The sequence below is a fragment of the Pseudomonas sp. SMN11 genome, from assembly GCF_052041945.1.
In the GTDB taxonomy this organism is placed as follows: Bacteria; Pseudomonadota; Gammaproteobacteria; order Pseudomonadales; family Pseudomonadaceae; genus Aquipseudomonas.
In genome coordinates this window covers 1-57,671 of sequence record NZ_JBKGGW010000023.1, presented here as the reverse complement: position 1 = coordinate 57,671, position 57,671 = coordinate 1, and the positions used below count along the sequence as shown (strand labels likewise).

45 protein-coding genes (1 of these 45 running past the window's edge) are annotated in these 57,671 nt (G+C 64.2%); 16 read left to right on the top strand and 29 right to left on the bottom strand.

All coding sequences use genetic code 11. The features are described 5' to 3' along the window. Positions 1 to 4,162 carry the 3' portion of a hypothetical protein gene (locus ACLEJU_RS18680; RefSeq protein ID WP_435423484.1) on the top strand. The gene continues 365 nt to the left of window position 1, outside the view, so only the last 4,162 of its 4,527 coding nucleotides appear in the window; the start codon falls outside the window, past its left edge; its stop codon occupies positions 4,160 to 4,162. After that, positions 4,159 to 8,742, top strand: a complete 4,584-nt coding sequence (locus ACLEJU_RS18675; protein ID WP_435423483.1) for an RHS repeat-associated core domain-containing protein — start codon at positions 4,159 to 4,161, stop codon at positions 8,740 to 8,742. The genes ACLEJU_RS18680 and ACLEJU_RS18675 overlap by 4 nt, the downstream gene beginning before the upstream one ends. A gap of 135 nt (positions 8,743 to 8,877) precedes the next feature. Here ACLEJU_RS18675 and ACLEJU_RS18670 read toward each other — a convergent pair whose 3' ends face one another. Genes ACLEJU_RS18670 through ACLEJU_RS18645 form a run of 6 tightly spaced genes read right to left on the bottom strand, consistent with a single transcriptional unit; the run spans position 8,878 to position 16,813 of the window. After that, positions 8,878 to 9,822: an OB-fold domain-containing protein gene (locus ACLEJU_RS18670; protein WP_435423482.1), complete on the bottom strand. Its 945-nt coding sequence runs from the start codon at positions 9,820 to 9,822 to the stop codon at positions 8,878 to 8,880. A 5-nt stretch (positions 9,823 to 9,827) separates the two neighbouring features. Then, positions 9,828 to 11,039, bottom strand: a complete 1,212-nt coding sequence (locus ACLEJU_RS18665) for a thiolase family protein (RefSeq protein WP_435423481.1) — start codon at positions 11,037 to 11,039, stop codon at positions 9,828 to 9,830. Between the two features lie 49 nt (positions 11,040 to 11,088). Next, a complete protein-coding gene (locus ACLEJU_RS18660) occupies positions 11,089 to 12,756 on the bottom strand; it encodes a DUF1302 domain-containing protein (RefSeq protein ID WP_435423480.1) in 1,668 nt (555 codons plus the stop codon). Continuing rightward, positions 12,734 to 13,888: an MBL fold metallo-hydrolase gene (locus tag ACLEJU_RS18655; protein ID WP_435423479.1), complete on the bottom strand. Its 1,155-nt coding sequence runs from the start codon at positions 13,886 to 13,888 to the stop codon at positions 12,734 to 12,736. The genes ACLEJU_RS18660 and ACLEJU_RS18655 overlap by 23 nt, the downstream gene beginning before the upstream one ends. Continuing rightward, on the bottom strand, positions 13,881 to 15,734 hold the full coding sequence (locus ACLEJU_RS18650) for a long-chain-acyl-CoA synthetase (protein ID WP_435423478.1): 1,854 nt from the start codon (positions 15,732 to 15,734) through the stop codon (positions 13,881 to 13,883). Before ACLEJU_RS18650 ends, ACLEJU_RS18655 begins: the two co-directional genes overlap by 8 nt. Then, complete coding sequence (locus ACLEJU_RS18645) at positions 15,731 to 16,813, bottom strand: alkene reductase (RefSeq protein ID WP_435423477.1); 1,083 nt, start codon at positions 16,811 to 16,813, stop codon at positions 15,731 to 15,733. The genes ACLEJU_RS18650 and ACLEJU_RS18645 overlap by 4 nt, the downstream gene beginning before the upstream one ends. Positions 16,814 to 17,052: 239 nt before the next feature. Here ACLEJU_RS18645 and ACLEJU_RS18640 point away from each other — a divergent pair, with 239 nt between their 5' ends. Next, positions 17,053 to 18,378, top strand: a complete 1,326-nt coding sequence (locus ACLEJU_RS18640; protein WP_435423476.1) for a spinster family MFS transporter — start codon at positions 17,053 to 17,055, stop codon at positions 18,376 to 18,378. A gap of 329 nt (positions 18,379 to 18,707) precedes the next feature. Here ACLEJU_RS18640 and ACLEJU_RS18635 read toward each other — a convergent pair whose 3' ends face one another. The 10 genes from ACLEJU_RS18635 to ACLEJU_RS18590 form a co-directional block, all read right to left on the bottom strand. Further along, complete coding sequence (locus tag ACLEJU_RS18635; protein WP_435424293.1) at positions 18,708 to 20,066, bottom strand: DUF1329 domain-containing protein; 1,359 nt, start codon at positions 20,064 to 20,066, stop codon at positions 18,708 to 18,710. Between the two features lie 108 nt (positions 20,067 to 20,174). Beyond that, positions 20,175 to 21,863, bottom strand: a complete 1,689-nt coding sequence (locus ACLEJU_RS18630; protein WP_435424259.1) for a class I adenylate-forming enzyme family protein — start codon at positions 21,861 to 21,863, stop codon at positions 20,175 to 20,177. A 22-nt stretch (positions 21,864 to 21,885) separates the two neighbouring features. Beyond that, positions 21,886 to 23,040, bottom strand: coding sequence for an acyl-CoA dehydrogenase family protein (locus tag ACLEJU_RS18625; protein WP_435424260.1), 1,155 nt, complete (start codon positions 23,038 to 23,040; stop codon positions 21,886 to 21,888). Further along, positions 23,037 to 24,242: an acyl-CoA dehydrogenase family protein gene (locus ACLEJU_RS18620; protein WP_435424261.1), complete on the bottom strand. Its 1,206-nt coding sequence runs from the start codon at positions 24,240 to 24,242 to the stop codon at positions 23,037 to 23,039. The genes ACLEJU_RS18625 and ACLEJU_RS18620 overlap by 4 nt, the downstream gene beginning before the upstream one ends. Positions 24,243 to 24,310: 68 nt before the next feature. After that, positions 24,311 to 25,480, bottom strand: a complete 1,170-nt coding sequence (locus ACLEJU_RS18615; RefSeq protein WP_435424262.1) for an acyl-CoA dehydrogenase family protein — start codon at positions 25,478 to 25,480, stop codon at positions 24,311 to 24,313. A gap of 10 nt (positions 25,481 to 25,490) precedes the next feature. Further along, positions 25,491 to 26,669 carry a lipid-transfer protein gene (locus ACLEJU_RS18610; RefSeq protein ID WP_435424263.1) on the bottom strand — a complete coding sequence of 393 codons (1,179 nt, stop codon included), beginning with the start codon at positions 26,667 to 26,669 and terminating at the stop codon, positions 25,491 to 25,493. A 14-nt stretch (positions 26,670 to 26,683) separates the two neighbouring features. Further along, entirely contained in the window at positions 26,684 to 27,103 is a 420-nt protein-coding gene (locus ACLEJU_RS18605) for a MaoC family dehydratase (RefSeq protein WP_435424264.1), read from the bottom strand. Next, positions 27,075 to 28,208, bottom strand: a complete 1,134-nt coding sequence (locus ACLEJU_RS18600) for an acyl-CoA dehydrogenase family protein (RefSeq protein ID WP_435424265.1) — start codon at positions 28,206 to 28,208, stop codon at positions 27,075 to 27,077. Before ACLEJU_RS18600 ends, ACLEJU_RS18605 begins: the two co-directional genes overlap by 29 nt. 10 nt (positions 28,209 to 28,218) lie before the next feature. After that, positions 28,219 to 29,187, bottom strand: coding sequence for a bifunctional MaoC family dehydratase N-terminal/OB-fold nucleic acid binding domain-containing protein (locus ACLEJU_RS18595; RefSeq protein WP_435424266.1), 969 nt, complete (start codon positions 29,185 to 29,187; stop codon positions 28,219 to 28,221). 57 nt (positions 29,188 to 29,244) lie between these two features. Further along, positions 29,245 to 30,018: an SDR family oxidoreductase gene (locus tag ACLEJU_RS18590; protein WP_435424267.1), complete on the bottom strand. Its 774-nt coding sequence runs from the start codon at positions 30,016 to 30,018 to the stop codon at positions 29,245 to 29,247. Between the two features lie 136 nt (positions 30,019 to 30,154). Here ACLEJU_RS18590 and ACLEJU_RS18585 point away from each other — a divergent pair, with 136 nt between their 5' ends. After that, a complete protein-coding gene (locus ACLEJU_RS18585) occupies positions 30,155 to 30,940 on the top strand; it encodes an enoyl-CoA hydratase (protein WP_435424268.1) in 786 nt (261 codons plus the stop codon). 144 nt (positions 30,941 to 31,084) lie between these two features. Here ACLEJU_RS18585 and ACLEJU_RS18580 read toward each other — a convergent pair whose 3' ends face one another. The 5 genes from ACLEJU_RS18580 to ACLEJU_RS18560 form a co-directional block, all read right to left on the bottom strand. Next, entirely contained in the window at positions 31,085 to 31,852 is a 768-nt protein-coding gene (locus tag ACLEJU_RS18580) for an SDR family oxidoreductase (RefSeq protein ID WP_435424269.1), read from the bottom strand. Further along, positions 31,849 to 33,525 carry an FAD-binding protein gene (locus ACLEJU_RS18575; RefSeq protein ID WP_435424270.1) on the bottom strand — a complete coding sequence of 559 codons (1,677 nt, stop codon included), beginning with the start codon at positions 33,523 to 33,525 and terminating at the stop codon, positions 31,849 to 31,851. Before ACLEJU_RS18575 ends, ACLEJU_RS18580 begins: the two co-directional genes overlap by 4 nt. After that, positions 33,522 to 35,243 carry an FAD-binding protein gene (locus ACLEJU_RS18570; RefSeq protein WP_435424271.1) on the bottom strand — a complete coding sequence of 574 codons (1,722 nt, stop codon included), beginning with the start codon at positions 35,241 to 35,243 and terminating at the stop codon, positions 33,522 to 33,524. Before ACLEJU_RS18570 ends, ACLEJU_RS18575 begins: the two co-directional genes overlap by 4 nt. Before the next feature lie 122 nt (positions 35,244 to 35,365). Then, a complete protein-coding gene (locus ACLEJU_RS18565; protein ID WP_435424294.1) occupies positions 35,366 to 36,937 on the bottom strand; it encodes an amidase in 1,572 nt (523 codons plus the stop codon). A 32-nt stretch (positions 36,938 to 36,969) separates the two neighbouring features. After that, on the bottom strand, positions 36,970 to 38,406 hold the full coding sequence (locus tag ACLEJU_RS18560) for a coniferyl aldehyde dehydrogenase (protein ID WP_435424272.1): 1,437 nt from the start codon (positions 38,404 to 38,406) through the stop codon (positions 36,970 to 36,972). A gap of 183 nt (positions 38,407 to 38,589) precedes the next feature. Here ACLEJU_RS18560 and ACLEJU_RS18555 point away from each other — a divergent pair, with 183 nt between their 5' ends. Both ACLEJU_RS18555 and ACLEJU_RS18550 read left to right on the top strand, forming a co-directional pair. Further along, entirely contained in the window at positions 38,590 to 39,573 is a 984-nt protein-coding gene (locus ACLEJU_RS18555; protein ID WP_435424273.1) for a flavin reductase, read from the top strand. Next, a complete protein-coding gene (locus ACLEJU_RS18550; RefSeq protein WP_435424274.1) occupies positions 39,570 to 40,904 on the top strand; it encodes an MFS transporter in 1,335 nt (444 codons plus the stop codon). The genes ACLEJU_RS18555 and ACLEJU_RS18550 overlap by 4 nt, the downstream gene beginning before the upstream one ends. Here ACLEJU_RS18550 and ACLEJU_RS18545 read toward each other — a convergent pair. Genes ACLEJU_RS18545 through ACLEJU_RS18530 form a run of 4 tightly spaced genes read right to left on the bottom strand, consistent with a single transcriptional unit; the run spans position 40,883 to position 43,250 of the window. Further along, positions 40,883 to 41,350: a DoxX family protein gene (locus tag ACLEJU_RS18545; protein ID WP_435424275.1), complete on the bottom strand. Its 468-nt coding sequence runs from the start codon at positions 41,348 to 41,350 to the stop codon at positions 40,883 to 40,885. The genes ACLEJU_RS18550 and ACLEJU_RS18545 overlap by 22 nt on opposite strands. Before the next feature lie 10 nt (positions 41,351 to 41,360). Then, a complete protein-coding gene (locus ACLEJU_RS18540; RefSeq protein WP_435424276.1) occupies positions 41,361 to 42,116 on the bottom strand; it encodes an HvfC/BufC N-terminal domain-containing protein in 756 nt (251 codons plus the stop codon). Beyond that, positions 42,113 to 42,946 carry an MNIO family bufferin maturase gene (bufB, locus tag ACLEJU_RS18535; RefSeq protein ID WP_435424277.1) on the bottom strand — a complete coding sequence of 278 codons (834 nt, stop codon included), beginning with the start codon at positions 42,944 to 42,946 and terminating at the stop codon, positions 42,113 to 42,115. The genes ACLEJU_RS18540 and bufB overlap by 4 nt, the downstream gene beginning before the upstream one ends. Positions 42,947 to 42,962: 16 nt before the next feature. After that, positions 42,963 to 43,250 carry a BufA1 family periplasmic bufferin-type metallophore gene (locus ACLEJU_RS18530; RefSeq protein ID WP_435424278.1) on the bottom strand — a complete coding sequence of 96 codons (288 nt, stop codon included), beginning with the start codon at positions 43,248 to 43,250 and terminating at the stop codon, positions 42,963 to 42,965. Between the two features lie 195 nt (positions 43,251 to 43,445). Between ACLEJU_RS18530 and ACLEJU_RS18525 the strand changes: the two genes are divergently transcribed. Both ACLEJU_RS18525 and ACLEJU_RS18520 read left to right on the top strand, forming a co-directional pair. Then, complete coding sequence (locus ACLEJU_RS18525) at positions 43,446 to 44,033, top strand: sigma-70 family RNA polymerase sigma factor (RefSeq protein WP_435424279.1); 588 nt, start codon at positions 43,446 to 43,448, stop codon at positions 44,031 to 44,033. Further along, entirely contained in the window at positions 44,020 to 44,661 is a 642-nt protein-coding gene (locus ACLEJU_RS18520; protein ID WP_435424280.1) for a DUF1109 domain-containing protein, read from the top strand. Before ACLEJU_RS18525 ends, ACLEJU_RS18520 begins: the two co-directional genes overlap by 14 nt. Before the next feature lie 6 nt (positions 44,662 to 44,667). On the opposite strand, the gene ACLEJU_RS18515 is transcribed toward ACLEJU_RS18520, so the two are convergent. Genes ACLEJU_RS18515 through ACLEJU_RS18505 form a run of 3 tightly spaced genes read right to left on the bottom strand, consistent with a single transcriptional unit; the run spans position 44,668 to position 48,095 of the window. After that, positions 44,668 to 45,483 (bottom strand): helix-turn-helix transcriptional regulator, encoded by an 816-nt coding sequence (locus ACLEJU_RS18515; protein WP_435424281.1) that lies wholly within the window; start codon positions 45,481 to 45,483, stop codon positions 44,668 to 44,670. Positions 45,484 to 45,536: 53 nt separating this feature from the next. Beyond that, positions 45,537 to 46,955 (bottom strand): aminotransferase, encoded by a 1,419-nt coding sequence (locus ACLEJU_RS18510; RefSeq protein WP_435424282.1) that lies wholly within the window; start codon positions 46,953 to 46,955, stop codon positions 45,537 to 45,539. A gap of 36 nt (positions 46,956 to 46,991) precedes the next feature. Continuing rightward, positions 46,992 to 48,095 carry a polyamine ABC transporter substrate-binding protein gene (locus ACLEJU_RS18505; RefSeq protein WP_435424283.1) on the bottom strand — a complete coding sequence of 368 codons (1,104 nt, stop codon included), beginning with the start codon at positions 48,093 to 48,095 and terminating at the stop codon, positions 46,992 to 46,994. A 336-nt stretch (positions 48,096 to 48,431) separates the two neighbouring features. On the opposite strand from ACLEJU_RS18505, the gene ACLEJU_RS18500 reads away from it, so the two are divergent. Genes ACLEJU_RS18500 through ACLEJU_RS18490 form a run of 3 tightly spaced genes read left to right on the top strand, consistent with a single transcriptional unit; the run spans position 48,432 to position 51,084 of the window. After that, a complete protein-coding gene (locus tag ACLEJU_RS18500; protein ID WP_435424284.1) occupies positions 48,432 to 49,541 on the top strand; it encodes an HD domain-containing protein in 1,110 nt (369 codons plus the stop codon). 8 nt (positions 49,542 to 49,549) lie between these two features. Then, positions 49,550 to 50,548: a nucleotidyltransferase domain-containing protein gene (locus ACLEJU_RS18495; RefSeq protein ID WP_435424285.1), complete on the top strand. Its 999-nt coding sequence runs from the start codon at positions 49,550 to 49,552 to the stop codon at positions 50,546 to 50,548. A gap of 11 nt (positions 50,549 to 50,559) precedes the next feature. Next, entirely contained in the window at positions 50,560 to 51,084 is a 525-nt protein-coding gene (locus ACLEJU_RS18490; RefSeq protein ID WP_435424286.1) for a histidine phosphatase family protein, read from the top strand. Between the two features lie 153 nt (positions 51,085 to 51,237). Here the strand turns inward: ACLEJU_RS18490 and ACLEJU_RS18485 are convergent, their stop codons facing one another. Further along, positions 51,238 to 52,119 (bottom strand): LysR substrate-binding domain-containing protein, encoded by an 882-nt coding sequence (locus ACLEJU_RS18485; protein WP_435424287.1) that lies wholly within the window; start codon positions 52,117 to 52,119, stop codon positions 51,238 to 51,240. 138 nt (positions 52,120 to 52,257) lie between these two features. Between ACLEJU_RS18485 and ACLEJU_RS18480 the strand changes: the two genes are divergently transcribed. From ACLEJU_RS18480 to ACLEJU_RS18460, 5 genes are all read left to right on the top strand, one after another. Beyond that, the gene (locus ACLEJU_RS18480; protein WP_435424288.1) at positions 52,258 to 53,649 is read left to right on the top strand and encodes an FAD-dependent oxidoreductase; all 1,392 of its coding nucleotides are present in this window, start codon (positions 52,258 to 52,260) and stop codon (positions 53,647 to 53,649) included. Between the two features lie 127 nt (positions 53,650 to 53,776). Further along, entirely contained in the window at positions 53,777 to 54,943 is a 1,167-nt protein-coding gene (locus tag ACLEJU_RS18475) for a 2-aminoethylphosphonate--pyruvate transaminase (RefSeq protein WP_440776735.1), read from the top strand. Between the two features lie 222 nt (positions 54,944 to 55,165). Then, positions 55,166 to 56,506, top strand: a complete 1,341-nt coding sequence (locus tag ACLEJU_RS18470) for an MFS transporter (protein WP_435424290.1) — start codon at positions 55,166 to 55,168, stop codon at positions 56,504 to 56,506. Positions 56,507 to 56,530: 24 nt separating this feature from the next. Next, positions 56,531 to 57,358, top strand: a complete 828-nt coding sequence (gene phnX, locus ACLEJU_RS18465) for a phosphonoacetaldehyde hydrolase (RefSeq protein WP_435424291.1) — start codon at positions 56,531 to 56,533, stop codon at positions 57,356 to 57,358. A 100-nt stretch (positions 57,359 to 57,458) separates the two neighbouring features. After that, the coding region (locus ACLEJU_RS18460) for an aldehyde dehydrogenase family protein (protein ID WP_440776734.1) at positions 57,459 to 57,671 on the top strand (213 nt) is incomplete at its 3' end.

Sequence of the window (57,671 nt, the reverse complement as noted above, 5' to 3'; positions counted from 1 at the left end):
TAACGCCTCAACAGCTGTATTCATCAACGATGATGATGTCGAAGCATTGAAAGTCAAAATTGCCAACCCCTGGTTTTCAAATAGGCTTACCAAAAATTTTTACCCACACCAAGGTTTGAACTACGTGTTCTTTTTCCTCGGCGAAAGCACCCCAGTGCCTGACTTCGTGGACATGGAGGCCACCCGCTACCAGGCACTCGTGCATGAAATGAGACCTGATTTTGTTCTTGAACTACCCGGTATCATCTCTCCGCCTACGGTCGAGCCTGCCGTTGAACCTGCCATAGCGCCAGACCTGTTGGCTGAACTCCCCAACATGACAGGCTTCGAGCACAGCGCGTTAGGCACCGGTGATTGCGTTTGGGCAAGCCCCTGCCATGTGCTGGCGGACCGGGACCTGCAGCTGGACGAAACCGTTCACGTCTGGGCCGTCGACCCCATCGACGGGCGTGTGCTGAAAACCGTCTCGCTGAAGGCGACCGAAGCCAACAAGGCCCTCGTGGCCTGGCCAGTTGCGTTGGTCAAGGCGATCCAGGCCGACCAAACGTTGGTCGAGGGTTCCGTGCTGCTCCAGGCCGGGCATCTGTCGGACGCCGCCGAACTGACCGAAAACACCGGTGCCCCCACCTCGCAAACCTTCACCGGCTATAACAACGTCGAGAAAAGCCAGGTCGACCGTTTGTGGGCATTTGATTCGCATTGCAAGCTGCTCAGCAACCTTCCGTTCAAGGCCAACCAGGTCTGCGCACTCACGCTTCCGGATGCAGCGCCGTCTTTGGGAGAACGTGCATGTATCCAAGTACGTCACAGGACCAGCCAGCACCTGTACGAATCCCATTTTTTCCAGCCCGATGCGAAAAGCACCCGCGGTAGCTGGAGCATACAGATGTGCGAATTTCTTAACCAGCACAGTGCGATGCTGAGGGCCGGCAAGCGTCAGGACGATGGCGTCACTATCACGCCCGCGAAACAGGGTAATCAGCTCTGGATACCGCAACTGTCCGACCTTTCTGTTCAACTTGAATCCGTCAATTGGCTTGAGCACGCATCATTTACCGTGAACTCGGACCTGGCCTTGGATAGCGAGGTGATGATTGCGGTGCACGATGATGTGACGGGCGCACCGCTGCCGGGATCGCCGTTCACGTTCTCTCCAAGTATTGAAAGCCAGGCGCAGAACCAATGGCCGAGGGCGTTGGCCAGCCAGTTGGCGGGCAGTCCCTTGGCACCCTACATCAAACTGGAACAGGCAAGTGGCGGCGGCACGGACCCTGCATCGACATGGCGTTGCTTGCGCGCAGGGGTTCTACTGCGCATCTGGATGAGTGAGCCCTTGGCGTCACCGGCTTGGTCAAGCCGCTCCGGTGAGGATATCGATGACGTGCTTGACGCTTGTCTTGGCGACGAAAGTGTTCGGTTGCTCATTGAGAGCCGTGACACACGCACGGGATACCTCTGCCACGCTTCATCCATAACCTTGCCGGCGATGGAGTCTTCGATAGATCAGGCAGAGAAGCGGGTCAAGCTGGCGAAAACGTTTGACGAGCATTTGAAAAAAAACGGCGTTGTTTGGCTTGGACTCAGCATCGCTTCCAACGATTTCTGCACCTCACCGAACACTTGGAAAGCGTGTGAGGCAACGGTTCTCCAGTTACAAACAACGCTAGAGAAACTAATGCCAACGCCCATAGCGGTTGGCAGCCAAGACACTAACCCTTTGCCCGTTCACATTAATCGCCGGATAATGAACGTGCCATTCAAAGAACATTGGAACACCCTATTTAAAATAAACCACTCCTACTCCACAACACCCGAAGAACGAGAAGACTTAAGGCGCTTAAAACATATAAGCAGCAGAGACCAAGCATTCGACCAATTTCACATACAGGACATTCTCAACACGGACTACTTAGGCGACATAAACGACATAAATTATTTATATTTAGAGATACTTAACAAGCCACACCCCAAATATCCAGTGAGTCATTATATCGAAAAAGAAATCAAAAAGAACCTCGCACAAATCAATATCCACACCCCACAAGCCACACCAAGCATAAAAGCTAATTACAAGCACTTCCTCACCCGATATTTATCAAGAAGACATATCCACATCAGCCGAGCATCCCCAATATCTCACGCCGCCTCGGTTATTGCATTTAGATTTTTTAGAGCATTTAACATGTTAAAAGATTTTAATTTCGCTTCATCTCTCCCGGAGCCCTTCGCTGATAAAAATCTTATTAGAAAGACCTTATCCAATCTAGCAATTACCCATCACAACTTCGCAACTATAGACATCCACACCTCATCTTCACCGAAGCAACTCTGCATTCTGCTTGGTACTAAAGTCATCGCCAAACACCCCTCACTAGTCTCATGCAGACGGAATGACTATGGACTTGCACTGGACTTAAACTTCCTTTTCGAACGCGATGAAGATCGCGCTTCAGCAGTGATCATGATCGGCGTCTTATCCCCTGATTATCTGTGGAGAAAAATTCAAAACTGCAGAATAGAAAAAATACTAATCGAAGAACCTGCGCACGACACTCTGTGTGCCGACATGGCAAATACCGAAGGGTCCGAGCTCTTTGCCTCTAGCGGCTCACAGCTTCATGGTGTCTCGCCCCAGACAGGCCTGTTCCACTTCCATCACACAATTGCAACGCTTTGCAGCCTTTCCGGCAGTACGCCCGCGATCTCACTGGCGTTCAACTACTCGCCGTTACGTGCCAATGAAAGCGCCCTCGGCGATGGCTTCGCGTTCTCCGGTTTTTCGTCTTACGACAATCGAAAGCGGCGCGTGGTACTGAGCAACGGGATCGTACATGAGCTCAGCATCGATGATATCAAGGGGCTAATCAATGGCACGCCGATAGTACGCCTTGGCTATACCCTCAAGGCAGCCCAAGGGACTACCGACGAGTTGAGCGCTGAAGGTGGTAAACGAAAGGCCTATCACCTGTCGGCTTTCACGGTCGAATATCTGAACGGCCACGAAGAAGTACTTGGGCTCCCCCAGACCCATGACAACCTGGAAAGTGGCGGAGGGTATAAAGACAACCTTAAAAGCAAGCTCAATGAAAGTATCGCGAAAATCGATAAAGCACTGGAGGAGCTGAAAACTCCATCAAAAGATGCACTGCCGATATGGAGCATTATCGGTGGCTTTTTGACCGGTGGCCTTGGTGTTGGGGCCGGCTCAAAACTTGATGACTACGAAAAAACCCGAAGCATACAACTCGCTTCCGTTATCGCGACCTTTATCAGCACCACATGGGGTGCCGACGCTTTAGGTAAGGACCGAGAAAAGCTAAAACAGGTCACCGCGAATAGAACAGAGCTGAACAAGCTGAAAACCGAAATGGCGCTGGCACTGGCCGATGCCGAGCGGAATGCCTTGATCCTGGTGCCCCTGCAACTCAAGGCGGACAGCCGAGCGCTGCAACTGGACTGGCAAGGCGTAAAGGGCCATGTACGCCTGAATAGCATAAAAGACGGTGTCAACGTGCTGCTCAAGGCCGAGCACTCCGCCGAGCCGGTGCTCAAGGGTAACCAACAGAGCGTCTTCACCCTCTGGCCAGAGACTGATGAGCGCTGCTGCATCACCTTGGACATCAAGGACTGCCTGCTCAGGCGTTTGACTCGGTCCAGCGGCTCCCAGACCGACAAGCCCGACCAGCGCCTGCACTTCCAATACACCGCAACGCCAATCCTGGACAATGTATTGTGCTGCGTTGCCCAGGACGATGGCTCACGAGAAGTGGTCGCCTACGACTGGCCAAATAACGATGCATTACCTCGCGTCGAACTGCACACCCTCGTCCCCGGTGGCCAGCAAGCCAATACCCACCACGCCTGGGCCTGGGAAGGTGAAATGCAGATCACCGCAGCCACCCGCTACGCGCACGCCCCTGTCGGCAGCGACTTGGAGCAGGTCCCATCCACCCGCTGGGAGTGGTCCCACAGCGCTGACGGCGCCACGCAACTTGCGCGCCTGATCGAAAAGGTGCCCGGCGAGCAGCAGCGCATCACGCGCCATGTCTATCAGACCGACAACACCGTGCCCAGTACGCTGCGCCAGCTGCGGCAAACAGAGCAGCACATCACCGTCGAAGATCTCCGCGTCGCCGCCACTGTCGAGGAACCGCAGCCATGACCAGCACAGATCAGACCCCCTCTAGCCCAGCACACACCCTTCCAGCGGCTTCGCTCACGGAAACCGCGCTTACCCGTTACCGCCCCGGCGGCGTGGAACCTATAGAGTTCATCACTGACGATGGCTTGCACACGCGGCTCTGGTATTACGAAGCAGACGCCCATCCACTGGATATCAGCACGCTGGTTGCAGGGCTGACACTGGCCAAGGTCACCACCGGTACCAACGCCACCTCGGGCACCACCGGCAGGACGCTGGCCGATGCCACCCAGCTCACCTGCACCGAGCGCCCGGAAGCAGGTAAAAGCCTGCTGCCACTGTGCGCGCAATACCAGTACCTGCTGCTGCCCGACGGTACCCGCCAGGCCCCGGTACTGACCCTGTTCGGCTACGCCCTGAACCAGCGCGACGAGCACGGCACCCTGCTGCCCAACACCGTGCTGACCTTCGAAAGCTTCGAAGCCTTTGCCGACAGCGACACCCTGGCCTTGCAGGACGTGAAGCTGGCCAAACCAACAGCGCTGTCCGTCTCCCTGGTTCAGGCCAACTACCGGCACCAGGCCGGCGCGGTCCGCAGCAGCGAACGCATCGCCACCCAGTGGTACCAGAACGACAATGCACGCAGCACCCAGACCGTGACCGAGGTGGTGACCACCGGCAAACAAGCTGCCACCTACGAACTGCTGCGCACCACGCCCTACTCGGCGGCAACGGCCACCCTGCAGCGCCAGATCGTGTCGGCGCGCACCGGCCGCCTGTTGCGCGAAACCCGGCAAGACAGCGAGGGCAAGGCCATAGCGTTCATCTGCCATCGGTACGATAGCCTGGGCCGGGGCGTGCACAGTGACACCTATGCGTTCACTGAAGAGGCCTTTACCACTGGCGTAGTGACCTCGCTGAAACCCACCCTCTCGCAATCCATCCACTACGCGGAAGACGGCAAGGGAAACTGGGTCAGGAGTTGCGACGCCCAGGGGCGCCACCAGCAGTGTTATTACGACGGCCAGCAACGCATCGTGCGCCGTGAGCTGCAACGCGTGCCAGGGGATGATCACGGTGCCGACAATTACTGCACGGTGGAACAAACATCCTGGGACAGTGATGGGCAAATGGCCGGCCAAGTGATGTTCGACTACTTGCCGGGTGGCCTGCGCATCGACAACGTCAAAGCACTGCCCGAGCGGAGCAAGGACTGGTTCTGGCAGGCCCACGGGCATGACCCGTTGGTTACCGACACAAACCAGAATGTGTCGCTGACCACCCGTTCCACCTTGGGGCTGATCTCACAAGGCGCATTGACCACTCAACAAACCACCCAGCGCAACCTGCCGGACGGGTCGGTCACCCTGACCCACGAAACCTGGAAAGGCCTGGAGAAACCTGCCGCCGGTGCTGCCATCACCACCACCCAGACCCTCAACCAGAAAGGCCAGCGCACCCAGGTGACCGAGGACATTCCCGGCTATGCGAAGCAAGCCAGAATCTGGGATATCACCTACGACGGTCTGGGGCGCCCAGAGCAACTGACCCAACCGGACAAATCGATCATTGCCTGGGCCTATGAAGGCTTGAACGACGCCCCGACCCGTATGAGCGTGAAGAAGTCGGCGAAAGCGCCGGAACGGGTATTGGCCAGCCGCACGTTCAATGAGGGCACTGTGTCGACGCTGGTCAGGGGCAGCGATACCAGCCAGACCCTGCGGACCCGACCAGACGGTTACATGAAGCCAGATGGCACCAGCCTTTACCATGCACGCAACGACGATGGCAGCCTGTCCTGGTATGCACAAAAAGGCAGCAGCACCGATAGCAGGACACCTTTGGCAACCTTCAAGTTGAGCCCCGTCACACAGGCCTTGCAGGCCGAACGCCCGGTGCAGGGTGATTATCAAAGCCTGGTCACCAGCGAAACCTTGCAGCCGCTGCTATTGGGCACCTGGCGCTTCAACCGGACAGTGCACGGGCAACAGCAGCGCGATGAGGGGGCGGCCTCCCTGCGCGGCGCCTTGACCGGCACATGGAACAGCAACGACCTGCCCCTGCAGGCCTGGGAGAATGCCCAAGGCTACCGCAGCCGATTGCGCCGGGGATCACTCGAGTACCTATACACCTACACTGCACTGGGCCAGTTGGCCTGCCTCACGGTGCAAGACATGCGCAGCGGCCAGCACTTGCAGGTGCTGCACGACTACGATGCCTTCGGCCGCGAAACCAAGCGCAGTTATGCGCTGAACCGCCAGGAGAAAGTGCGCTACGAGCAAACCTGGTCACCGGCCAGCCAGCTGCTAAGCAAGACGCTGTACCGTGACGGCACACAGGCAAGAACCGAGACATTCGTCTATTACACCAGCGTCACCGGCACCAGCGATGAATTGCAGCAGTGGACAGTGGACGCAGTGGCGGGCGAAGAGGTCAAGGATGACGAAGGGTATGCCATCAAGAAAGAGGCTTACCAGTACGACGAACTGGGCAGCATGACCCAATGCTCGACCACCCGTAGCAACAACGACACGCTGGTACGCAACTATGCCTACGACGATGCGCTGCATCCAACCCGGCGTACCGCAGTCACCTGCACCGCGACCCTTGCCGGCAAGGCCAGTACCCGCACGGTCACCCTGACGTACGACGCCAACGGCAACCTGGCAACCAACGAGCGGGAACAGTCCCTGGCCTACACTGACAGCGGCCGCCTGAGGTCAGTGACTGCCAAGGGTGGCACGACGCCGCTGAGCTATTACGAGTACGACGAACATGACCGGTTGATTGCCCAGTGTGATGTCGCCAACAACCAGCGGCGCATCCTCAACTATGGTGCCAATGGCCTGAGTGGGGAAACCTGGCTGGACGGCGCAGGCAAGGTGCTCAAACGCCTGACGCTGGATGACCAGGCAGGCCTTGCGGTTGCCTTGGGCGATCAATGGCTGTTCGTGCTTGGCGACCCGCAGACTGGTGGGGGTGACGAATATCAGTTCAAGGACGGCGCCTGGGTGCGCCAATCGGCCACTTTCACGCCCTGGGGCGTCACCCATCTGGCCACCCTCAACGACCAAGCGGTGGGCGTCGATTACAATTGCCAGCGGGTGGATCGGGTGACGGGTGGTTTTCATCTGGGCGACGGCTACCGCTTCTACGACGCCCAGCACAAAGTGTTCTACCAGCCCGACGACTGGAGCCCCCTGGGTGCAGCCGGCCCGAATGACCGTGCCTATTGCCCGAAAGCCGACCCGGTCAACTTCGAGGACCCCAGTGGCCACATCATGCTCAACCGCCAGGCCCAGGTCGCCAGCCTGGCACGGCTCGACACCATTATTGCCGCGCTGACACCCAGCACGGAGACGGCGCCGCCCCAGGCGGCCAGCACGGGGGAATGGCTGTTGTTCGCTGGGCTGACGATTCTGGGCGGGCTGATGATCGTAGCCTCGGCGGGCACCCTGAGTGCGCCGGTGCTCGCCGGGCTGATGATCGCCTACACAGCGGGTGCCGCAGTCACGGCGACGGGGATGGCATTGAGGCAGTCGGACCCTGAGCTGTCGCGGATATTGGAACCTGTGGGGCACGTGATGATGGCACTGGCCAGTGCGCCAGCATTCGGCTCGCAGATGGCCGGGGTGGCGAAAGCGGTGATGTATGGGTCGACGCTGGCGTATGCAGGTTTGACCATCGCTCAGATATCGGTGCAACAGAGCAACCCTGAACTGGCAGAGAAACTGGGATGGGCGGCGATGGCTGCTGGCCTGGTTGACCTGCTCCACGGCGGAGCCAAAACGTTGCCCAAAGCGCTGGGTAAACTTGGCAGAAAAAGCATGGCGGGACTGCGCGCACTTCGTAACAGACCAAAACATTGCTGGACCCAGTATTACGAAACAAGCATCAATACTGATCTGGTTTCTGCTGGAAAGCCAAGCAGAATACCAGTGCCAGTCCCTAAACCTCTAAGAAACCTAATCAACGCTCCCTCCACTGCAACGCCTCCAACCCCCACTCCGGGAACTCCAACTCGAACCCCAGCACTACAACGCAGGATGACGACTATAACCACGACAGATCTTGGAAAGTTCGAGCTTATTCATCCCGCCGGAAAACATCGCCCATCAGTTTATTGGTCAGCCCATGGAACCAACCAGATCTTTGGTGGCAAAACCTTGGTACCTGAAGGGTCGATAGTACGTACCTATGCACCTGCTACTGGCACCGTTGAAGGACATAGGATCTTTACCCGAACCAAAGGCTTCTTACCAAAAGAATGGTCGGCAGCGGAGACCATAGCCAGGGGTCTCGCCCAGCCAACAAAAACCATAGAAGGGGGGCACTACATGTCAAACTTCGGCCTCACGCACTTTGAGGACAATTCTGTAGAGTACTTAAAAGAACTCGCAAACCGCTACACTGTCGACGTTATCAGAATAAAACCCGGCGAGACCGCCTCATCCGCAGAGATCTTTCGAGGTTTGAAAAATGCAAATATTAACTATCAAGCACATGATCTCGGCCACTGCAGGACTTCAGAAATAAAACAAATGCTGCACCTCCCCTTGCCTAACAGAGAGATTCCAATACCAACTACCCCGATAACTTAATTTATTTCAACCTTGATAGTTGCTAGACGCTGCTTGTCGCAAACCAGTTCAGCGTTGACCTTGAGATGGCCAATGCTGAACTGGTTAACAATGTTTGGCTTGGCCTACACAGCCGGTCCCATCCAGCGGTGGGCTTCAACACTGGTAGAGAATCACCAGGTCGTTAATCACCGACGGCCGCTCCTGGCCGACCACGTGGGTATTGATCTCCAGGGTCATCTGAGTACCACGCTGGTTCAGCTCCACCGCCTTGACCCGGGCCCGGGCATGAATGCGCGACCCGGCCGGCACTGGCGCCGGGAAGCGCAAGCGGTCGGAGCCGTAGTTGATCTGCGTGGTAAAGCCGGTGATCTCAAAGCCCAGCGCCAGCTTCAGCCGCGACTGCAGCACCTGCACCAGCGCGCCGTGGGCGATGGTGCCACCAAACGGGCTGCTGCGCCGGGCCCGCTCAGGGTCGGTGTGGATCCAGTAGTCGTCACCCGAAAGCTCGGCAAAGGCATCGATCAGTGCCTGGTCCACCAGCAGGCTGTTGCTCCAGCCGCTGTACTGCTCGCTGACCAGGGCCTGCAGGGCGGCCTGGTCCTGGCAGTCGACCTGCAGGCGGTTTTCGGAGGCCTCGACAGGTGCCACTTCCTCCACCACCCGTGGTGCTTCCAGCGCTGCGGCGTCCTGCGCAAGGCCAGTAAAGCGCAGCAGCCGGGTGCCCTTGCCATCGACTTCGGCAAACACCGGCTGCAACGGCATGCCGATGCGGATCTGGTCTTCCTCCAGGCCCACCAGGGTGGTGTTGACCCGTACCCCTTCGGCCAGCTCCACCACCGCCAGTTTCTGCGGCATTTCATCGCTGAAGTCCGGCAGGGTCGCAATGCGCGCCAAGGTGTAGCTGTACAGCGTCGCCTGGCCGCTCACCTCGCGCCACGCCGGGTCCGGCACCAGGCAGGCCGGGCAGTGCCGGCGCGGGTAGAACAGCCATTGGTCACAGGCGCCACACTGCTGAACCAGCAGGCGGCGGGCCTTGAGCCCTTCCCAGAACGGCGCGGAGATCTCGGTCGCCACGGGCATCGGTTTGTTGTTCGACATGATCGTCATGCTCCCTGAAGAATCAAAGCGCCCTGCTCGCTCATCACGCCGCCGGTACCGGAGACGTAGACGCTGTCGCAGCGCTGCAACTGGCGTTCGCCCGCGGCCCCGGCGATCTGCGTGACCGCCTCGATGACCTGGGACATGCCGCCGGCCGAGCCGGCCTGACCGAAGCTGAGCTGGCCGCCATGGGTGTTCATGGGGAAGTCGCCGCGCCAGGTCAGGTCGTGCTCGCGGACAAACGCCATGCCCTCGCCCTTGCCGCAGAAGCCGGCGTCTTCGAGGGTCAGCAAGGCGGTGATGGTGTAGCAGTCGTAGATCTGCGCGGCATCGACGTCGGCCGGTTTCAGCCCGGCCATGGCGAAGGCGCGGCGCGAGGCCGGGCCGACCGGTGTGTGCACCATGTCCTCGGCGTAGGTCGGCGACTTGAACGCCAGGTGCTCGCCGAAGCCGGTGATGTACGCCGGGCGTTTGCGTGCACGCGCCGCCAGTTCCTTGTTGGTGATGATCAGCGCCGCGCCGCCAGCCACCGGCATGACGATCTCCAGCACGTGCAGCGGGTCGGCGACCATGCGGCTGGCCAGCACCTGTTCCACGGTCAGCGGCTGGCCGAAGAACATCGCCTGCGGGTTGGCCTGGGCGTTGGTCCGCTGGTCCACGGCGATTTTCGCCAGGGCCCGTGGGTCGTAGCCGAACTGCGCGGCGTAGCGCTGGGCGATCATCGCGTAGCCGGTGTTCTGGCCCATGTGTCCGTAGGGCAGGTCGAATTCCGCCTCCGGGGCGCCGAACGCCGTGCTATGCCCGCCAAAGCGCATGGCCCGGGCCATCCAGCCAGCGTCTTCATCCGGCCCCAAGGGTGCCATGCGCGCCGGCAGCACGCACAGCACCGCCTGGCACAGGCCCAGTTCGATGGCGGCAGCGGCGCGCCAGACCATGCCGACCGAGGTGCAGCCCCCCAGGTCGACCACTTCGGCGAAATTCAGCCGCAGGCCCAGGTATTCGGCGGCCATGGCCGGGACGAACACCGAGGCTTCGTGGAACTGCGGCCCGTTGATCACCAGGCCATCCAGGTCCGAGGCTTGCAAGCCGGCATCGCGCAGGGCCTGGGCGGCCAGGTCGGCGACCTGTTCGAGGTGGAACATCTTCGGTGCCGTGGCGTATTTTTCCGGCTTGTACTGCGCAGTACCGACTATTGCTGCGTGGCCTTTGAGCCCCATGGTGCCTCCATGCCAGCGCCCGCGGGCGCCAGCGTTGTCAGGTGATCGGTCAGAAGGTGTATTTCAACGAGAAAGTGGCGTAGTCACGGTCGGCGTAGGGCCGCTTGATCGCGTCTGGCGAGCCGAGGTAGCCGACATAGGTCAGCGCGGCTTCCAGGTTGCCCAGGTACTTGAAAGTGGTGCCCACGCTGATGCGGCGGTCACCCTGCACACCGGAAATGCTCCCGGCCATGGGCGTCGAGCCGCTGAACACATTGGAGAAGCGCACCGGCACTTCCAGGTCCCAGCCCTGGAACACCCCCGGGTAACTGAACGACGCGCCAACGGTGTAGGCGCTGGCGTTCCGGGAGCGCCAGCCGGTCGAGGTCTTGTAGGTGTAGTCGTCGGAGGCCGCAACCAGCGGCGCCAGGCTCGGCAGCAACGCCACGCCCTGCAGGTTGCCGGCTGCGGAAGTGGCGTCGACGCTGTCGACCTTGACGTGGATGATCTCGCCGGTGAGGGTGGTCTGGCTGGCCCATGGCCGGTCGCCCAGCACGCGCATGGCCGAGAGCTGGAACTGCTGGCCCTTGCCGCGCGCCGGGGTCGGCCCCAGGCCGGTGTTGACCATCACCGGTGCACCGTCGCGGTACGACCATTCGCCGCCGATCTGGGTCTCGCCGAGCTTGGTCGAAGCGCTGATACCGGTGAGCTTGATGTCCTCGAAGTACTTCACCCGGTAGCCGTTGGCAGCGAAGGCAAACAGGCCGCCCCCCACCGGCACCGGGCTGTAGCCCACCAGCGCGGTGGCCGGGTTCTTGTCGTGGTAGTTGACGTGGAACAGCGACAGTTCCAGGGCCGGCACCGGCCGGTAGCGCAGCTGCACGCCCCACTGGCCACTGTCGCGGGGCTCATCGGTGCCACGGTACGGCACGTTGCCGGTCGGCGTGATCAGGAACTCGCGGCCCGGGCCAATCACGTCGGTGCCCGACAGGTAGCTGCCCACCGGGGCCAGCTCGGTGCCCTTCCACTCGTACTGCATATAGGCACCGAAGGTGAACTGCGGGTTGAAGCGGTACGAGGCCGACACCTGGCCCACCGGCAGCAGCACTTCCTTGACCTCGACCCCGGGTTGCGCGGCCTTGACCGCGTCGGAGGGGTTCTGCACGCCGTTGACCCCGGGGTAGTACAGGCTCTCGCCCCAGGACTCGATATGGCGGCCGGCCTTGACGTCGAGCATCGAGTCGTTGTCGAAGCGCCAGCCGCCGAACACGTAGGCATCCAGCAGGCGGGTACGGCCACCGCTGTAGTACTTGGCGTCGCTGGTGAATTCATCGTTGTCACCGTCCTTGTTGACGGTGGCCGGCGAGTCGTTGTCGTTCTTGCGGTGGTAGACGTCGTCGTAGAAGGTACTGGCGCGCACCACGGCGCCATAGTTGTCCATGCGCATGATCATCTCGCCCAGTGCGCCCAGGCGGTTGGTGGTCAGGCTGCCCTGGTTGAAGTTGCGGTCACCGTCGTCGGCGTTGACCCCCATCAGGCGGTCGCTGGGCTTGGCCAGGCGCACGCCGATGCCGTAGCTGGTGGTCACCGACCAGTCGATGGTGGCGCCATTGTCGAACTCGATGGTCTCCCCCGCCCAGGCCGACGCCGATGCCAGGGCAATCGCCGCCGTCAGGCCGGCCAGCGGCAAGCCGCGGCTGGCAAGGCCAGTATCGTTATTGTTGTTCTTGTCGATCACACGGACTCTCCTGAAGGGCAACCGGCTGGCTGCCTGGAATGGTCAACGTTGCCGTCGGGCCGGGCGCGGCTGCGGGTTGCCCCGGGGTGCCACGGCGGTAGCGGTAGTGCGCCTGGTGCAGCTCGCGCACCAGCAGCCCTTCGGTCATGAGGTAGTTGGCATGGGCCAACGTTTCGCCAAGCGCCATCAGTTCGTCGAAACGCCCTGACAGCCTGGGGAACAGCACGGCCATCAGCTCGAGCGCGCTACGCGGCGCATCACAGCTGGCCAACAGGCGCGACAGCTGGGCCTGGTGATGCGCCTGCAACTGGTCCAGGCGCGCATGCAGGTTGTAGAACGGCCGCTCGTGGGCCGGCAGCACCAGCACGCTGTCGGGCAGCCTGCGCAGGTGTTCGAGCGAGGCCAGCCAGTCACGCAGCGGGTCGGCCTCGGGCTCGGTAGCATGCACCCCCACCGTCGGGGTGATGCGAGGCAGCACCTGGTCGCCGGCAATCAGCACGCTGCCGTCTTCGGCATACAGGCAGGCGTGCTCGGGGGAATGGCCACGCCCCACCACCACGCGCCACTGGCGGTTGCCGATGGGCAGGCGGTCGCCGTCTTGCAGGCGCCGGTAGCTGTTGAAATTCAGGGGGCGGAAGTGGCCGCTCTGGATCAACCGGTACAGCTCGTCGATCTGCGCGTCGGTAAAGCCCGCCTTGGCGTGGAAGTCGTGGAAATCCCAACCCGGCGCCTGCCCCGCGGGCACCGTGATGTACAGCGAGCGGTACTCGCTGGCGGTCATGTAGATCGGGCAGCGGTAGCGTTCTGCGAGCCAGGCGGCGACGCCGGCATGGTCGGAGTGGTAATGGGTGCAGATCACCGCCAGCACCGGCTGCCCGGCGAACAGCCCGGTGAACACCTGCTCCCAGGCGTCACGGGTCTGCGCGGTGTTCATGCCGGTGTCCACCACCACCCAGCCGTCGCCATGGCGCAGCAGGTACAGGTTGATGTGGTCGAGGCGGTACGGCAGCGGCATGCGCAGCCACCACACGCCGTTCAGCACCTCGCGCCACTCGCCACTGCCCTGCGCCTGCGGCCAGGGGTAGCGCAGGCCGCTCGCCAGTTCGTGGCCTTGCGCGTTGAGCTCAGCCATGTTGGCCACCGACGAAGGCTGGCAGGCCGACTTGGGCCAGCATCTCCAGCGAATAGGGCTGATACGTGGCATTGCCTTCGTCGCGGATGAACAGCGGGTCGGCGCAGGCTTGCGGGCAGTAGCCCTGGCGCTGCAGGTCGACCTTGCGCAGCTTGAAGGTGCTGGTCAGGTCTGCCGCCGCACTAACCCGCACGAACAGCGGCGCGGCATAGCGCGGCAGGCGCGCTTCGGTCAGCTGGTAGAACGCCTGCGGGGCGAACACCTCCCCCGGCTGCATCAGCACGGCGGCCATCCCCGCCCTGCCCTCGTGCTCCGGCACCTGCACGCCGTAGACGTTGATCAGTTCCAGGCCCGGCAAATCGCTGAGGGCATCGGCCACCTCCTGGGTGGAGACGTTCTCGCTCTTCCAGCGGAAGGTGTCGCCAATGCGGTCGACGAAGTAACAATAGCCATCGGCATCCTGGCGCAGCAGGTCGCCCGAGCTCCACCAGGCATCGCCAGCCTGCAGCACATTGCGGCGGATCTTGCTCTCGGTGGCTGCCGCGCAGGTATAGCCCTCGAAGCGGCCGCCGCCGATGTCGGGATGGTCGACGATAAAGCCCATGGCCTCGCCCACCTCACCGACTTCGCACAGCTGGTAGAAGCCGTTGGCATCGCGTGGGTGGCAGTCGTTCTCCACGTCGTAGCGCACCAGGCGCAGGTTGGTACGGTTCCAGTCCGGCACCCGGCCGCAGGAACCGAGGTAGTTGTCGACGTTGATCAGGTTGGTGTTGGCCTCGGTGGCGCCCCAGCCTTCGAACACCTGGATCGGGCCGAAGCGCTCGACCCAGCGTTGCCAGGCCTCCGCCGACAGGCCGGCGCCGAGCATGCAGCGCAGGCTGTGCTCGCGCTCCCCGGCCTGGGGCGGGCGATTGAGCAAGTAGCGGCAGATTTCGCCGATGTACTGGAACACGCTGATGCGATGGCGCGTCACGTCGTTCCAGAACTCGCGCACGCTGAACTTGCGCCGCACCACGATGCTTGCGCCCACGCGCAGGGCCGTGGAGGTGACCGAGGTGGCGGCCGCGCCGTGGTACAGCGGCAGGCAGCAATAGAACACATCGGCGTGGGTGGCCTGCAAGGTCACTTCCATCACATCGCCCGACGACATCCAGCGCATGTGGCTATAGCGCGCCGCTTTCGGCAGGCCGGTGGTGCCCGAGGTGAAGATGAGCAGGGTCGGCGCCTGGGCCTCGATATCCGCACGCAGCGCCCGCGGGAAGCGACTGCGCGGTGCGGCGGCGAGGTCCTGGGCGAACGTGGTGTCGATACCGGCCGGTAGCTCACCCGGCCAAGGCTGTTCGGCGTCATCGACCAGCCACACCGGCAGCGGCGGCAAGCCTTCGGTCGCCTGCAGGTTGCCCAGGCACTCCTCACCGACCAGCAGGGCCTTGGCGTGGGTGGTTTGCAGCGCATGCACCAAGGGTTTGCCGGCCACCTGCGTGTTGATGAACGCTACCACCACGCCGAGCTTGACCAGGCCGAACCAGCAGGCGAAGAACGCCGGGCGGTTCTCCATGGCCAGGGCGCACACGTCACCGGGGCGCAGCCCACGGGCCAGGCAGGCATGGGCCACCTGGTCGGCCAGGCGGTCGACTTCGGCGTAGCTGAGCACCTGCTCGCCATAGATGAGGAACGGGCGCTCGCCTTGGCGATCGGCCTGCGCTTCCAGACGGTCGGCCAGGGTGTACAGGTCGCGTGGCTTGATCTGCGCGCTGGCAGCGCTGCGCAGGTCGAGCAGGGCCTGGGTCTGCTCACGGCTGACCGGCTGTTGCGCCGGGGCGTGCAGTGCTTGAGGCAGGTTCATTGCGTCACCTCCGCGCTGGCCTGCCAGCGGGGGTAATCGCTGTAGCCGCGGGCCCCAGGGGTGTACAGGGTCTTGCGGTCGAAGCCGGCCAGGGGCCGCCCGTGGCGCAGGCGCTCGACCAGGTCAGGGTTGCCGATGAAGTGCCGCCCGAAGGACACCGCCGCGCCCTCCCCGGCCGCCAGCGCAGCCTGCGCCGAGGCACCGTCGAAGCCATCGTTGAGGATCAGCGCCTGGGCGCTGCTGCTGCGCGCCAGGGCGAACGCATCGAGCCCCGGCAGCGGCGAGCGCATGACATGCAGGTAGGCCAGGTTCAAGGGCGCCACCGCCGCACACAGCGCCGCACTGGTCACGGCCGGCTCGTGGTCGTCGATGTCGTTGTAGGGGTTGCCCGGGCACAGGCGCAGGCCCACCCGGCCTGCTCCGATGACGCCCGCCATGGCCGCCAGCACCTCTGCAGCGAAGCGCACCCGGTTGCGGGCGTCGCCACCGTATGCATCGTCGCGCTGGTTGCTGCTGGCGGCCATGAACTGCATGGGCAGGTAACCGCTGGTGCAGTGCAGCTCGACGCCATCGAAGCCCGCCTCGCGGGCATTCAGCGCGGCGCGGCGATAGTCGTCGATCACCCCGGCGATGCCCTCAAGGGACAGCGCCTCGGGCATCTCGGTGTCGACCATGCCGGCCGTGTCGCTGAACAGCTGGGTGCGCGCGCGGATTGCCGAGGGCGCCACCGTGGCGGCGCCGAGCGGCTTGTTATGGTGGCTGGCGGCGCGCCCGACGTGCATCAGCTGCAGCACGATGCGCCCACCTTCGGCGTGCACGGCGCGGGTCACCTGGCGCCAGCCTGCTATCTGTTCGGCGCTGTAGATGGCCGGGGTGCGGCAGTAGCCCAGGCCGCTGGCCGAAGGCGCGGTGCCTTCGGCCACGATCAGCCCGGCGCTGGCCCGCTGGCGGTAGTAGGCGACCATGTCGCTGCCCGGCACACCTTGGCGGTCGGCACGGCTGCGGGTCATCGGGGCCATGACGATGCGGTTTGCCAACTGCAGGTCACCCAGCCGCACAGGCTCGAACAAGATGCTCATTTCAGCTCCTTCACTCTTCTTGTTGCCGGTGCGCAAGGGGCGCGCGACACCGGAGATGAGCTGAATGATTCACCCTGGCCAGGTGCGAAACATCGTCCGTCGAGACTAGTCCTGCAGTACCCGCTGCAGGGCTGGCCAAGGCCCCGGCCCAGCGGCGAAACTGGTCTGAACAGACGATGAAATCTCGCCGATATGCGCCGAGCATCGGGCGCACCTAAAACAAGAAGCGGAGCTGTGCTGTGAACCCATCCCCTCCCGTGACCTGGCGTACTCACTACGCCTTGCTGGTGCTGGCCAGCATCTATGTTTTCAACTACATCGACCGCCAGCTGATGGCGATCCTGATCGAGCCGGTCAAGCTTGAATTCGGCATTTCCGACACCGGCATCGGGCTGCTCTCAGGGGTGACCTTCGCGGTGTTCTACACGGTGTTCGGCCTGCCCCTGGGACGCCTGTCGGACCGCATCGGCCGCAAGCCGGTGATTGCCTTCAGCTGCATGGCCTGGAGCCTGATGACCATGCTCTGCGGCATGGCTGGCAGCTTCTTCACCCTGGTGCTGGCGCGGATCGGCGTGGCCATCGGTGAAGCTGGCGGCACCGCGCCGTCGGTGGCGATGGTCTCCGACCTGTACCCGCCGCAGCGCCGCTCCACCGCCCTGGCAGTACTGATGCTCGGTTCGAGCCTAGGCGCCATCGTCGGCCTCGGCCTGGGCGGCTGGATTGCCCAGCAGCATGGCTGGCGCTATGCGTTCCTGCTGATCGGCGCGCCTGGCATCCTGCTCGGCCTGCTGCTGTTGCTGACCGTGCGCGCCCCCAAACCGGTGCGGCTGCAGCAGGCCAGCGCGGCGCCGGCCGAAGGCTGGCTGCAGACCCTGGGCGAGCTGCTGCGCATGCCGTCATTCCCGTGGCTGGTGCTGACCGGTGGCGCGGCGGCGATCGCCGGCTATGCCATCGGTACCTGGAGCCCGAGCTTCCTGATTCGCTCCCACGGCCTGAACATGCAGCAGGCGGGCTTCCTGGTGGGGGTGATCGGCGGCAGCGGTTCGACCATCGGCACCCTGGTGTGCGGCATGCTCACCGACCGGCTGGCCCGGCGCGATGTCGGCTGGCAGATCGGCGTGCCGCTGCTGGGGACGCTGCTGAGCATTCCGTTTGCCCTGGCCTATTTCCTGTGGCCGCAGGGTATTGCCTTCTACATCGGCGATACGCCGGTGCCCCAGGCGTTCCTGTTCTACAGTGCGTTCGGGTTCTTTGGGGTGTGGTGGGCGACGCCGTGCCTGGGGGCGATCACCCATCTGTTCCCGGCGAATCGACTGGCTCAGGCCACGGCGATTTTTGTCATGGCCATGACGTTGCTGGGGGTTGGCCTGGGGCCGTTGTTGATCGGGATGCTCAGCGATCTGTTCCTGCCGAGTTTGCAGGGGGAATCGCTGCGGTATGCGCTGGCGGCTTCGGTGGTGTTGCTGGTGTTGGCGGCGGTGTTTCTGGCTATTGCGTTGCCGCGGTATCGGGCGCAGATCAAGGGTTTGGCGGGTGCCAAGGTAGTTGGCGCGGTAGCGGTGTAGGGGCCGGGGTGCCTCCCTCAAGAGATTTGGCCCACAGGATTAACACCATTTTCCAGGCGTACGCTGTACTTGTGGGAGCCGCGCTTGCCGGCGATGGGCCGCAAAGCGGCCCCGGCAATTTATGCAACAACCTTGAAATCGTGGGGCCGCTTTGCGGCCCATCGCCGGCAAGCGCGGCTCCCACAGGATCTCGCGCCAGCCTTGGCAAATTGAGCAAGACAGGCACCTGTCAGCCCTCACTCAATCTCCCAAATAAACCACTGCAGAGACAGAAAGGCCCGGCAGGGTCACCCCCGCCGGGCCTTGTTCACTTCCGGTACATCAACCCATCAACGCCCAATCGCCCGCGCCGCATCGGCGGTATACATGTCCGGCGTAAACTTGCTCTCGTTCAGAATCGGCCCCTTCTTCGCCTCGTTGGTCATTCCGTACCCGGTGTACTGCCCCGAATTCAAGTCCATGAAAAACTGCGACCCCGCCTGCCAGCCGCTCATGTCCGGGTGGTAGTAGTAGTTGATCATGGCGTGCTTCCACAGCTGCCCACGGGCATCGTAGTTGTCGGCCATCACCGCGTTCCAGGTGTCCTCATCAATGAACAGCACGCGCTTGCCATACACATGGCGGTAGCCTTCCTTCAGGTCGGCCTCAACCACCCACACCCGGCGCAGCTCGTAACGCATGAACTCAGGGTTGGGATGGTTCGGCGTCAGCAGTTCGGCGTACTTGACCGTGCCAGCGTTGGCCTTGAAAGCATTGGCCGGGCTGTAGATTTCGCGCTTGCCCAGCAGCTTCCAGGTGTAACGCTCCGGCGCACCGTTGAACAGGCGGTCCTCATCCACCGTCATGGTGCCATTGGTGCCGATCATCGGCTGGTCGTAACCGTACCCCGGCATCTGCCGCACGCGCCGGGTCGACGGGCTGTAGGCCCAGGCCTGGCGCGACGAGGTGACGAAGTTGTAGGGCTCGTGGGCAATGCTGATCACGCCGTTGTCACGGGCCGGCTTGAGCGTGGTGTTGTAGCTCATCGCCTGGATCATGTCGGAGGTCTTTGGCTCCACGGTCGGCGAATTGGCCTGTGACAGGTTGCGCGCATGGGCGCGGCCCCAGCCGATGCTGCCGTTGGGCAGGACCGAGGCAAGGTCGGAAATCTTCTCCTCGGTGTAGGCACGGGCCGGCAGCTGGTGGTTCCACAACACCTCCATGCCGTTCTTGGGAATCGGGAAAGGCACCTGGCCCAGCCCTTCGACACCCAGCCCGTCGTTGACCAGCTGGGCATGCAGGGCATTGTCCATGACCCGTCGGCACACGTAGTCGGGGTAACGGAAGTCGCGATGGCCCGGGTAGATGTTCATCTTGTAGCTGGTCGGGTACTTCTTCAGCAGCGCCTTTTGCCCGTCGGTCAGGTGCGCGGCGTACTGGTCCATGTTCTGCGCGGTGATCACCAGGATCGGCTTTTCATTGGCATACGGGTCCACCGGCTGGTCACCGGAGAACTTGACGTGGTTCCAGCCCGGCACCTCGCCCAGGTACTTGCCGGTGTAGGGCGGGATGGTACCTTCGGCATTGCCGGCCTGCTCGGCGCCGACGCAGGTCAGGTCCTTGCCCAGACGGGCGGCCTCCGCCGGTGGCACGGCGGCGTGAGCGCTGGTGACCAGCCCGCTGTTGAGGGTCAGAGCGGCTGCGAGCATTACCGTTGTTGTTGTTTTCATGTACTGCCTCCTTCGCTGATAAGGCGTGTGGTATGGCTTCATTGTTCCGGTTCCAGCCGGCGCGGCATCGTCCGGAGGGACTAAACATCACGCGCTGCCCAGACGTGCCTTGAGTTCGGCCTTGAGCACCTTGCCGGTGGCATTGCGGGGCAACGGCTGGTCGACGCGGTAGACCTGCGCCGGCACCTTGTAGGCCGCCAGGCGCTGGGCGATGAACGTGCGCACCTGCTCGACGGCCGGCAAGCTCGCCGCAGCGCCATGGATCGCCAGCGCCACCACTTCGCCGTGCAGCGGGTCGGCGACGGCGAACGCTGCCGCTTCCAGCACGCCGGGCATGTCGCTGACGCAGGTTTCGATCTCGGCCGCGGAAATCTTCTCGCCACCGCGGTTAATCAGGTCCTTGACCCGGCCGCTGATGTACAGGAAGCCCTCGTCGTCGAGGTAACCGAGGTCGCCAGTGTCGAGCCAGCCGTCGCGCAGGGTCTGGTGGCTAACCTCGGCGAGGTTCCAGTAGCCCTGCATCAAGGTCGGCGAACGCAGCCAGATCAGCCCTTCGCGGCCGGCCGGCAGCGGCTGCAAGGGGTCATCGCCGATGCACACCTCGACAATCGGCAATGGCCAGCCGGCGCTGGCCGGGCAGTAAGCGAACAGGTCGCCGCCAATCGCCGCACCGATGCCGTTGCTTTCGGTCAGGCCGTAGCCACTGCCGGCAATCACCTGGGGCCTGCGCACCAGCATTTCGTCCAGCAGCCCGGCCGACGAGGCACCGCCGCCCAGGCCCAGGCCGAACAGGCTGGCGGTGTCGCTGCTGTCATAGCGGGGCGAGGCCAGCAGCTGCTGCATCATCACCGGGGCGCCATTGAACTGGGTGCAGCGCTCGTCGCGGATCAGGTCCAGCGCCTGCTCGGCATCCCACTTGTACATCAGCAGCAGGCGCCGACCGCCGCGCAAGGCCGAGAGGAACTGCGCGTGCAGGCCGCTGACATGGAACAGCGGCACCGCCATCAGGGTGGTCGAGGCAAAGCCACTGCCGAGCATGCCCGCCACCCGCTCGGGCGAGGTCAGCGCGCAGAATGCGCCCTGGAACTCCAGCGCGGTCAGCGCCTGGCAGATCGCCCCGTGGCTGGACAACACGCCCTTGGCGCGGCTGGTGGTGCCGGAGGTGTAGAGGATCAGCGCCGGGGCCTCAGGCGCCAGGTCCACGGCGGCCAGCGGCAGCGGTTCGGCCGCCAGCAGGTCTTCGTAGCGCAGGCAATGCGCAGGCAGCCCGGCATCGGCGCCGCGCCCGACCACGATGAAGGTCCGCCCGGCTGCGGCCAGGTTGCCCTGGAGCAAGGTCAGGCGCGCATCGTCGCCGATCAGCAGGCGTGCACCGCTGTCCTCCACGCCATGCAACAGCTCAGCGTGCAGGCCCCAACTGTTGAGCGGCACGCACACCGCGCCGCAGCGCTGGATGGCGGCGAACGCCACCAGCCAGGCCGGCTGGTTGCGCATGGCAATCGCCACCCGCTCGCCAGGGCGCAGGCCCAGGCGGCCTGCCAGCTGGCCGGCCAGGCGGTCGACCGCGTCGAAATACTCGGCAAAGCTCAGTCGCTGCTGTTGCCAGACAACAAACTCTTTGTCGCCATGCACCCGAGCGGCGTCGATCACCTGCAGCAGGTTGCGCGGCGCATGGCGAAAATGCCGCGGGCCACCTGCGGCCGGGGTCATCACTTCAAACGGTGAGCCGGGGGCGATCAACTGCGCCCAGGCCTGCCGCCAATGGTCAATGCTCATCAGGGTTCTCCAGCCGCTGGGCTCAGGCGCAGGCCGCGTCGAGGGCGGCATAGCGTTCGCAATGGAAGTCGCGGTCACCCAGGCTGGCCTGGGCCACCCGCACCCGCTTGAGGTACAGGCCGACATCCAGCTCGTCGGTGACGCCGATGCCGCCATGCATCTGCACGGCTTCGTTGGCAACCTGCAGTGCGGTATCGCCGGCCTTCCACTTGGCCAGGCTGACCAGCCGCCCGCGCCGGGCGGCGTCCAGTTGCGGGTCGTCGAGTGCCGAAAGGCCGGCCATCACCGCACTGCGCGCCAGGGCCAGCTCGGTGTACAGGTGCGCGGCGCGGTGCTGCAGGGCCTGGAACGAGCCGATCGGCACGTCGAACTGCACGCGCGTCTTGAGGTATTCCACGGTGGTTTCGAACAGCTGCTGCGCAGCGCCCAGCAACTCCGCCGCCAGGCAGGCCCGGCCGCGGTCGAGCACGGCGTCCAGCACCGCCCAGGCCGCGCCGGCCTCCCCCAGCAGCGCATCGTGGCCCACGCGCACCTGGTCCAGGCGCAGGCGCCCGCTGTTGCGCGAGTCGATCAGGGGCAGCGCCGTGCACTGCACGCCGGGGGTGTCGGCCGGCACCAGGAACAGGCTGATGCCCTGCGCTTCGCCCGGCTGGCCGGCGGTACGCGCCGCCACCACGTAGGCATCGGCACCGACGCCATCGATGACCCAGAACTTTTCCCCGCTCAGGCGATAACCGCCGCCCTCGGCGAGCGCAGCTACGGCCACGTCACTGGGGCGGTGGCGAGCGCCCTCCTCCAGCGCCAGGGCCAGGCGCCGCTCACCCTGGATCACCGCCTGCAGCCAGTCGCCCTGCTGCTGCGCCGAACCGGCCAGGGCCAGCAGCGAGCCGGCCAGGACCACGCTGGACAACAAGGGCGTCGCCGACAGGTGCTGGCCCTTGGCCTCGAAGATCGGCCCCAGGCCCATGCAGCCGAAGTCCAGCCCGCCGAGGTGCTCGGCAAACGGTATGGCGCTCCAGCCCAGCTCGACCGCATCGCGCCACAGCTGGCTGTCGAAGCCTTGCGCCACGCCCTGGTCACGCAGGCGCCGCTGCGCCGCCACCGGGCTGCGCGCGGCGAGAAAGTCGCGAGCACTGTCGGCCAGCAGGCGTTGTTCTTCGTTGTAACGCAGGTTCATGCCGACACTCCTTTCTTGCCGTCGGGCAAACCAAGCACGCGCTTGGCGATGACATTGAGCTGCACTTCCGATGCCCCCCCGGAAATGGTCAGCGCGTAGCTGTTGAGCCAGGCGCGGGTCACCGCCAGCTCGCGCTCGCTGAAGCCCGGGGCCTGCCAGCCGAGGGCGTGGCCACCCATGGCGTCGAGCAGCACCTCGAACTTGTCGCGCTCCTGTTCGGTGTGCAGCAGCTTCATGATCGCCATCAGGCCGCTGATGTCGTCTCCGGCACGCCCCTCCTCGGCCATGCGCTGCACCGTCAGGCCATAGGCATGCTCGTCCATGGCGCAGGCCACCGCCCGCGCCTGCAACGCCAGCTCGCCCTGGCTGCGTGGCTGCGGCAGGTATTCGCGCAGCAGGGCCAGCAGGTCGAAGTGCGACGGCAGGCTGAACTCGCCGAACTTCGACATGGCCTTGCGCTCGTGCTGCAGCAGGTACTTGCCGAGGTTCCAGCCGCCATTGAGCGGGCCGATCAGCTGGCTCTTGGGCACTTTCACGCCATCGAAGAACACCTGGCAGAACGCCGACTTGCCGCTGATCAGGTCGATCGGCACCGGCTTGACCCCGGGGCTGCGCATGTCCAGCACGATCAGGCTGATGCCTTCGTGCTTGGGCGCCTGGCTGTCGGTGCGCACCAGCGCGTACATCCAGTCGGACTTGTCGCCGTAGGAAGTCCAGATCTTGCTGCCATCGACCACGAAGTGATCGCCGGCGTCACGGGCGGCCATCTTCAGGCTGGCCAGGTCGGAGCCGGCATTGGGTTCGGAGAAGCCCTGGCACCAGCGCACCTCGCCCCGCGCCATGGGCCGCAGCAGGCTGCGCTTCTGCTCCTCGCTGCCATAGGCCAGCAACACCGGCCCGAGCATCCAGATGCCCAGGTTGATCTGCGGCGGCCGGCACTTGAGGCGGCGCATCTCGCTTTCCAGCACCGCCAGCTGCTCGGCATCCAGCCCGGCACCGCCGTAGGCCTCGGGCCATTCGGGGCAGAACCAGCGCTTGTCGCGCATGCGCTCGAACCACAGGCGCGCATCTTCATTGGCGAACTGCGGCTGGCTGGCGCCCCAGACCACATCGCCTTCGCCCATGGCGGTGCGCATCGACTGCGGGCAGTTGGCTTCCAGCCAGGCACGGGTTTCGTGCCTGAATTGCTCTATCGTGCTCATCGGGTGCAACCCTCGGCCCTGGCCCCGGGCGCTGCCGGGGCGGGGCCTTTCGTTGTGGTTGGGGTGGCTCAGCGCTGGGTGCGCGGCATGCCCAGGCCGAACTGGGCGATCAGCTCGCGCTGGATTTCATTGGTACCGCCGCCAAAGGTCACGGTGACAGAGGCGCGCAGCTCGTACTCCAGGTCACCGTGCAGCGCCGCCGCAGCCGAGCCGCCACGCACCACGCCATTGGCGCCGACGATGGCCGACAGCCGGCGGAGGATCTCGATTGCCGACTCCGAGCCGTACACCTTGGTGGTCGAGCTCAACGCCACGTCCATGTGCTCGCGCTCCAGGTTGGCGGCAATGCGCAGGTTGATCAGGCGCATCGCCTCCAGGCGCGCATAGCACTCGGCCAGCGAGCTGCGCACCCAGGCCTTGTCCATCGCCCGCCGGCCCTGCTCGTCGCGGACCTTGGCCCACAGGTAGACCCGGCGGAACAGCCCGACGACCTTGTCCGACCACGAGCCCAGGCCCAGGCGTTCGTGGTTGAGCTGCGCGGTGATCAGCTTCCAGCCGCCGTGCAGCTCGCCAACCAGCATGTCCCGGGGCACCTGCACGTTGTCGTAGTAAGTGGCGGCGGTCGGGTTGCTGGTGGTCGGGATCACCGTGCTGGAGAACCCAGGCAGGCGGGTGTCGAGGATCAGGATCGACACGCCCTTGTGCCGCGCCTGGCTGGGGTCGGTGCGTGCGGCCAGCCAAATGAAGTCCGCCGACTCGGCGCCCGAGGTCCACAGCTTGTTGCCGTTGACCACGAAGTGCTCGCCGTCCAGCCGGGCGCTGGTGCGCAGCACCGCCAGGTCGCTGCCGGCATCGGGCTCGGAGTAACCGATGGCAAACATGATTTCACCGGCGGCGATACCTGGCAGAAAGCGCTCTTTCTGCGCCGCGCTGCCGTGCTCCATCAGCGCCGGGCCCACCGTGCTGATGGTCACGAACGGCAGCGGCGCGCCAGCGATGTTGGCTTCTTCGAAGAAGATCAGCTGCTCGGTGGCGGCGTAGCCCTGGCCGCCGTGGGCCTTCGGCCAGCCCACCGCCAGCCAGCCGTCACGGCCCATCTGGCGCACGGTCTGGCGATACAGCTCGCCGCCTTCCTGGCCGCGCAGGCGCTCGCGCAGCTCGGGGGTCATCAGCGCCTGGAAGTAGTCGCGCACCTGGCGGCGCAGCGCATGTTGCTCGGGGGTAAGATCGACGAACATGCTGTACTCCTCAGGCCGTGCCCAGAATCAGGCCGCTGGTGGGCACGCCGGTGCCGGCGGTGACCAGCACGTTTTCCACGTCCGCCACCTGGTTGACCGCCGTGCCACGCACCTGGCGCACGGCCTCGGCGACGCCGTTCATGCCGTGGATGTAGGCCTCGCCCAGCTGCCCGCCGTGGGTGTTGATCGGCAGCTTGCCGCCGCGGGCGTGGTGCCCGGCGCGGATGAACTCCTTGGCCTCGCCACGCCGGGCAAAGCCGAACTCCTCCAGTTGCGGCAGCACGAACGGGGTGAAGTGGTCGTAGATCACCGCCGTCTGCAGCGCCTCGGGGCCGAGCCCGGACTGGCGGTACAGTTCCTTGGCGACCACGCCCATTTCCGGCAGGCCGGTGATGTCGTCGCGGTAGAACGAGGTCATGCTCTGCTGGCCCTGGGTGATGCCCTGGGAACCGGCCTTGATGATCACCGGCTTCTGCCGCAGATCACGGGCACGCTCGGCCGAGGTGATGACCATGGCCACCGCGCCGTCGGACTCCTGGCAGCAGTCGAGCAGGTGCAGCGGCTCGCAGATCCAGCGCGAGGCCTGGTGCTCTTCGAGGGTGATCGGCTTGCCGTGGAAGAACGCCTTGGGGTTGGTCGCGGCAAAGTCCCGCGCCGCCACGGCCACCCGGCCGAAGTCTTCCGAGGTGGCGCCATAGGTGTGCATGTAGCGCTGGGCGAACATGCCGACCCAGGCGGCCGGGGTGTGGAAGCCGTGGGGCATGTACCAGCCGTAGTTGACGTTGTCGAAGATCGGCGTGGCGGCAAAGCCGTAGCTGCCACTGCCGAAGCGGTACCAGGAGCGTTCGTTCATCGCCCGGTACACCACCACCACCTTGGCCACGCCAGTCGCCACCGCCATGGCCGCATGCATCACCGGCGCGCAGGCGGCGCCGCCACCGTGGGGCACCTGGGAGAAGAACTTGACGTCCTTGCAGCCCAGCAGGCGGGCGATTTCGTACTCCGGGACCTTGTCTACCGAGTAAGAGCTGAAGCCCTCCACTTCCGAGGGGTCGATGCCGGCGTCGCGCAGGGCCTCGAGGGTGGCTTCGAGGGCCAGGCGCAGTTCGGTGCGCCCGGAGTTCTTGGAAAACTCGGTGGCGCCCAGCCCGACAATCGCGGCGCGCCCGGAAATCGAAAGGTTGCTCATGCTGCCTCCGCTGATCATGGCAGCACCAGCGCGACCGTGCCGGTCACGTGGTTGCCCATTGAGTTCTTGCCGCTCAGGGTCACTTCCACCGTGCGGGTTTCGGGGTCACAACTGGTCACGCTGCCGCTGAAGGTCATGCAGTCGCCGGGGTAGTTGGGCACGCCCAGCTTGATCTTCAGTGAGGTGAAGCGCGCCAGCGGGCCGGCCCAGCCTTCGACGAAGCGCTGCACCAGGCCATTGGTGGTGAGGATGTTCATGAACACGTGGGGCGAGCCCAGTTCACGGGCGGCATCCAGGTCATGGTGGCCCGGGAAGTAGTCGCGCGTGGCGATCGCACCGCCGGCGATGAGCGCCACCGTGATCGGCACCTGCAGCGCTGGCAGGGTTTCGCCGGGGCGCACATCGTCAAAGCGCTTGGTGTTCTTCGAGGTCATATTTCCATCCCAGCTTGTCGTTGTCGCTCAGCCAGTCGCCGAGCCGTTCCAGGCAGGCCGCCGAACCACCCAGGGCAATGCCCAGGGCGCGGCTCCAGTAGAGGTAGCGGTGAATCGGGTAGGTCAGGTCGACGCCAATGCCGCCGTGCACGTGCTGGGCGACATGGCCAATGCGGTGGCCGGCTTCGCAGGCCAGGTAGGCAGTGGCCTGGGCCTCGGACGGTGCCGGCAGGCCGGCGTCCAGCCTGTAGCACAGCTGCCACAGGGCACTGCGCAGGGCCTCCAGGGCGATGTGTGCATCGGCCATGCTCATCTGCACCGCCTGGAAGCTGCCGATGCGCCGGTCGAACTGCTGGCGCTCGCCCACATAGGCCACGGTGCGCTGGATGTGCTCGGCACTGACCCCCAGCTGCAGGGCCGCCAGGGCGGCGATGGTGCGCGGTTCGAGCCAGGCCAGCGCGGCGGCGGGCAGCACACGGTCGGCACTGACCTGCAGGCCCTCGATGTGCAGGTCAGTGATCGCTTCGCCGTGGGTAAGTACTCCGGGCACGCGGCGGATGGCCGGGTTGCCAAGGTCGAGCAACAGCAGCCGTGGCTGGCCGTTGGCAAGTACGGGCAGCAGCGCCGCGTGGGCCTGCCCACCGAGTGGCAGTGCGGCTACCTGCCCGCTGACCTGCCAGCCCTCGGCACAGGCCGTGGCCTGCAAGGCGATGCCACCTGCGGCGTACAGGCCGTCCAGCGACAGGCTGAGCAACCGCTCGCCCGCAGCTGCCTGGGCCGCCAGCTGCGACAGGTCGCCCAGGCCGAAGGCGGCCAGGGTCGCGGCGGCCAGCTGGTGCCGCCACAACGGTACCTGGCCAAGGCTGCGCCCCTGGGCCTGCAACACCAGCATCAGCTCGGTCATGCCCAGGCCGCTGCCACCCTGCTGCTCCGGGATGGCCAAGGCATGCAGGCCGGTTTCCCGGCACAGCGCCCATAGCGGCGCCATCAACGGCTCGCCGCTGGCATCCCAGTGGCGCAAGGCATCGTCATGGCAGTGGTCGCTGAACAAGCTCTCGGCCATCTGCTCGATGGCCCGCTGGTCTTCGCTCAATTGAAAGTCCATGGGCGCCCTCCTATTCGGCCACTGGCCGGAACAACGGCAAGGTCTGCTGCTCGTCGAAAGTGTGGAACTCGACCTGCAGGCGCTGGCCGATCTGCAGTTGCTCGCGCTGTACGCCGATCAGCCCGGCGACCAGGCGCACGCCCTCCTCCAGCTCGATCAGGCCGATCGGATTGGGGTGGTCGAACGGCGGCACCTCGGGGTAGTGCATGACCACAAAGGAATACAGGCTGCCGCGCCCGCTGGCCTGGACGCTGTCCCATTCGAAGCTGTGGCAGGCCATGCACACCGGTGCCGGTGGGTGACGCAAGGTGGCGCAGGCGCTGCAGCGCTGGATCAGCAGGCGATCTTCGGCGCAGCCTTCCCAGAAGAACCGGGTGTCGTCGCTCACTCCCGGCAGCGGGCGCTTGGCCTTGGCCGGTGCGGCCTCGGGCTTGGCGGCGGGTTGCGGGTTGGCCGGGCGGAACTTGAACACGCGGAACAGCAGCTCGCCCACCGGCTCGTCACCCTCGGGCTTTTCGACGAAGTGGCTCATCACCAGGGTGACGAAAAAGCCGGTGCCCAGGGCGGTAGTCTTCTCGTCCCCCACCGCGTCCAAGCGGGTGGTGTAGTACAGTCGCTCGCCCAGCTGCACTGGGCGGGTGAAGCTCAGCTCGGAGTTCACCGCAACCACCGAGGCGTAGCCGTATTCCTCGATCAACTTGAGCACTTCGTACGGGTTCTGTTCGGTGGAGCCCGGCGGGTAGTTGTTGGCGTGCAGTCCTTCCATGGTCCACACCTGGAGCATGGCCGGCGGCGCGACGATCGCCTGGTGCGGGCTGCTCTGGGCAAAGTCGGGGTCGCTGTAGAGCGGGTTGTCGATGCCCATGATCTCGCACCATTGGCGGATCATCGGCGCATTCACCGCATCCCAGGCATACACCCGGCCATATTCGCGGCCCACGAGGGCGCGCACGCTGGATAGCAATTGTGGGTCAGCCAAAGTCGTCTCCTGCAACGTGAGGGCGGCGGGCCGATGCGGCCGCCGCCAGGTGGTCGATCAAGTCGGTAGGGCCTGGGCCGCACTGAGAAACGCCGGGCGCTCGCCACCGCCGTGCAGCAGCAGGTTGCAACCGCTGGCATAGCTGGCCAGGGGCGAGGCGATGTACAGGCAGGCGTTGGCGATGTCGCAGGCGTCAGCCATGCGCCCGGCCGGGATGCCCGCGCTGACGGCGGCGATGCCGTGCTCGCTGCCGTAATGCAGGTGGGCCTGGTCGGTCAGCACCAGGCCGGGGCTGACCGCGACCACGCGCACTTTCGGCGCCCACTCCACGGCCAGCGATTGCACCAGCGCCAGCACCCCGGCCTTGGCCGCGCCGTAGGCGGCGGTACCGGGTGAGGCACGCAGGGCGCTGATGCTGCCGATGAAGACGATGCAACCGCCCTGCGCTTGGGCCTGCATCAAGCGGTTGGCATGCTGGGCGGCGTTGAGCGGTGCGATCAGGTTCAGCCGCAGCACGCCCTCGTGAAAGCGTGGCGAGGCGGTGGCGGCCACCGCCGAGGGGCTGCCGCCGGCATTGTTGACCAGCACGTCGAGGCGGCTGAAGTCACGCTCGACGGTGTCGAACAGCGCCTGCAGTGACTCGCCGTCGCGCACGTCAGCGGCGATGAACACCGCGCTGCGGCCATTGGCGCTGGGCAACTGTGCGGGCTGGCTGCGGGCGCAGACGATCACCTGCGCCCCGGCTGCGAGAAACCCTTCGGCGATACCGGCGCCGATCCCTTTACTACCGCCGGTGACGAGCACCACCTTGCCGCTGTAATCAAACCCCATAGCCTGTTCCTCGTTCTGCCATGGCAACCGACTCTAGAGGCTCGATGGCGACCGTACTTCGTCTGAACGGACGATGAACGGGCCGCGGCGCGGGGCAACACTGGCGGCCATCGCGCCCCTGCACATGAGGAAATCCATGCCTGATTCAGCTGCTCCACCGGTCCTGCTCGAACGCCCGCTGGCGGGCGTTGCGCTGCTGCGGCTGAACCGCCCGCACGCCACCAATGCCCTTAGCCTGGAGCTGCAAGCGCTGCTGTCGCAGCATTTCGCCGAGCTGGGTGCGGACCCGCAGGTGCGCTGCATCCTGCTGACCGGTGGCGACAAGGTGTTCGCCGCTGGCGGCGATATCGGCAGCATGGCCGGGGTCGGCCCGATCGACATCTACCAGCGCCACACCGAGCGGGTCTGGGCGCCGATCCAGCACTGCCCGAAGCCAGTGATCGCGGCGGTCTGCGGTTACGCCTATGGCGGCGGCTGCGAACTGGCGATGCTCGCCGACCTGATCGTTGCCGGGCGCAGTGCGCGCTTCTGCCAGCCAGAGATCCGCATCGGCATCATGCCTGGCATCGGCGGCACCCAGCGCCTGGTGCGCGGCGTGGGCAAGGCCAAGGCCATGCGCATGGCCCTGACCGGGCAGCCGATCAGTGCCGAAGAGGCCTGGGTGGCGGGGTTGGTCAGCGACCTGGTCGAGGATGACCAGGTGCAGGGCCATGCGCTGGAGCTGGCACGGGTGATTGCGGCGATGCCGGCGCTGGCGGCCGAGCAGATCAAGGAGGTGATCCTGGCGGGGATGGATGCGCCGCTGGATGCGGCCCTGGCGCTGGAGCGCAAGGCCAATGCGTTGTTGTTTGCTTCCAAGGATCAGAAGGAAGGGATGCAGGCGTTTATCGAGAAGCGCCCGGCGCGGTTTGAAGGGCACTGATCAGCAGACTTTGCCGGGGCTGCTGCGCAGCCCTTCGCAGGCACGCCCGCCCCCACAGGTTTGGCGCTCACTTCAGGAAGTACGCTATCCCTGTGGGAGCGGGCGTGCCCGCGAAGGGCCGCGCAGCGGCCCCGAACTGCCTATTCAGATCGACATCACCAACTGCCCGCTATCGATCCGCAACTCCACCCCATTCACCGCCCGCGCCTCGTCACTGGCCAGGTACAGCACACTGGCCGCCACATCCTCGGGCAGGCACATGCGGTTCATCGGGTCACTGTCGATGGTCAACCGCACCGGATCGACCCCTTCAGGGAAACCGCCACGGGTCATGTCGGTCAGCACCCCATCCGGATGCAGCGAATTGCAACGAATGCGATAACGCCGCCGCCGGCAGAACGCTGCCACCGAACGGGTCAGCGCCGCCACCGCGCCTTTCGAGGCGCTGTAGGCCAGGAAATCGTCACGCCCGGCCAAGGCCGCCACCGACGACAGATTGATGATCGAACCACCCTGCGCCTTCATCAATGCGATGCCCGCGCGGCAACCCAGGAACACACTGGATGCGTTGACCCGCATCAGCCGCTCCCAGTCGCGCAACTCGGTGTCCTCGATGTTCCCGGGCTGCAGCATGCCGGCATTGTTGAGCAGGATATCCAGCCGGCCATGGCGCTCGGCAATGGCCGCCATCACCCGCTGCCACTGCGCTTCATCGCTCGCATCATGGACGATGAAGCTGGCCGCCGGGCCAAGCGCTTCGGCCAGGGCCAGCCCGGCCTGCTCATCGATATCGCTGATCAGCACCTGGGCGCCCTGCTCCACCAGCAGCCGTGCACTGGCTGCGCCGATACCCTTGGCGCCGCCGGTGACCAAGGCAACCTTGCCCTGCACCCGCCCGTTTCGTTCACTCATGACGCCACCTCGCAGTCCGTGTTCAAGCGTGCCCGGGCGGCGACGGCGGCTCCGGCACGGCGACCGGAGAACACGCAATCGGCCAGGGACAGGCCGCTGATGTAAAGATGTGAAGGAATGCCCAGCGCCGTGCGCCCGGCCGCATAGAGCCCGGCGATTGCCTGGCCCTCCTGGTCCAGCACCGCACCGCTCTGCTCGTCCACGCGCAGGCCACCGAGGGTCAATGCCCCCAGCGGGAAGATCGGGTTGCCCACCGAGATATCGCAGGCATGGAACGGCCCCTGCTCCAGCACCTGGCGCCCGCCCGCCGACTTGCCGAACGGGTCCGGCGCCTGGCCGCGGGCCGCGGCATTGTTGGCCAGCAAGGCCTGACGCAGGTTTTCCCCGACCATGCCGGTGGATTGCGCCAACGCCTGCAAATTTTTGCCCTTACGGGCACCCAACAGCATCAGCACCAATGCCGGCAGCGCCTGGAACCACCAGTAACCGCCAAACAGCGCCTCGCGCAGGGCTTGCTTGCGCAGCGGCGCATCGAGCACCAGCCAAGCGCGGCCGCCCTGCTCTTCCATCAACGGCTGGCCGAGGGTGGCGCCGTATACCTCTTCGTTGCAGAAGCGCTCGCCGGCGCGGTTGACCACGATGCCCTTGTGCCAGCTGTACGGCGGGTTGATGAAGCGCCACGCCGAGACCCGCTGCAGGCGGTCGCTGGCCGCACCGACGCTGAGGCCCAGGCGCAGGCCGCTGCCGTCGCAGCCGGTGGCGCCGACCTTGAAGTTGCGGCGGAAGGCTGGCGCATGGGCCTTGATCAGCTCACGGTTGAAGATGAAGCCACCGGTGCTCAGGATCACCCCGTTCACAGCCCGCACCAGCCAGGGCCGGGCGTGCTTGTGTTCGAGCGCACTCAGCCGGCGGCGCAGGCGGTCGCAGTAGCCCGGCAGGAAGTTCTGCAGGCGTTCGGCGCGGGCCGCCAGCCGCGCATGTTCGCGCGCCGCCTTGCTGCCCGGTGCCAGGCGCCACAACTCGGCGCCGATCACCCGCCCTTGCCCGTCGAGCACCAGGCGCCGGGCAGCCGACTGCGGCAACGGCCGCACGCCGGCGCGCAGGCAGGCCGCCTGCAAGTGGCTGTACAGCACCGCGCCGCACTGGCCCTTGCCGACGGTGCGGTGACCCCGCGGCGCCGCCGGCTGCTGGCCGGCATAGGCCGGCACCAGTTCGTTGCCCGAGTAGTAGAGAAAGGCGCCGTCGGGCGGGTATGACGTCTTGCCGCCAGGTGGCATCTGGTGGGCGAACGGCGCGCCGTGGCTTTCCAGCCATTGCAGGTTGGCGACGCTGTCGCGGCAGAAGCGCCACAGCGTGTCGTCGCTGACCACGCCCTGGGTTTCATGCCGCAGGTAATCGAACATCGCCTCGGGGCTGTCGTCGAAACCCGCCGCCCGCTGATGCCGCGTACCGCCGCCGGCATACACCACACCACCGCTGCGTGCGCTGGCGCCGCCGCCGGTGAAGCGATCGACGACCAGCACATCGGCGCCCTCGGCACGTGCCTGGAGCGCCGCGCAGGCGCCGGCGGCGCCCCAGCCGATCACCAGCACATCGCAGTGTGCCTGCCACTGCAGCGCCGCCGCATCGGCCACCTGCAACGGTTCGAGAATCGCGGTGACGGCGCTGCTCATGCCACCTCCCGGCGCTTGGCCGCCAGGTGGTTGGCGGCCACATAGGCAAAGGTCATGGCCGGGCCCAGGGTGCCACCGGCACCGGGGTAGCTGGTGCCCATCACCGAGGCCGAGCAGTTGCCGATGGCATACAGGCCGGCGATCACCGAGCCGTCATCACGCAGCACCTGGGCCTGGGCATTGGTCAGCAGGCCGCCCTTGGTGCCGATGTCACCGGCATCCAGGCGCATGGCGTAGTACGGCCCCTTGCTCAGGGGTGCCAGGCACGGGTTGGGCTTGATGTTGCAGTCGCCGTAGTAACGGTCGAAGACATTGCCGCCGCGGCCGAAGTCCAGGTCGACTCCGGTGCGCGCATAGTCGTTGACCTGGGCCACGGTATCGGCCAGGCCCAGGGCGTCGATGCCGATCTTGCCGGCCAGGGCCTCCAGGCTGTCGGCCTTCCAGTACAGGGTGTCGCGCCATTCCGGGCGCAGGCGGCTGTCGGGCATGACCTGGGCCGGCATCAACGGGCCCATGGCGTAGTTGAAGCGGAAATGCCCGTCAAAGATCACCCAGGCCGGCACCGATCCACCGCCGGTGCGGGCATTGTCGCGGTGCATGGCGTCGACGAATTCCAGGTACGGTGCGGCTTCGTTGACGAAGCGCCGGCCCTCGCCATTGACCACGATGGCGCCGGGGAAGGCGCGCTCGGCGAAGATGCCACGGGGCTTGTCTTCACCGGGCACGGCGATGGTCGGCGCCCACCAGGCCCAGTCCATCAGTGCGGTGGCCGCGCCCTGGGCCAGGCCGGCCTGCAACGCGGCACCGGTGTTGTTGCCCGGTGGCGTGGCGCTCCAGGCCATGCGCGTCGGCTTGGGCAGGTACTGTTCACGCAAGGCCTGGTTCTGCTCGAAACCGCCAGACGCCAGGATTACTCCGTGACGGGCCTTCAGCGCGAGTTCGCGGCCCTCGCGGTAGATGCGCACGCCGCTGACCCGGCCCTGCTCCGCGATCAGTTCACGGAAGTCGCTGTTCAGCCACAGCGGCACGTTGCGGTCCATCAGCGAGCGGCGCAGGGAACACACCAGCGAGCTGCCCAGCGCCGCACGGCGGTCGAAGCGGCTCTTGCGGCGCCACTTGAAGTCGAGCTTGTAGCGCAGCATCAGCCGCAGGATCAGTAGGCGCCAGCCAAAGCCACGGGCCATGGCCTTGTGCGCATCCCGTGCAGTCCAGGCGATACGGCCCATCAGCAAGGTCGAGGGTGACGGCTTGCGCAGGTTGTCGAGCTCGGCGCCGAGCAAGCTGCTGTCGAACAGCTCCGGGTCGAGGGTGCGCCCGCCGGGCAAGGCGCCGGGCAGGTGCGGGTAGTAATCCGGGTACTTCGCCGCCACCGCATAGCGCACGCGGCTGCAGCGGGTGAGCGCCTCGATCATCTTCGGCGCGTTGTCCAGGTAAGCCTCAAGGCGGGCCGGGTCGACCTGGCCAGCGGCCGCGGCATCGAGGTAACGGCGTGCCTGCTCGAGGCTGTCGTTGCCGCCCTGGCGGGCGAAGTAGTGGTTGTTGGGGATCCAGATGCCGCCCCCGGAAATGGCCGAGGTGCCGCCGAACTTGTCGCTCTTTTCCAGGACCAGCACGCTGAAGCCCTGGTCGGCAAGGAACACCGCCGAGGTCATCGCGCCGGCCCCCGAGCCGACCACTATCACGTCGTACTGGGTTTGAGACTGATCTTGAGCCGTCATTGTTGTTGTGCCATTCGCTAAGGTCAGGGGAGAGCCGCCAGCACCCTCGCGGTGCGGCTGGCGGCGTGCATCCCATGATCGGCGCTGGCCGACGGGCACTCATCGTCAAAGCGGACTAGGCGCTACAGCTGCGCCCGGCGCCCGGCCCACGGGCGGTCCTGCTCCAGCTGGCTGGCCAGGCGCAGCAGCACGTCTTCACCACCGAGCCGCGCCGTGAACAGCATGCCCACCGGCAAACCGCCGTCGCTCTGCCCCAGCGGCAGAGAAATCGACGGCTGGCCGCTGACGTTGGCCAGCACGGTGAAGCCGGCGCTGCCCATCGCCCGCTGGGCGTAGCTGTCCCACGACTGGTCGAGGCTGAGCTGGCCCAGGGCCGGGGTGAGGTTGGCGGTGACCGGTGAGAGGATCACATCGAAGCGGGTAAACGGCTGCTCCATCGCCGCGCCTATCCGCTCGAAGCTCTGTCTGGCGCGGTACATCGCCTCGCCGTTGGTGGCGCTGGCCCGCTTTAGCACCACCTGGGTGATCTGCTCCAGATCGCCCGGGCCTGCCGCGCGGCCCAGCGCCTGCTCGCGCTCGTGCACCAGGCTAGACAGCGCAGTGCCGATCACCGTGCCATGGGCGCCGAACAGCTCACGGGGGTCCACGGTCAGCTGCAGCTCTTCGAGCTCATGGCCCAGGCCCTGCAACTGCTTGATGGTCTGCTCCAGGGTGGCGGCCACTGCAGGGTCCAACGGCGCGCCGGTCAGCGACTGGCGCACCACGGCCACCCGCAGCTTGCCTGGGGCGCGCTGCAACTCCTCCACGTAAGGGCGCTCCAGCGGTGCGCTCCAGTAGGCGCTGCCGGCTTCGTGGCCCTGCCCGACATCGAGGAAAAGTGCGGTGTCACGCAGCGTGCGCGACACTACATGGCCTACGCTGGCACCGAACCAGCCCTCGAAGTGCAGCGGGCCACTGGGCGTGCGGTAACGGCTGGGCTTGAGCCCGACCAGGCCGCAGTACGACGCCGGGATGCGGATCGAGCCGCCGCCGTCGGTGGCATGGGCCACCGGAACGATGCCGGCGGCCACCGCCGCAGCAGCGCCACCGGATGAGCCACCGGCGCTCATGGCCAAATTCCACGGGTTGTGGGTCTGGCCCCAGAGCAGCGATTCGGTGGTGGTGGTCAGGCCGAACTCCGGGCAGGTGGTCTTGCCGAACGGTACCGCGCCGGCCTGCTCGTAGCGGGCGATCAGGGTGCTGGTGACGCTGGCCGGCGGTGCATCGCGGAACAGCCGGCAGCCATGGGTGGTCGGCGTGCCTTGCAGGTAGGTGTTGAGGTCCTTGAGCAGCAGCGGCACCCCGGCCAGCGCGCCCTTGGCGCCGTCACCAGCGGCGCGACGACGGGCCAACAGGGACTGGGCGTAGGCCTCGTGCAGCATGTTCACGGCGCCGACCCTGGGGTTGACGGCGGCATGCCGGGCCAGTGCGGCGGCCAGCAGCTCTTCGCCACTGAGGCTGCCGGCGCGCACCGCCTCGGCCATGGCCCAGGCGTCCAGGCCTTGGTAGTCGGCGGCTGACAGGCCCGTGGTTGCGGCGTCGGCAAAGCGCCCCAGCAGGCCAACGCCGAGGCCGACTGCCCCGGCCTTGAGCACGCCGCGGCGTGACCAGCTGGAGGTAGCAGTGGAATGCGGATCTTGGGTCTGGTTACTCATGGCGTCCTGTTCTTCATTGTTGTAAGTACGCATCAGTCGGCAGTGACCTGAGCCTGCATGGCGGCGAAGTAGTGCTCGCCATAGGGTGGCAACAGCCCCCACTCACGGCGCGGGTCGTGTGCCGGGGCCTGGAACACAGTGCGCAGGTGGCTGAACTCAAGGAAGCCCTCGCGGCCGTGATAATGCCCCATGCCCGAGGCGCCGACACCGCCAAACGGCGCATCTTGCAGGGCGGCATGCATCATCACGTCATTGAGCGTCACACCGCCAGACAGCGTGTGGTCGAGCACCTGCTGCTGCTCTTGCAGGTTCTCGCCGAAGTAATACAGCGCCAGCGGCCGTGGCCGGCTGTTGATCTGGGCAATGACCTCTTCAAGCGCGTCATAAGCCAGCACCACCAGCGCCGGGCCGAAAATTTCTTCGTGCATGATCTGCGCCTGCCCGGGCGGGTTGACCACCACGCTCAAGGGCCGACGGCGTTCATCCGCAGTGCCGGGGGCAACCTCGGGCATCGTCTCGACATGCACGCCAAGCTGCTGCGCATCCTGCACCAACGCCTCGACCCGCGCCAGGTGCCGGGCATTGACCACGGCCACTACATCCGGGTTGCCGGCCACGCTCGGGTTGAGCGCACCATAGGCGCTGCGCAGCTCGGCGATGAAACCCTCCTGCATCGCTCGGGGCACATAGACCAGGTCCGGGTTGATGCAGATCTGCCCGGCATTGGTGGCCTTGGCCACCGCAATACTGTGCGCGGCCTTGGCCAGGTCGGCGCTGGCCGACACGATCACCGGTGACTTGCCGCCTAGCTCCAGGGTTACCGGCACCAGATTCTGCGCGGCATTGGCCATCACCTTGCGCCCCACCGCCGTGCTGCCGGTGAACACCAGGTGGTCGAACGGCTGGGCGGTGAAGGCATCGGCCAGATCAGGGCCGCCGGTCACCACCGCCACCTCCAGCGGGTCGAAGTGCGCGGCACACAGTTCGGCGACCAGCGCCGCCGTGCGCGGCAGCACCTCGGACGGTTTGAGGATGGCCCGGTTGCCGGCGGCCAGGGCCGACGCCAGCGGGCTGAACAGGGTGTACAGCGGGGCATTCCAGGTGCCGATGATGCCCACCGAGCCTTTGGGCTGGTAACGCACCCAAGCCTTGGCGCCGAGCTGGTCGTAGGGCGCGAAGGGCGCCCTGGGCTCATCCGCCATCCACTGCTGCAGGTGGTCCCTGGCGTGCTTGAGACTGGCCAGGGCACCGAGCACATCGTTCATCAGGGTGAAGCCGGCGGGCCGCCCGCCGAAATCCTCGTCGATGGCCTGGGTCAGGCTCTGGTGATGGCGCACCAGCAGGTCGATTACCTGCTGCAGGCGCTGGCGACGGCGCTCGGCGGTGACGGCGCCCTCGCCGATGAAGGCGCTGTGCTGCCGCGCTAACAGGCCGCTGAGCGCCTGGACCGATGACAAAACGGGTGGCATGGGTGTCTCCTCTGGCTGTTGACTGCGCCCGATGCGCATGGCGCCACACTAGCCAGGGCGCGGCGGCTTCGCCTCGTCCGATCGGACCAGAATCGAGCAACTGCGTTAGTCCGTTGAGACGATGCCCGGCAAGGCCTGCAGGCCAATACTGGCGGCACAAAAGCCACCCGCATGAGGCCAGCCATGGCAACCCAACAGATCGGTTTCGACCCCCAGGCCTTCCGTGCCGCACTTGGCACCTTCACCACCGGTGTCACCATCATCACCTCCCAGGGCGAGGACGGCGCGCCGGTGGGCATTACCGCCAACAGCTTCAACTCGGTATCGCTGAACCCGCCGCTGGTGCTGTGGAGCCTGTCCAAGCAGGCGCGCAGCCTGCCGGTGTTCAGCAACGGCAAGCACTGGAACGTGCATGTGCTGTCGATCGGGCAAGAGAAGCTGTCCGGCCGCTTCGCTACCCAGGGCGAGGACAAGTTCGCCGAAATCGAACTCGACAACGGTATCAGCGATGCCCCGCTGCTGCAGGATTGCACCGCGCGCTTCCAGTGCCGCACCGCCTTCCAGTACGAAGGCGGCGACCATGTGATCTTCGTCGGCGAGGTGCTGGCGTTCGACCACAGCGACCGCGCGCCGCTGGCCTTCCAGAGCGGCCAGTACGCGCTGGCCACGCGCAAGCCGCGCAGCGAGCTGCGCCTGGCCACCACGCCGCCGCCACCGGAATGCAGCTATACCGAAGACCTGCTGGGCTACCTGCTGGGCCGCGGCCATTACCAGGTGCTCAACCGGTTGCGCCAGCTGCTCAGCAACCAGCAACTGGATGAACAGGCGTTCTTCGTGCTGGCGGTGCTGTCGATCCGCGACAACCTGACCCTGGATGAGCTCAACACCTTCGTCAGCTACACCGGCCATGTGGTCACCCTGGCCGGCATGCGCTTCCTCGAACGCCAGGGCCTGGTGGCCATCGAAGGGGACGCCGCACCGTTGCGTTTCGTGCTGACCGCCAATGGCCGCGAGCTGTCGTTGCAGCAGGTGGCGCTGGCCAAGGTGGTCGAGGAAGACCTCATCGGCAAGCTCGGCGAAGCCGATGCCCAGGCGCTGAAGGTGTTGCTCAAGCGTCTGATCGTGGTCAGCGACCCCGGCCTGCCGGACCTGTGGGCACCACGATGAGCAGCGCCACGCCTACCCTGCCGGCGACCACGGTCGGCTGGCGCAGCCACGGCCTGCTGCTGTTGCTGGCGGCCGTGTTCGCCGACAATTTTGTCGGCCGGCAGATCCTGGCAGTGATGTTCGAGCCGATCAAGGCCGAATTCCAGGTTGGTGACAGCGCGTTGGGCCTGATCTCGGGCCTGGCTTTCGCGGCCGTCTATGCCCTGCTCGGCTTGCCGGCCGGGCGTCTGGTCGACCGCCTGCCGCGCCTGCGCCTGCTGGCGCTGGCCTGCCTGCTGTGGGCGCTGGCCACCATGAGTTGCGGGCTAGCGGGCAGTTTCGTGGTGCTGGCCCTGGCGCGCATGCTGGTGGCGGTGAGCGAAGCACCGACCACCTCGGCGTCGCTGTCGCTGATCGCCGACCTGTACCCGCCGCAGCGGCGCTCGTTCGCCATCAGTTGCTTCACCGCTGCACCGACCTTTTCGTCGATCATCGGCCTGAGCATCGGGGCCTGGGTGGTCGAGCAGTATGGCTGGCGCACGGCGTTCATCGCCCTGGGGCTGCCGGCCCTGGCCATTGCCGCCATCCTTGGGCTGCTGGTGCGCGAGCCGGCACGTGGCGGTTGGGACCTGAATAGCCATCCTGCACCGGCAGCGCGCCTCGGCCTTGGCGCCGAAGCCCGCGCACTGTGGGCGCTGGCGCCGTATCGCTGGCTGATTCTCGCGGGTGGACTGACCACGCTGGGGTCCTATGCCGTAGCCATGTGGAATACCAGCTTCCTGGTGCGCTCACATGGCCTGTCGCTGCGCGAGGCCGGCATGCTTGCGGGGGTGGTCTGCGGCAGCGCTGCCGGCATTGGCGGGCTGTTCAGCGGCTGGCTGAGCGACCGCCTGGCCCGCCGCGGTGCGCACTGGCAGCTGTCACTGCCGGTGCTCGGCCACCTGGCGGCGCTGTCGGCACTGGCCAGCTACCTGCTGTGGCCCAGCGAGCGGCTGATGTACCTGGGCTCCCTGCCGGTACCGGTGGCGATGCTGTGGTGCGCGTTGTACAGCTTCTTTGCCGTGTGGTGGGTGGCGCCTTCCTACAACCTGGTCACGCAACTGGTGGCGGCGCAGCAGCGCGGCACGGCCATGGCCCTGCAGACCATCGTCAGCACCTTGCTGGGCGTGGGGGCCGGCCCGCTGCTGACCGGCCTGCTCAGCGACCTGCTGCAACCGCTGTTCGGCGTGCAATCGCTGCGCTATGCGCTGCTGCTGGTGAGCCTGCCGGTACTCGGGGCGGTGCTGCTGTTGCTGCGCACGTCCCTGCATGTGCAGGCCGGTGCCAGCGATCAGCGCACCTTCAGCAGGTGATCCAGGGACAACCTGCCCGCCCCACGAGCAATCAACAGCAGGAGCAAGCCCGCCCAGGTCAGGTGGGTGGGCCAAGCATCGGGGTAGACGAACACTTCGATCACCGTGGTCATGCCCAGCAGTGCCAATGACGACAGACGGGTCATCAGGCCCAGCACCAGCAGCAGCGAAAACAGGTGCTCGGCATACGTCGCCAGGTGCGCCGCCAGCCAGGGGGAAAGCAGCGGCAAGGTGTACTCGGTGCGGAACAGCTCGTAGGTGCTCGGCGTAATGGTCAGCAAGCCTTCGACCTTGGTTCGCCCGGACAGGAAGAACACCGAGGCAATGCCGAACCGCGCAACCAGGCACACGACGCTGTCGCCCAGGTGCTGTTGCAGGGCATCGGCAAGCCGGTTCCAGGCGTGGCGCAGGTTGCTGGCCAAGGGTGTGGGGTGGACGTGGTCCATGGTGGTGTCCTCAGGCAAAGCTGAGCGGGCGGAAGACCTGTGCACCGACCAGGCGGCCAAGCAGGTCGCCGAAGTCCAGGTCCGGTTGGGTGTGTTGGGCAAACTGTGACGCCTGTTCAAGCGACTGCCCGGCTGCGCAGGCCTGCAGGAACGCGCAGCCGCCCTGCTCTAGTGGCTGGTGGGCAACGCCCTCGGGGCCGCCGACGAACAGCGCACCTTCACCGACCCAGGGCTGATCGTCTGCCCAGGCCAGCTGCTCACGGCCGTAGCGCCAGAGGCGGTAGGCCGGGTGCACCGCGCACCAGTGCCAGCGGGCATTGCCACGGGGGTAGAGAACGCTGCGCGCCAGGTCGCCGGCCGTCATGCCCGCCAGCTCCGCCAGGTCGAGGCAAGGCGCATCGAGCGCGCTGAACGCCTCCTTCCAGCAGGCATCCAGCCGTGCAACCTCGGCCAGGTACGGCACACCGTGTTGTGCCTGCGCCTGCTCGATAAAATCGGCGAAGGCTGCGCCGTAATGAATCAGTCGAGGGTCGTCGGGTGGCACTTGCCGTGCGTAGGCCGCCACGGCCGCTTCCATCCATTCGCGCCCGACCAGGGTCAGCACACTGGGAAAGTTGTCACACAACGCCTCCACGCAGCCGGCCATGACCGTGTTGCGGTACACCGCGAACGCCGGCTGCCCGGTGAGTGCCGCCAGCCCTGGCGCCGGGTGCCCCTGCAGGGCGGCTGCAAACGCGTCCTGGAACTGGCTCAAGGTGAGGCTCATGGCTGCTCTCCTGAGCTATCAAGGGTCGCCTGGGCCATGGCCCGTTCGCCCAGCAGTTCATTGAACGGCGGGACATTGCCATCCCGCTCGACCAGCGTCGGGTGCGGGCCGATCCGGGCAATCAGGCGCCGGTAAAGCGCCCAGACCGGCTCGGCGACTCGCGCATCGTGCGAGTCGATCAGCAAGGTGCCTTGCGCGTCGTGGCTGTATCCGGCCAGGTGGATTTCGCTGATCGCCTGTGCCGGAAAGCGGTCCAGATAACCGGCAGCACTGAAGCCCAGGTTGTGGGCACTGATGTACACGTTGTTGACATCCAGCAACAGGCCGCAACCGGTACGCCGGGCCAGTTCGGCGAGGAAATCGATCTCGTCCCATTCATGCCCGTCCAGCTGCAGGTAATGGCTGGGGTTCTCGATCGAGATGCGCCGCCCCAGCGCTTCCTGGCTCCGCTGGATATTGCTGCTGATGCGGGCCAGGGCCTCGCTGCTGCGCGGGAACGGCAACAGGTCGGGGTGGTAGGCGCCCCGCCAGGTCGACCAGGCCAGGTGCTCGGACACCAGCACCGGCCGCACCTGCTCGATCAGCATGCGCAAGCGTTGCAGGTGCTGCGGGTCTGGCTCGGCATCGGCCGCCAGCGACAGCGCCACACCGTGCAGCGACAGCGGGTGGCACTCGGCGATGCGCAACAGCCAGGCAAGGCGCGGGCCGCCGACCATGTAGTTCTCCGGGTGAACCTCGAACCAGAGCCCCTCGGCGCGGCACGCCAGCGCCGCGTCATAGTGCTCGGCCTTGAGCCCGATCCCGGCGCCCAGTGCTGCCTTGCCGTTCATGGTCGGCCTCCTCTGCTCAGGACTGGATCGGGGTCAGCGAGCCCATGCCGGCCGGGGTCTTGATCGAGGTGCAGGTGCCGGCCGGGACGTTCTTCCAGTGCATGCCGTCGTAGTCCTTTTTGGCAGAACCGGCGCAGGTGGTACCGGCACCTGCCTTGCAGTCGTTCTTGCCGGCCATGGCGACGCCGTAGCATTTCTCCATGGCGGCGCCGCTGCCGGCCGGCTGGGTGGGGGTTGCCGCCAGGGCGGCACTCGCCAGCGAAGCGAGGGCCAGGGCAGCGGTGGCGAGGGCTAAGGTTTTCATGCTGAAGTCTCCAGAGTGGGTGGCCGTGGCAGGTTTACCGGCGGCTCATGGAGTAATTCGTGGCGTGTGCGGATCCGGTTACAGCCCTGGAAAAATTTTTCGCTCAACCGGCTGCGGCGACCTAAGGTTTCAATCCAGGGGCTCGCCGACGGCTGGCTCACCGAAAATGCACCCGCGGTGTAACCCAGGCGGCCCATGCAGCGAACTAACTCACAGGCAGTGCTCGATGCGCGCGAAGCCCAGCTGCAAGCCTTGCTGCTGGCCGGGCTGGCGGGCGATGCGCAGGCCTACCGGGCCTTCCTCGCAGCCCTGGCACTGCATATCCGGGCGTTTCTGCGGCGGCGCCTGGCCAGCCGCCCGGCCGAGATCGAGGACCTGCTGCAGGAGGTGCTGCTGGCGGTGCACAATGCGCGGCATACTTACCAGGCGCAACAACCGTTGACCGCCTGGGTGCAGGCGATCGCCCGCTACAAGCTGGTCGACTACTTGCGCAGCCGGGCCCGCCTGGATGCCCACAGCGCGCCACTGGATGACGACGCCGAGCTGTTCACCAGCAGCGATGCCGAGCCGGCCGAAGCCAGTCGCGACCTGGCCAGGCTGCTGCAACAGCTGCCCGAGCGCCAGCGGCTGCCGATCGTCCACGTCAAGTTGAAGGGACTGTCGGTGGAGGAAACCGCGCAACTGACCGGGCTTTCCAGCTCAGCGGTCAAGGTGGGCATACACCGAGGCCTGAAGGCCCTGGCCAGGTTGATTGGAGGTAGGAGCTACGATGAAGACCGATGACCTGATCAGCCTGCTGGCCGCAGGCGAAGGCCCGGTGCAGCACAACGCTACGATTCGGCGCCTGGGCCTGGCCGTGTTGCTCGGCGGCCTGGCCGCAGTGCTGATGACCGCGGCCCTGTACGGCGTGCGCAGCGACCTGGCCGAAGTGGCGCGCACGCCGCTGTTTTGGGCCAAGGTGGCCTTGCCTGGCAGCCTGGCGTTGCTCGGGTTGTGGCTGACCAGCCGGCTGGCCAGGCCTGGCGTGCGCGGTGGCCTGGCCTGGGGGCTGCTGGGCCTGCCCCTGCTGCTGCTGTGGCTGGGCGCGGCGCTGAGCCTGGCCGGTGCCCCACTCGATGCGCGCGCCGACCTGCTGTTCGGCCGTACCTGGCGTACCTGTGCGCTGAACATCACCTTACTCTCGCTGCCGGGGCTGGTCAGCGTGTTCTGGGCCCTGCAGGGCCTGGCACCGACCCGTTTGCGCCAGGCCGGTGCCGCCGGTGGCCTGCTGGCCGGGTCGACGGCCACCCTGGCCTACTGCCTGCACTGCCCGGAGATGGGCGTGCCGTTCTGGGGCCTGTGGTACGTGCTCGGCATGCTGCTGCCGACCGCGCTCGGCGCCTGGCTGGGCCCGCGCCTGCTGCGCTGGTGAGCCCGCTCAGATCCGCCGCAACCAGCCGATGAACTGGGCGAACAGCTCCGATTGCGAGTTGATCTCCAGCTTCAGGTACAGGTTCTTGCGGTGCATGCGCACCGTCTCGGGCGAGATACCCAGCTCATGGGCGGTGGATTTCACCGAGTGCCCCTGCAACACCATCTGCGCCACTTGCCGCTCGCGCTCGGTCAGCACCCCGCAACCAAAGCTGTCGAACGCGGCCTGCACGCTTTCGTTGGCTTCCGGCGGCGGCCCCAGGCCATGCCGTGCAAAGCGCATCAGCAGCTCGCGAACCATCGGTTCCACGGCCTGCAACAGGTGCAGTTGCGCCACCCCCAGCCGTGCACCGCTGCAGCCCTGGAACAGACTCAAGGAGATCTTGCTGTCGTTGCCCAGGTCGACGATGAAGTAGCTGTCCTCGCTGCAGCCGGTGCCAAGGTAATAGGTCTTGTAGTAGTCGCTGTCGAAGAAGTTGTCCGGGGCGATGTCTTCCAGGTGATAGAAGCCCTGCGCCAGGCCCTTCTCCACCGCCAGGCAGAACGGGTCGAGTAGGTAGCCCGCGGCGAAATAGCGCTCCAGCACCGCCTCGTGATAACGGTCGGGGATGCCCTGCTGGTACAGCAGCTGCGGCGGCTGACCCTTGCGTTCGAGGCTGATCAGCATGGACTCGGCGGCCACCAGCTGGCTGATGGCCGCCGCCAGCCAGGCCAGCGCGTCCGGGCCCTCGCTGTGGGCGAAGGCCTGTTGCAGGGCGCTGTGCCATTGCTGCAGGGCATGAAACGGCAGGTTTATTGTGGTGTTTTCGTGTGCTCGGCTCATGCCCCGCAGTCTACCGGCCGGGGCACGCGCGCGCATCTTTGGCTGCAGGTCGGTCATTGGCCGTGGTACAGGCCCTGCTCGGTCAGCTCCTGCGCCGCCTCTAGGATGCAGCTGCGCAGGGTGTCGACGATCTCGTCCACCTGGGCGTGGGTGATGATCAGCGGCGGCGACATCACGTTCAGGTGCATGATCGGGCGCACCAGCAGCCCCTTGGCCTGGGCTCGCACATGGATACGCTCGCCGATGTTCACCGCGTCCGGGAACAGCGCCTTGGTCTGCTTGTTGGCGACGAACTCGACACAGGCCATCAGCTTCATGCAGCGCACCTGGCCCACCAGCGGCAGTGCAGCCAGGGCCTGCAGGCGCTGCTCCAGGTAGCTGCCGACATCGTTGACGTGGGCCAGCAGGTTTTCCCGTTCGATGATCTCGATGTTCTTCAGGGCCGCCACGCAGCACACAGGGTGCCCGCTGTAGGTGAAGCCGTGGGTGAAGCAGCGGCCCTTGCCCGGTTCGGCGATCACCTTCCAGATGCGCTCGGAGAAGATGCACGCACCCAGTGGCAGGTAGGCCGAGGTCAGGCCCTTGGCGGTAGTGATGATGTCCGGGGTGACGCCGAACAGTGCTTCGGAGGCGAAGAAAGTGCCCAGGCGGCCGAACGAGGTGACCACTTCGTCGGCGACGAAGAGGATGTCGTAGGTCTGGCACACCTGCCACATGCGCTGGAAGTAGCCATCGGGCGGGATGATCACCCCGCCCGAGCCCATGATCGGCTCGGCGAAGAAGGCGGCCACGTTGTCCGCGCCCAGGGAGAGGATCTTGTCCTCGAACTCGGCCACCAGGAAGTCGAGGAACTCGGCCTCGTCCATATCGTCGCCGGCCCGGTAGAAGTTGGGGTTGGAGACGTGGTGGATCAGTTCGTGGGCGTAGTCGAACTCCGGCACCCGGTCGGCGGCCTTGTTGCCGATCGACATGGTCAGGCAGGTCGAGCCGTGGTAGGCATTGTAGCGGGCGATCACATGCTTCTTGTGCGGTTTGCCGCGGCAGTTCTGATAGTACTGGATCAGCCGGTAGGCGGTGTCCACGGCGGTGGAGCCGCCGGTGGTGAGAAACACGTGGTCGAGGTCGCCCGGCGCGAGGCTGGCGAGCTTCTGGCACAGCTCGATGGCTTTCGGGTTGGCCATGTCCGAGAACGGGTTGGAATAGGCCAGCTGGCGCACCTGGTCGGCAATGGCCAGGGCCATTTCCTCGCGGCCCAGGCCGATGTTGGTGCACCACATGCCGCCGACGGCGTCAAGGAAGCGGTTGCCCTGGGTGTCGTGGATGTAGGCGCCGTCACCGGCCTGGATGTTCAGCGCACCCTGCTCGGCGTGCTCGTCGAACATGTGGTAGCCGTGCATGTAGTGTGCCTTGTCGGCTTTCACCAGCTGGTCGTTGTGCGAGGTGGCGGCCAATGGGCGAGTCGGGGTAGCCATAAGCAATTCCTTGTCGGATCGGTACGGTGAAAGGTGTCAGATGCCGGTCTTGACCGTGCTCCAGACCCGGGTGATGGCGCGCATGGCCTGGGGGTCCTGGGACTTCTGGGTGAACAGCCGCTCGCGGGTCGGCTCGTCGGGGTAGATGGCCGGGTCGTTGCGGATATCGGCCTGCACCAGCGGCGTGGCGGCGGCGTTGCTGTTGGCGTAGTGGATGTAGTTGGTCACCTCGGCCATGGTCTTGGGCTGCAGCAGGTATTCGATGAAGCGGTGGGCGTTGGCCACGTGGGGGGCGTCGTTGGGCAGGTAGAGGCTGTCGAACCAGATCAGCGAGCCTTCCTTGGGAATGAAGAACGCCAGGTTGATGTCCTTCTTCGCCTCCACCGCGCGGGCCTGGGCGGTGGCGTAGTCGCCGGACCAGGTCAGGGCCATGCACACGTCGCCGTTGGGCAAGCTGGTGAGGTAGTTCACCGAGTCGAACTTCTTGATGTAAGGGCGGATGCCCATGAGCACGTCCTGGGCCGCCTTGAGGTCGGCCGGCTTGGCGCTCTGTGGGTCTTTGCCGAGGTACTTGAGCGCCAGCGGGATGACTTCGCTGGGCGCGTCCATCACGGTCACGCCGCAGTCGGCGAAGCGCGAGACGATTTTCGGGTCGAACAGCATGGCCAGCGAGCCGATGGGCGCGTCGGGCATGCGCTGCTTGATCTTGTCGACGTTGTAGGTAATGCCCGAGCTGCCCCAGGTGTAGGGCGCCGAGTAGCGCATGCCGGGGTCGAAGGCCTGCAGGCTCTGCACCACTTGCGGGTCGAGATTGGCCCAGCTGGGCAGCCTGGACTTGTCCAGCGGCTGGAACACCCCGGCCTTGATCAGCGGTGGCACCAGGGAGCCATTGAGCATCACCAGGTCGTAGCCGGAGCGGCCGGTGAGCAGTTTGGTCTGGACCGTCTCGTAGCCGTCGAAGGTGTCGTAGATCACCTTGATGCCGGTCTGTTTCTCGAAATCGGCGAGGGTGTTTTCGCCGATGTAGTCGGTCCAGTTGTACAACCTGAGCGTGTTGCCGGTGTCTGCCTCGGTGGCCAGGGCGGCCGTGGCGGAACAGCACAGCAACAGACTGGAAATCACCTTCAATGCCTTGCGCATAGCAACTCCATCGTGTGATCAGGATCGGCTCGGGCGAGCTGATGGAGCCACTATCCGGGGGATTGCGCCACGGGGCCATAACCCGAATGGGGGTATGAGCGAGGCGCGACACTGAGGGCCATTTACGTACGCACTATGCCGCTTGGGTAAGACTGACCTGAAAAATAGCGGAACAAAAAACAACCAGAACGCGCGCAACAGACAAAAACCTTTTTTTTCAATCACTTACTAATGATGAAGGACCTCAAGTGAGATTGGTTCTCAAAAAAAATATCCTGATACCACACCCTCCATGCCATAATGGCAGGCAAATTTGTCGCAGCCTGTCTATTCTAAGTGTGGCTTGCGAAAAATGAATTGGGCATATTTGAAGTTCAAGAGATGGAAGTGAATACACCAATACGAGACAATTTGACTTTTTGGCCAGAAGCCTCAAGAGACCCAGAATCAATTGAGTACTGGCTAAAAAACCTATTGTCGCTGGATATAGTTAAAGACATTGTAGGCACAAAGGCCTTCCAACGTCTAAACGACATTTCTTTTCTTGGCGCATTAGATTACACGCATCAAAGCGCTGGCTTCCTGAAAAAGCAATACAAAAGCAGGGCCATACACTCCATTTATGTTGCCGCCCTAGCCAACTACATTGCTGACGCTAGAGGCTATACAACAGAACTTAAAAATCATGTAATAGCAGCAGCGCTGCTGCATGATATCGGACACGCTCCTTTATCACACAGTGTCGAGCCTTACATTAAGAAAAAAATAGGATATGGCCACCATCAAGCGGGAGAGCAAATCATCCGCGGTGAGGCTTCCGTAGCGCAAGAACTCAAGCATATTATTCGGAAGAATTTCGACACCGACCTGCTACTGTCTTTAATTGACGCAACCGCACCAAAAGACTTTGGTGGCGATTTATTTTCCAGCCCCATAAATATTGACACCATAGATGGAATAACCAGGTCACACACTTACTTAACCGGTAAGAAATTTATTATTTGCCGCATCTCTGTAGCCAAAGCTGCGTTCTGCAGTGAACCGAGTTGCGACACTCGGACTCTTGATTCCTTCTGGGAAATGAAAGATCGCGTTTATGCCAACTTAATAAATGATCAATTTGGTTTAATCTCAGACAGGTCCAGCGAACTTTTTTTTCATGAGCAAGTAAATTTTAGCGAGGGCGAAATCTACTCAACCGAGCGGAGTTGGCAGCAGCGCTACAAAAAACTCTTCAGATCATTTTCAGCGCTAATGAAAGAAAACACCAAACCAAACTGGCTTGGCAACGAAGAACTTGATTTCACGCAAAGAACATACTACCTACGAAAAGAACACATAGATCACAATAGGTTCGCCTGCAACAAAGAAAAGAAAAAGATAACCATAACTGAAAACACAGCCAACAACAACCACATTCAAATAGAGCTCCCAAGACTCACCTAGGAATAAAAATGAAGTACAAGGAATTTCTTGAGCAATACCCAGTGATTAATGATCACCACAATCACTCCAATGATATTCTGGAAAAGCTAAGAAATGAGATCAGGGATGCTCTAGATTCAAATGAGCACAAGGATTCTCTCACTGTAGTTACCACCGGTTCATACGGACGTCGAGAAGCATCACTCGAATCCGACATTGACCTCTTCATATTTTTTAATTCTGAAGAACCGGACGATGCACTAGAAGAGGTCAAAAAGACCATCACTGAAATCACAAAAAAATACATCAAAAAAGATCCAGGCGACACGGGTACATTTGGGACCGATGCAATCGTCAGGTTCCACACCATGTTAACCAACATAGGTGGCGACAAAGACTCGAATCAGAATTTTACCCGTCGCATGCTTTTTCTGCTGGAAGGCACCTGGCTTTATAGTGAAGAACGTTTCAACGCATACCGTTCTAAACTTCTTGCCAAGTACCTCAAGACCGGCAACCCAGAAAACCAAATCTCCCGCTTTCTTTTTAACGACATTATACGATACTACAGAACAATCACCACTGACTTCGAATACAAAGTAACCGAATCGCAGAAGTCATGGGGATTACGCAACATTAAACTTCGCTTCTCGCGGAAGATCTTGTATTTTGGAGGGGTCGTTTCGGTTGCAGAGACGGCTTTGAAAACAAACGAAGAAAAAACCGCTGAACTTTCCAAACTATTCGACATCCCTGTTCTTGAAAGAATCAGTAAAGTAGGCGAACTCAACCCCCACACCAAACACATATTCACCATCTACGAATATTTTTTGGAAGCTATAAATTGCACTGAAAAACGACAGATCCTTGAACAGGTTACTCGCGACAAACGCGAGGAATCCCCTGAATATTTGGAACTTCGCAGCAAAAGCAAGCAATTCTCTGACGTACTAGCCGAGTGGATCAAGCACCAATACCCGGCTACCGGAGAAAAGACACACCCAATTCATAATGCATTACTTTTCTAGAGAATGATGCCATGCTGATTTTTCTTCGCCATGGCCAAACCAACTTCAACTTAGAAAGTAAGTGGATGGGTCAACTCGACCCTCCACTCAACTCTATAGGCATTCAGCAAGCGCAAGCCGCAGCAGAAGAGTTGAAAAAGCTTAATATTAGGCGCATTTTTAGCAGCCCACTGGCCCGTGCCCAACAGACCGCGAGAGTAATCAGCCAAAAACTCGATAACTGCCCCATAACAATCATGGACAATCTTTCAGAGCGCTATCTCGCAGAATTCGAGGGAATGACAAAAAGCGACTACTTGCGCACTAAAATCTCAAATTCAAGCACTGTCGAACAGCCCAAAGAGTTAGCTCGCCGCCTAGAACTCGCACTAGACAATATAAAAACACTTGAGAACACACTGATTGTTTCACACTCCGGTGTTTTCAGATGCATAATCGAAATATTGGGTTACACGTCAATTCCAGCAATCAGGAACCTTGGCAACGGCGAGTATGCAGAGCTAATAAAAAACATATATCACCACGAGCAAATTTAATAATTAGGCCGGCAAGCTGAAAGTAACTTTTTCGACCATTACGACTTGCGCATAGCAACTCCATCGTGTGATCAGGATCGGCTCGGCTGAGCGGATGGAGCCACTATCCGGGGGATTGGGCCAGGGGGCCATAACTCGAATGGGTGAGGTCGGTCAGGCCCCGCTTTCCACTGCCTCCCGAACCATGTCGAAGAACGTCGTGAGGATGCGCCGTGAACTCTGCGCGCGCAGGCACACCAAGGTCTCGCTAAAGCGGTGGCGGCTGTCGTCGATCGGCAAGCCGCGGATGCGCGAGTCCGAGCCCAGCTCGGCGGCGGACACAACACCCACCCCCATGCCGATCGCCACGGCCTCGCGCGCCGCTTCACGCCCCTCGACCTCGATGACCTTGCGAATGCGCAGCCCGGCCGCTGCCATCTCCTGCTCCAGGGACAGCCGTGTCACCGACCCTACTTCGCGCAGCACCATCGGTGCCTCGGCCAGGTCGGCGAGGCGCACGGACGTGCGTTGTGCCCAGGGGTGGTCATAAGCGACGAACGCGAGCATCGGGTCGCTGCGAATCGGCAGGGCCAGCAGGCGCTCGTCTTCGATGCTGCGGCCCAGCAGCGCGATGTCGGTCTTGTAGCCGAACAACCGCTCCAGCACCTCATCGGTATTGCCGGTCTCGATCTTCACGTCGACCCCGGGGTAGCGGGCGCAGAAGCGGGCGACATAGGGCAACACGTGCACCGGCGCGTCCACTGCCAGGTTCAACGTTCCGGTGGACAGCGTGCGGTGGTCCATCAGCATGTCATGGGCATCGACGCTGATATCGAACAGGCGTTGGGTCAGGCCGAACAGGCGCTCCCCCACCTCGGTCAGGCGCACCTGGCGCTTTTCGCGCAGAAACAACAGGACCCCGTAGTAATCCTCGAGCTTGCGCACCTGGTCGGACACCGAGGGTTGCGAAAGGCACAGCTGCTCTGCCGCGCGCGTGAAGCCGCCATTCACGGCGACTGCATGAAATGCCTTGAGTTGGGTGTGTGAGATTGTCATGGCGCCACCTTCTATAGCCCTGCCCTATGTCTGCATACGATAAATCGATTTTATTTATGGACAGTGCACTGCAAGGATGCTTTTCGCAAGGCGCGCCTTCACCGCTGCCCTGCTCTGCCCTCTTTCTGGAGATACACGATGCGACCTTTCTGGCTCGAGCAAGCCCTGAAGAACCAGCCCGACGAATCCTGCCCGCCGCTGCGACAGGACACCCGCGCCGATGTCTGCATCGTCGGTGGCGGCTACACCGGCCTGTGGACCGCCATCATGCTCAAGGAACAGAACCCCGGACTCGACGTGGTCATCGTTGAAGCGGACATCTGCGGCGCGGGGGCCAGTGGGCGCAACGGCGGTTGTGCGCTGTCCTGGTCGGCGAAGTTCTTTACCCTGGAGCGCTTGTTCGGGCTCGAAGAGGCGGTGCGCCTGGTCAAGGCGTCGGAGCAGAGCATCTATGCGATCGGCGACTTCTGCAGAACGTACGGAGTCGATGCCGACTACCGTCTCGACGGCACGCTGTACACCTCGACCAGCCAGGCGCAGGTCGGCTCCACGGACGCGGTGGTCGCCGCGCTGGAGCGCCATGGCATCAACACCTTCAGCAAGCGTGCACCCGCCGATGTGCAACGCATGGCCGGCTCGGCCCAACACCTTGAAGGCTGGTACTCGCCCGCGGCGGCCAGCGTGCAACCGGCCAAGCTGGTGCGTGGCCTGCGCCGCGTCGCATTGGGGCTGGGCGTGTGTATCCATGAAGGCACGCCCATGGTCGGCCTGGACGAAGGGCAGCCCACCTCGGTCATCACGCCCCATGGCAAGGTCACTTGCGCCAACGTGGTGCTGGCGATCAATGCCTGGATGGCTCGGGCGTTCCCGCAGTTTTCGCGTTCGGTGGCCATTGTCTCGAGCGACATGATCATTACCGAACCGCGGCCGGACCTGCTGGAGCGCATCGGCCTGACCAGCGGCGTGACGGTGCTCGACTCACGCATCTTCGTTCACTATTACCACAACACCCCCGACGGGCGAATCATGCTGGGCAAAGGGGGCAATACCTTCGCTTTCGGTGGGCGCATGCTGCCGGTATTCGACCAGCCATCACCCTATGCGGACCTGCTGCGTGGGGCGTTGGAAAAGTTCTTCCCGGCTTTCACTGGCGTCGATATCGCGGCCACCTGGAACGGCCCTTCGGATCGCTCGGTCACCGGCTTGCCGTTCTTCGGCCGCATGGGCGCCAAGGGCAATATCTTCTATGGCTTCGGTTATTCCGGAAGTGGCGTGGGCCCCTGTCACATGGGCGGCCAGATCCTGTCGTCGCTGGTGCTGGGGCTGGACAACTCGTGGACACGCTCGCCGTTACTCGACGGCCCGCTCGGGCATTTCCCGCCAGAACCCATCCGCTACCTGGGCTCATTGATGGTGCGCAACGCCATTCGCCGCAAGGAGCACGCCGAGGACCTGAACCGGCGCCCTCGCCGGCTGGATGTTCGTCTGGCCAGGTTCGCCGCCGCAGCCGGCAAGGCGGACAAAGCATGAGTCTTCATCAACTTATAAGCTCGGCTTATTTGTGAAATGTGATAAATCGATTTTATTTATTTTTTCGCGAATGTTTTGATCACGCCATGCATCACTCCTCACAAAAACAAGACCGCCGGAGAAGGTCATGACCAAAGCCGAGTTTCCCGTTCCTCAAGCGCTGGCAGCCCCAGCACTGGGCGAACCCTACCTGTTGACCCCAGGGCCGTTGACCACCTCCAAGGCCACCAAGGAAGCCATGCTTCGCGACTGGGGCTCATGGGACAAGGCCTTCAACGAAGTCACCGCGGATGTGCGCAAGCACCTGCTGGCAATGGCCGGGGTTACCGATGACAGCTTCGCCTGCGTGCCGCTGCAAGGCAGCGACAGCTACTCGGTCGAAGCGGCGCTGGCCACCGCCATCCCCCGCGATGGCAAGGCACTGGTGTTGATGAACGGTGCCTACGGCCAGCGCGCCACCAAGACCCTGGAGTACCTGGGCCGCGCCTTCATCACCCTGGACAAGGGCGACTACCTGCCGCCCCAGCCTGAGGAAGTGGACGCCCTGCTCAAGGCCAATCCCGACGTCAGCAACGTGTTTCTCGTCCACTGCGAAACCAGTTCGGGCATCCTCAACCCGCTGCGTGAAATCGCCAATGTGGTGAAGGCCCATGGCAAGAGCCTGATCATCGATGCGATGAGCTCGTTCGGCGCGGTACCGCTGACCGTCCAGGACATTCCCTTCGACGTGGTGGTGTCGTCCGCCAACAAATGCATCGAGGGTATTCCAGGGTTCGGCTTCGTCATCATCCGCCGCACCATTCTGGAAGCCGCGAAAGGCCGCGCCAATTCACTGAGCCTCGACCTGTACGAACAGTGGGCCTACATGGAGAAGACCGGCCAGTGGCGCTTCACCCCTCCGACCCACAGCGTGGTGGCCTTCCACAAGGCACTGGAGCAACACGACGCCGAAGGTGGCGTGCACGGGCGGTTGGCGCGCTATACCCGCAACCGCGATGTGCTGGTGGCCGGCATGCGCAACCTGGGTTTCAGGACGCTCCTCGAAGACCGCTGGTTGTCGCCAATCATCACCACGTTCTTCAGCCCGGAACATCCCAACTTCGAGTTCAAGCGTTTTTACGATGAGCTAAAGTCGCGCAACTTCATCATCTACCCCGGCAAGCTGACCGTCGCCGAAAGCTTCCGCATCGGCTGTATCGGCCAGATCGACGAATCTGTCGTTCATCAGTTGCTGCGCGCCATTGCCGACAGCCTGCTGGCGATGAATGTCGACATACAGCACGCCACTGCCTGATCGCACCGGTTAAAGGTCCTTGCCAGATCGAGCAGGGGGGCGAGTGGATCGCCCCCTTGGGCAAGGACCTTTTCTTCACCCTGGAACCCTCCCACGTCTAGCCGAGGCCCGCTTGCGGGCAGCTGATGAGGGGGTGTGCATGGATGCATCGTTCAGTCTCGAAAACAACAACAAAACCCCTGACCTTGCGCTGTCTGGCACCCACTACGGGATCCGCACACCATGAACCATGATGCAAGCCCTCTCGCGACTGGCTGGAAATCGCTTCAGCGTTGGCGCGTTCAAGTCTTCCTGATTACCTGGGTGGCCTACGCGGCCTTCTACTTCACCCGCAAGGCGTTCTCCGTGGCCAAGCTAGGCATCGGCGAAGACTCGGATTTCGTCCTTGAAAAGGCCATGATGGCCAACCTCGATGCCCTCTACCTGACAGCCTATGCCGTCGGGCAGTTTCTCTGGGGCAACTTCTCAGACCGCTTCGGCCCCCGGGTCGTGGTCCTCAGCGGCCTGGTGATCTCTGCGCTGGCTGCGGTGCTGATGGGCACCTATGCCACCTTGCCGATCTTTGCCACCTGCATGCTGATCCAGGGCCTTGCCCAGTCCACCGGCTGGTCCGGGCTGTGCAAGAACGTGGGCAGTTTCTTCAGCACCCGTGAACGTGGCCGCGTACTGGGCTACTGGAGCACCTCCTACGCGTTCGGCGGGCTGGTGGCGACCCCCTTTGCCGGCTGGTGGGCCTACGACGCGTATCACGATTGGCGCATCGCGTTCTTCAGCAGCGCCGCCGTGGTGCTGGTGGTCGCCCTGCTGTTCTTCCTGTTGCAGCGCAATCGCCCGGAAGACGTAGGGCTGCCGCCCGTGGAGATCGAGCTTGATGCCGTCGGCAAGGTGGCGGGGCCTCGCACCAGCGTGTGGGCCGGCCTGCGTACGGTGATGAAGAACCGCACCGTGCTGTTCCTGGGCCTGGCGTACTTCATGCTCAAGCCCGCCCGCTACGCCATCCTGCTGTGGGGCCCGGCCATCATCTACGAGCGCATGCCCGAGATCGGCAAGGTGGCCTCGGCCATCGTCCCGACCTCCTTCGAACTGGCCGGGCTGATTGGGCCCATCCTCATCGGCATTGCCTCGGACAAGTACTTCGGCGCCCGGCGCATCCCCGCTTGCGTCCTTAGCCTTGTGGTGCTGACGGCTTGCCTGGCCCTGTTCGTGCCGGCCATGCAGAGCGGCAGCCTGTACGTCGTGGTGGGCCTGCTGTTCATGATGGGGCTCACCCTGTACGGGCCGGACTCGATGATCAGCGGGTCGGCAGCCATTGATTTCGGCAGCAAGGATGGCGCAGCGTCCGCCGCCGGCTTCGTCAACGGCTGTGGCTCGGTCGGTGCGGTGCTCGGCGGCCTACTGCCGGGCTATTTCGACACCATCACCGTGTTCGTGGTGTTCACCGGCACCGCCCTGCTGGCCGCCACGATGCTGGTGCCCTTCTGGAACAGCCGCCCGCGGACGGTGGAACACACGGCTGCGGCGGCAACGCCCGTACAGCCTGCAGCACTTGGCACCACTGCCTGACAAACACTCACTGGAGCAACGCCCATGAATTATGAAAAACCAGCAAAACTGCAAGCCGTGGTCCTGGACTGGGCCGGCACCGTGGTCGATTTCGGCTCTTTCGCGCCAACGCAGATCTTCGTTGAAGCCTTCGCCGAATTCGGCGTGACGGTGTCGCTGGAGGAAGCCCGTGGCCCGATGGGCATGGGCAAGTGGGACCACATCCGCACCCTGTGCGACATCCCCGACATTGCCGAGCGTTATCGCAAGGTGTTTGGCCGCACACCTACCGACGACGACGTGACGGCGCTGTACAACCGTTTCATGCCGCTGCAGATCGAGAAGATCGCCGTTCATTCGGCGCTGATTCCGGGCGCCCTGGACACCATCGGCGACGTACGCCGCCGGGGCATGAAGGTCGGTTCCTGCTCGGGCTACCCGAAAGTGGTGATGGACAAGGTGGTCGAGCTGGCCCGGCAGAACGGCTACGTTGCCGACCATGTGGTGGCCACCGATGAAACGCCCAACGGGCGGCCATGGCCTGCCCAGGCACTGGCCAACGTCATCGCCTTGGGCATCGATGATGTCGCGGCCTGCGTGAAGGTGGACGACACCTGGCCCGGCATCCTCGAAGGCCGCAAGGCGGGCATGTGGACGGTGGCCCTGACCTGTTCGGGCAACGCGCTGGGGCTGCCCTACCAGCTCTACAAGGCGTTGCCATCCGACAAGCTGGCTGAAGAGCGTGCGCGCATCGTCAAGCTGTTCGAGCCTTCTCGGCCGCATTACCTCATCGACACCATCGTCGACCTGCCCGCCGTGATCGACGACATCAACCAGCGCCTGGCCCGCGGGGAAACCCCGCAAGCCTCCTGACTGACGCCCAAGGCGGGGGTTTACCCTGCGCCAGCCCCTGCCCTGGCCAACACAAGAAAAACGACCCCTCAGCACCGCTGAGACACCCAGGAGAATCAACATGCGTTACGCACATCCCGGCACGGAAGGCGCCAAGGTCACTTTCAAGAGCCGCTACGGCAACTTCATCGGCGGTGAGTTCGTGGCCCCGGTCAAAGGCCAGTACTTCGAGAACACCTCGCCGGTGAACGGCCAGCTGATCGCCGAATTCCCCCGCTCCACTGCCGAAGACATCGATAAAGCCTTGGATGCCGCCCACGCCGCCGCCGACGCA

Excerpts from the sequence above, each read along its gene's own strand:
- ACLEJU_RS18480 (WP_435424288.1), top strand. The coding sequence starts at position 52,258 with ATGCGACCTTTCTGGCTCGAGCAAGCCCTGAAGAACCAGCCCGACGAA.
- ACLEJU_RS18525 (WP_435424279.1), top strand. The coding sequence starts at position 43,446 with ATGCAGCGAACTAACTCACAGGCAGTGCTCGATGCGCGCGAAGCCCAG.
- phnX (WP_435424291.1), top strand. The coding sequence starts at position 56,531 with ATGAATTATGAAAAACCAGCAAAACTGCAAGCCGTGGTCCTGGACTGG.
- ACLEJU_RS18520 (WP_435424280.1), top strand. The coding sequence starts at position 44,020 with ATGAAGACCGATGACCTGATCAGCCTGCTGGCCGCAGGCGAAGGCCCG.
- ACLEJU_RS18655 (WP_435423479.1), bottom strand. The coding sequence starts at position 13,888 with ATGGCTGAGCTCAACGCGCAAGGCCACGAACTGGCGAGCGGCCTGCGC.
- ACLEJU_RS18645 (WP_435423477.1), bottom strand. The coding sequence starts at position 16,813 with ATGAGCATCTTGTTCGAGCCTGTGCGGCTGGGTGACCTGCAGTTGGCA.
- ACLEJU_RS18490 (WP_435424286.1), top strand. The coding sequence starts at position 50,560 with ATGCTGATTTTTCTTCGCCATGGCCAAACCAACTTCAACTTAGAAAGT.
- ACLEJU_RS18530 (WP_435424278.1), bottom strand. The coding sequence starts at position 43,250 with ATGAAAACCTTAGCCCTCGCCACCGCTGCCCTGGCCCTCGCTTCGCTG.
- ACLEJU_RS18515 (WP_435424281.1), bottom strand. The coding sequence starts at position 45,483 with ATGAGCCGAGCACACGAAAACACCACAATAAACCTGCCGTTTCATGCC.
- ACLEJU_RS18555 (WP_435424273.1), top strand. The coding sequence starts at position 38,590 with ATGGCAACCCAACAGATCGGTTTCGACCCCCAGGCCTTCCGTGCCGCA.
- ACLEJU_RS18585 (WP_435424268.1), top strand. The coding sequence starts at position 30,155 with ATGCCTGATTCAGCTGCTCCACCGGTCCTGCTCGAACGCCCGCTGGCG.
- ACLEJU_RS18575 (WP_435424270.1), bottom strand. The coding sequence starts at position 33,525 with ATGAGCAGCGCCGTCACCGCGATTCTCGAACCGTTGCAGGTGGCCGAT.
- ACLEJU_RS18565 (WP_435424294.1), bottom strand. The coding sequence starts at position 36,937 with ATGAGTAACCAGACCCAAGATCCGCATTCCACTGCTACCTCCAGCTGG.
- ACLEJU_RS18485 (WP_435424287.1), bottom strand. The coding sequence starts at position 52,119 with ATGACAATCTCACACACCCAACTCAAGGCATTTCATGCAGTCGCCGTG.
- bufB (WP_435424277.1), bottom strand. The coding sequence starts at position 42,946 with ATGAACGGCAAGGCAGCACTGGGCGCCGGGATCGGGCTCAAGGCCGAG.
- ACLEJU_RS18510 (WP_435424282.1), bottom strand. The coding sequence starts at position 46,955 with ATGGCTACCCCGACTCGCCCATTGGCCGCCACCTCGCACAACGACCAG.
- ACLEJU_RS18470 (WP_435424290.1), top strand. The coding sequence starts at position 55,166 with ATGAACCATGATGCAAGCCCTCTCGCGACTGGCTGGAAATCGCTTCAG.
- ACLEJU_RS18630 (WP_435424259.1), bottom strand. The coding sequence starts at position 21,863 with ATGAGCATTGACCATTGGCGGCAGGCCTGGGCGCAGTTGATCGCCCCC.
- ACLEJU_RS18605 (WP_435424264.1), bottom strand. The coding sequence starts at position 27,103 with ATGACCTCGAAGAACACCAAGCGCTTTGACGATGTGCGCCCCGGCGAA.
- ACLEJU_RS18620 (WP_435424261.1), bottom strand. The coding sequence starts at position 24,242 with ATGAGCACGATAGAGCAATTCAGGCACGAAACCCGTGCCTGGCTGGAA.
- ACLEJU_RS18615 (WP_435424262.1), bottom strand. The coding sequence starts at position 25,480 with ATGTTCGTCGATCTTACCCCCGAGCAACATGCGCTGCGCCGCCAGGTG.
- ACLEJU_RS18600 (WP_435424265.1), bottom strand. The coding sequence starts at position 28,208 with ATGGACTTTCAATTGAGCGAAGACCAGCGGGCCATCGAGCAGATGGCC.
- ACLEJU_RS18665 (WP_435423481.1), bottom strand. The coding sequence starts at position 11,039 with ATGGGGCTCAAAGGCCACGCAGCAATAGTCGGTACTGCGCAGTACAAG.
- ACLEJU_RS18580 (WP_435424269.1), bottom strand. The coding sequence starts at position 31,852 with ATGAGTGAACGAAACGGGCGGGTGCAGGGCAAGGTTGCCTTGGTCACC.
- ACLEJU_RS18545 (WP_435424275.1), bottom strand. The coding sequence starts at position 41,350 with ATGGACCACGTCCACCCCACACCCTTGGCCAGCAACCTGCGCCACGCC.
- ACLEJU_RS18610 (WP_435424263.1), bottom strand. The coding sequence starts at position 26,669 with ATGAGCAACCTTTCGATTTCCGGGCGCGCCGCGATTGTCGGGCTGGGC.
- ACLEJU_RS18675 (WP_435423483.1), top strand. The coding sequence starts at position 4,159 with ATGACCAGCACAGATCAGACCCCCTCTAGCCCAGCACACACCCTTCCA.
- ACLEJU_RS18540 (WP_435424276.1), bottom strand. The coding sequence starts at position 42,116 with ATGAGCCTCACCTTGAGCCAGTTCCAGGACGCGTTTGCAGCCGCCCTG.
- ACLEJU_RS18650 (WP_435423478.1), bottom strand. The coding sequence starts at position 15,734 with ATGAACCTGCCTCAAGCACTGCACGCCCCGGCGCAACAGCCGGTCAGC.
- ACLEJU_RS18495 (WP_435424285.1), top strand. The coding sequence starts at position 49,550 with ATGAAGTACAAGGAATTTCTTGAGCAATACCCAGTGATTAATGATCAC.
- ACLEJU_RS18505 (WP_435424283.1), bottom strand. The coding sequence starts at position 48,095 with ATGCGCAAGGCATTGAAGGTGATTTCCAGTCTGTTGCTGTGCTGTTCC.
- ACLEJU_RS18670 (WP_435423482.1), bottom strand. The coding sequence starts at position 9,822 with ATGTCGAACAACAAACCGATGCCCGTGGCGACCGAGATCTCCGCGCCG.
- ACLEJU_RS18570 (WP_435424271.1), bottom strand. The coding sequence starts at position 35,243 with ATGACGGCTCAAGATCAGTCTCAAACCCAGTACGACGTGATAGTGGTC.
- ACLEJU_RS18560 (WP_435424272.1), bottom strand. The coding sequence starts at position 38,406 with ATGCCACCCGTTTTGTCATCGGTCCAGGCGCTCAGCGGCCTGTTAGCG.
- ACLEJU_RS18590 (WP_435424267.1), bottom strand. The coding sequence starts at position 30,018 with ATGGGGTTTGATTACAGCGGCAAGGTGGTGCTCGTCACCGGCGGTAGT.
- ACLEJU_RS18635 (WP_435424293.1), bottom strand. The coding sequence starts at position 20,066 with ATGCTCGCAGCCGCTCTGACCCTCAACAGCGGGCTGGTCACCAGCGCT.
- ACLEJU_RS18625 (WP_435424260.1), bottom strand. The coding sequence starts at position 23,040 with ATGAACCTGCGTTACAACGAAGAACAACGCCTGCTGGCCGACAGTGCT.
- ACLEJU_RS18550 (WP_435424274.1), top strand. The coding sequence starts at position 39,570 with ATGAGCAGCGCCACGCCTACCCTGCCGGCGACCACGGTCGGCTGGCGC.
- ACLEJU_RS18475 (WP_440776735.1), top strand. The coding sequence starts at position 53,777 with ATGACCAAAGCCGAGTTTCCCGTTCCTCAAGCGCTGGCAGCCCCAGCA.